This window comes from Okeania sp. SIO2C9 (assembly GCF_010672455.1).
Lineage (GTDB): Bacteria > Cyanobacteriota > Cyanobacteriia > Cyanobacteriales > Microcoleaceae > Okeania.
On sequence record NZ_JAAHGO010000036.1, the window covers coordinates 26,654 to 84,324 of the forward strand.

The following is a 57,671-nucleotide window of genomic DNA, read 5'->3' on the forward strand; positions in this document are numbered from 1 at the left end:
CAGAAGTTGGAGCTGCTTTAGGATTACTTTGTACATCCCGTTATGTATTACCAGCAATTGCAGGTTTGCCATTTTTCGGACAATATTTAATTGCTATGGAAAAAATGCAGAATATTAGAAAATCTCAGTAAGCATTCAGCCGTTAGCTATCAGCTATCAGCAATCAGCCATTGCTTTTTTTAGTTCTAGATAAAAGCTTGACTAATACCTATTTGATAAATGTTTGCTACATTTTATTGAGCGGGGGACCCACCCCTAACCCCTCCCAGGAGGGGAAGTAGGGGAGTGGGTAGGGACGTTACATACAACGTCCGTACAGGGAGAGGTAAAAATAAGAATAATTAATAATAACTGGCTAATAATTATCAAAAAAATATTCAGTCTGTGTTAATTACTTAATAATTGAAGTGTCACTTAAAACATAGCATTCTTTTTTCACGCTTGGTATAATAGTTTCAAATTTTAAATGTTAAAGCGCTTCCCGTTTTTATGAGGTACACCAGTCGGGGGCAAGATGCCCGCACTACAATGATTTTACTATTCAAGCTTATACCTCTTTTGCCCGAAATATGCTGTAAATAATTTCGGTAAATTACTGTAAAATTAAAGTTCTGTAGCTCTATAAAATCTTACTTTTAACTTTTAACTTTTAACTTTTGAATTGACTATGTCACAAATAATTTTCAACTTTAAATGTTAAAGCGCTTCCCGTTTTTATGAGGTACACCAGTCGGGGGCAAGATGCCCGCACTACAATAATTTTACTATTCAAGCTTGTACCTCTTTTGCCCGAAATATGCTGTAAATAATTTCGGTAAATTACTGTAAAATTAAAGTTCTGTAGCTCTATAAAATCTTACTTTTAACTTTTAACTTTTGAATTGACTATGTCACAAATAATTTTCAACTTTAAATGTTCAATAATTTCGGTAGATTACTGTAAAATTAAAGTTTTGTAGCTCTATAAAATCTTACTTTTAACTTTTAACTTTTGAATTTTGACTTCACATACTTTTGACTTTTGAATTAACATGGAAATTATTAGAAATAAAAAGTTTGGTTTACCAGATTTTAAGTTTTTCCTTGACAATCAAATACTGTCATATTTAATTATTGCTTTTGGGGTGGCTGTAAGGTTAGTTCAATATTTATCTAATCGTTCTCTTTGGGCAGATGAAGCGGTTTTAGCTTTGAATATTGTCAATCGTTCTTATTTGGAATTACTCCAACCTTTGGATTATGACCAAGGTGCCCCAATTGGTTTTTTGATGGTAGAAAAATTGGCAGTTCAGATATTAGGGAATAATGAGTATGCTCTACGTTTATTTCCTTTTATTTGTGGCGTAGGTTCATTATTTGTATTTTATAAATTAGCCAAAAAATGGATTCCTAAATCTGCTATTCCTATCGGTTTAATTTTGTTTGCCAGTTTGGAATATTTAGTCTACTATTCCGCAGAAGTAAAACAATATTCTAGTGATGTAGCGATCGCCCTCCTTTTATATCTATTATTACTACCTTTGGTTAAGGCAAAATTGAACTTTGGTCAAATGATTAGATTTGGTCTGCTCGGAGCGATCGCTATTTGGTTTTCTCATCCTTCTATCTTTATTTTGGCGAGTATTGGGGGGAGTGCTTTACTAATTAATTTTTGGCAGAAGGACCTGAGTAAAGTCAAAAATTTATTACTCATTTATTCAGCTTGGGTTTTCAGTTTTGTCATCTTTTATTTTGTGTCTTTGAGAAATTTAACTGGCAACGAAACTCTCACAACTTCTTGGGGCGATGGTTTTCCTAGTTCGACCTTTGATATTATTTGGATGTTTGATGCTTTTGGCAAATTTTTCTATAAACCTTTGGGCTTTACTAAATGGATGGATGGATTAGCTATTATCCTTTTTTTAATAGGTTGTATTTCTTATTGGTTGAGCAGAAAAGAAATTTTATTGCTATTACTTTCTCCATTATTTGTAACTTTTCTGGCATCCTTTTTACACCAATACCCATTTCGGAGTCGTCTAGTTTTATTTCTCACACCATTCGTAATTTTTCTCATCGCAGCAGGTGGAGGTTATATTCTGAGTAAACCGAAATTTCGACCGATAAAAATTATTGGGATTTTCTTGGTTATTTTATTGTTATATAAACCCTTATCAAAAGCTATTGATTTGATAGAAGACCCCATAACTTATTCAGAAATTAAACCTGTGCTGAATTATATTCAAAAAAATCAACAACCAGGGGATATTTTGTATGTTTATCAACGAGGAATATATCAGTTTCAGTATTATGCAGAAAAATATGGTTATCAAGAGGGAGATTATATTATTGGTGTGGATGACTTAGATAAATATGATGGTCAAGAATTATCAATTGCTGAAATGACAAGATATGAAAAAGACTTAGATAAACTGCGGGGAAATAAGAGAGTTTGGTTATTATTTTCTCATACTCATATTCCCGCAGAAAGGAGATTTTTGAATTATTATTTGAATGAAATTGGTCTCAGAATAGATACTTTTGAAAAGCCTGGGTCTTATGTATATTTATATGATTTGAGTTGAGGTCTGGCCTAAATAGGGTTTGCGTATGGAAAGTCTTTTTGCTGGGGTAGGAGACAGCTATACTGGAGACAGGAGACAGGAGAAATAGGAATTACAGGAGAAATAGGAATTACAGGGGATGTAGTTGGAAGAATTATCCCTTAATTTTTCTGCTCTTAGTTTGCTTTTTATGCTAACTTTTTGAGGTTTTTAGACTAAAGTAAGCACACTTTTTGGGAATCAAAAAATGCTCAAAACTTTTTTACTTGTCAATGGTTTGAGAATTAATCAGCAAGCCCTAAATAGGTTGTGATATTTTGTTTTTTCGCAAATCATTTCTACAGCCTGAAGGTTATAGCTGCCGCTAGGCTCCGCCAACGCGTTTATATGGGAAGTAAAGCGGAAGGTCGTTCTATCACTCAGAAACGATACAATTTTTTTTGTTGAATAAAAAGTCATGCCTATAGGCGAGTTACCCCAGTTAATACTTACGATATCACAAAAATTGTGAGGATGCAACCGAAAATCCTTTTACCCGCGAGGAGCTTAATCAAATGAATATATTTTTAGTTCTGGAATGAAGAAGGATTAATGGCAAGATTTAATGAGGTAAAAGCCAGCATTTTTATCAGGAGGGCTGCACAAGATGAACATCTTTCTGATATTGCTCTTGGAAAAAATTCCTGAATATGAGCGATCGCCCTGTTAGTAGGGAAAATAAGTTGAATAAAAAGTCATGCCTATAGGCGAGTTAGCCCAGTTAATACTTACGATATCACAAAAATTGTGAGGATGCAACCGAAAATCCTTTTACCCGCTAGGATCTTAATAAAATGAAGATGTTTTTAGTTCTGGAATGAAGAAGGATTAATGGCAAGATTTGATGATAGGAAAAATCTCACCTCTTTTCTGGAGATATCTAATACTATCAATTCATAAATTCTACTTTTTCAAAGCTTTTTAAGGTCAATCCATTTTTCCTATTATAGCAATTCCAATAAGTAGGGTTTGCTGATTAAATATCAAAGAATTGACAGATAAAGTTTTGAGAAATTTTAGGTCTTTAATTTGTCAGAAAAGCTTCAGAGAAAGTTTTGTTTTTTCATTAGCTTTTTAACTATTCTCTAAACCTATTTTATTGGTAAAAACATCTGGTGTTGGTAAAGAGGGTATAGCCCACCAAGGATTATCTTGTTGTAACTCCTCCAATTTATACGAACCAGTCGCAACAGCAATAGACCTAGCGCCAATAGCTTGACAACAGCTTATATCTTTGGGCGTATCTCCTATCACATAAACTTTTTCCAAGTTAATTTCTCCGACTAATTCTTGGGCACTGGTTAACGCTTGACGAGCGATCGCTTTTCTATCTGCTACTGTATCTGAAAATCCGCCCTGAGTAAAATTAAAATAATTATCTAAACCATAATGAGTAAGTTTTGCTTTTGCTCCTACAGAGGTATTTCCTGTTAGTAATAGAGAAATTACATCGTTACGGTTGGGGTGTAAATGAGAGAGAATTTCTTTGACTCCCTGTAATATTGCCCCTTGTTTTCTAGTAAGACTTTGAGGTAGGTATTCACTATAAACTTGTAATAATTGGTCTATTTTGCCATCATTGGGAGTAATACCCCCTAATTCTAAAATTTGAGCTGCTAGTGAGCGATCTGTTGCTCCTGCTGTGTTGAGCTGTGATAAATCTATCTCTTTGCCAATTATTTCTCTAGCAGCATCTTCTAGGGCAAAAATACCTGCTCTACCAGTGGTTAATAATGTTCCATCAATATCCCAAAATAGTATTGTAGTCATTTTGATTTGGAGTAACTGGTTAATTGTTTAGAAATTAATAAATATTTCGTACTTTTAACTATTATTTTATGCTCAAAGTATTTCCTTTCTCACCCATTTACGAATATTCTATCTTTTCTTACTTTTAAACTTTTGATTTTTGCCTACGGAAAGTGCTGTATTACTCATTATTTGAACTATTCAACTGCACATAATATTACTCCTGCTTAACAACTACTCGATGTTCTTGACTCAACAAAAAAATACCCACAGTAACAACAACAATACCCAAAATTTGCCAACTATTAATAGCTTCTTGAATTGTTAACCATGCTAAAATTGCTGTAAAACTGGGATTAATTGCCCCAATAGTTGCTGCAGTAGTAGCACCTATTAACTTAATTCCATAATTAAACATTAAATGACCACTCAAAGTGACGATCGCCGACAGGAAACCACCAACCCACATAGGAATCCAGTTAAGGTCAGCATTGTCTCCCTGCCAAATAAATAAACTAAGAGTAGATAACCCTAAAGCAGTAGCAAAACTAATCCAAGTAAAAGGAACTGGGTCTATAGTTTCAAAACTTTTTTGTGCATTTACAGTGTAGAGAGCATAAGCAAGTCCGGCAGCAATGCCACAAATTACTCCAATTCTGTTGTAACTATCGGATGTTGTCTGAGTATAAGGAATAGTCAAAAAAGTTCCAACTAACACAATAACTATTATCATCCAGCGAAACTTTGTAGGGGGAATACCCAAAAATGCCCAAGAAAATAGGGAAGTGAATATTGGGTAAGTAAAAAACAGAGTTAAAGCAATTCCAGTTTCGATTAAACCGATAGATATATAAAGTAGTGCTAAGTATAGAAACATTAATACTCCACCAAGGAGCGATCGCCTCAATATAGGACGCGCTTCATTATTTCCTAATACTCGAATATCTTGCCAGGTCAGCGGGTAAAGTTTTGTCGCGAAGGATGCCATTAATGGAACTACTAATACCATCCGCATAAACATTAGTAGAAAAGAATTTTGTAGGGTAGGAATAACAAATCCTCCTGTCTGAAAAATTCCCAAAATTGTCTGTTCATTGAAGAGAATTCTGACAATTACATTTTGGAAACAAAAACAGAATGATGCGAGTAAAACAATGATAAAACCAAACATAAATAATACCAATTCCCAATGCTATTGTTCTTTCATTATTCCGCAATTCATAATCTAAATTTTCTCAAAGGTAGAGTTAAAATTTAAAAATTTTTGCTTACGTTGTATTTTAGAGGATATCTGAAAAGTTTTTTGATACTGAATTTTGCCCCCCTAGCCCCCCAACTTTGGGGGGAACAAGAGTCAATTTGCTTCTAACCTACATTCCGCACGAGAAAACGTAGCATAAAAATATTAAGTCAAAAGTCATGCATTCAAAAGTCATGCATTAAGAATTTAAGAAGTAAGAAGTAAGAAGAAAATTTATAGTGGTCAATAAGAGTTAATAATTCAGTAAGTATTTATGCTTAATATTTAACTGAAAATTTGACTTTTGAGAAGTAATTTGTAAAGTATAAATATTTACCAATAATATAAATTGTATACTACTTTTAATGTTACAAATTGACGTGCGGAATGTGGGTTCTAAAAGTCCCCCAATTTTGGGGGATTTAGGGGGCTTAGATGTAGCATAAGGGACTTCTCAGACAACCTCTTATCGTCAAGAGATATGTGTCCTGTTTCGTCAAGTACATAATACTGCAGAAAGTATCATTTAATTTAAAACCTCCATTTTTTTACTATTTACTTTCATTTTTTTCTAATTCCATAAATTCATAATTTCTACTATTTGAATAGCTGTTCTTGCGGAACAAGGATTCTTTTTTTTTCCCTGAAAATATTCTACGGCATTCTTCATTGATATACCCATTGTATCATCAGCTATAGAGGAAATAATTTTTTGTACAATGCCATCCTGGCAAATTACAACTCTTCCTTCACCTCTATTTTTACCAATAATTGGCTCATAAAATCCAGCTACAGTTATCCCCTGGTTATGATCTTCTACAGCTAATACACGATACCGAATATTTTCTTCTTCAGGAGGTTTATAAAAGTATTTTAGAGAGTATCCTGGATAAAAATATTTGATATTTCCTGTCATAGAAGTATATAAAACAATTTCTGCACCGTTAACTGCCGTATAATGTTTTTCTACCATTCCTTGTTTAGGCAAAAAGTAATTTTTATCGTTAATATTTAGTTCTATATCTTGATAAAATATCTTGCCTACTTTTTGAGGAAAATATTCTTTTCCCAAAGCCATAACATTTGCAACTATATGTGAACCTTCATAGCCAAAAGCATAAAGTTTATCATCTACAAATCGACCATTAATAAAATCATTTATTCTATTTTTAGTCATTTCTGAAACAACCCTATGGGGGGTAATTTTCAGAGATGTAATTAGTTCTTTAACCTTCTGAGTTACTAATGATGCTATATAGTTTTCATTAACAACAAGCTTTCCTTTAAATTCCTGCAATAACTCACACAAGATTTGAATATCTTCATAATTGCAGATAGGTTTTTCTACAAGAATATTAGCCTCATTATCAATTTTTATAATATTTCTAATAACTTCAAAATGAGTATCAGTAGGAGAACAAATATCCCAGAAAAGGGGACGTGTTTCTGCTGCTTGTTCTAAGGATGAAAATATATTTATTCCTCTGTTGAGTGCCTCTTGTTGTTTAGCCGAATTTGGATCGATAATTCCTAGAGTATGAATTCCAATATTGCTTAATTTTTTTTCATGCCATGAAGCTACATTTCCATTTCCTACACGCACACATCCAAATAAATCTGACTTTCTATCTAAAAGATGAGAAAATTGATGAGTCCTAGTTAATATTTGCATATTTTTCAAAGCTTTTAAAGCTCGATATATTTTTCCCAGGGTCATTTCATTCTAGATTTTGGCAATGAGTTTATTGATTTTCAGACGGCGAAATATAAATTTCCTAAAACTTGAAATAACGTGGTTTAGTCAATACATAAAATGGCATAGTTTAGAATGAAACAACCCTGTATTTTTCCTGTTAGTTATTTACGTTTTTAGGTTTGTGGGCGATCGGTATCTATCGCTTAATTTTTAAGAGAAATAATTTTGATTTTTGTCTACATAGATACTTTTTAAAAGCTTGGGTATAATGAAATCTAAATTTAGTCAAAGATAAAATGCTTTTCTGTTATTAGATAAGCAATTAAGTAGAGCAAACTAAAAAAAAGACGTTGCATTTTTAATCAAAAAAAAACCTAAAGGCAATCAATATAAACTTTTGAGCTAATTTACAATTTGATACATAGCCCCCAAAATTTACCATGTTCTACTTACCATAAATCAATATAACATAGTAAAAATACAGTTGAGGCAGGCTGTCAGCAAGGCACGCGTTGAATCTACACCGTTACTACAAAATCATGTATATCCAAAATATTAAACAAATCTTAATCCCATTAAATACTCTAAAAGCAAATCAGAAAATATTTTGGCTAATTCTCAGTTTAACTTTCGCAACTATCTATAGCTTATTAGCACTTAAACAAGCATTTAGTGGAGAATATATTGTGCAAGATGATGCACGACAGCACGTTTTTTGGATGCGTCGTTTTTTAGACCCAGAATTATTTCCTAATGATTTAATTGCCGATTATTTTCAGTCTGTTGCACCATGGGGTTATAAAACTTTCTATTGGTTATTTTCCCAAGTAGGGATAGACCCAATGTTTCTGAATAAATTATTACCATTACCTTTAAGTTTAATAACTGCTGCCTACTGTTTTGGAATTTGTTTTCAGATATTGCCTATACCTTTTGCTGGTTTTATTGCCTCAGTATTATTAAGTCAAAATATCTGGCTTCAAGATGACATAGTTTCTGGCACACCAAGAGCTTTTTTATATCCTTTATTTCTGGCAGTTTTATACTATTTATTACGCAAATCATTAGTTCCATTTTTAGTAGCGATCGCTCTGTTGGGATTATTTTATCCTCAATACCTTATCCTAACTGCTTTGATTTTAATTATCAGACTTTTAAATTGGGAAAAAAGGCGGTTTTGTCTGAGCAAAAATCCACAGGATTATCTATTTAGTGGAGTAGGTTTAGGATTAAGTTTATTGGTTATTTTCTTTTATGCTTTAAATTCTAGTAATTATGAACCTGTAATTACAGCATCTCAAGCAAAAGTTTTGCCAGAATTTGGTGAAGCTGGTAGAAGTGTTTTTTTCTTACAAAATTCTTGGGATTTTTTCATCTTCGGCGGTCGTAGCGGTATTCTACCTCAACAATTATTTCTGCCTCGCATATTAATACTTGGATTATTTTTGCCAATACTTTTTCAGAAGGAAGAGGGAAGAAGGAAGAAGGAAGAAGTAATAGGGAGGAAGCAAGAAGGAAGAAGGAAGAAGCAAGAAGAGGAAATTCATAACTTTGATGGGGCAAAAAATTTTCTCAGAAGACTACCTTTAACTTTCAAGAAGGAAGAAGCAAGAAGCAAGAAGCAAGAAGATAAAATTCATAACTTTGATGGGGCAAGAATTTTTCTCAGAAGACTACCTTTAACTTTCAAGAAGGAAGAAGGAAGAAGCAAGAAGCAAGAAGATAAAATTCATAACTTTGATGGGGCAAGAATTTTTCTCAGAAGACTACCTTTAACTTTCAAGAAGGAAGAAGGAAGAAGCAAGAAGCAAGAAGATAAAATTCATAACTTTGATGGGGCAAGAATTTTTCTCAGAAGACTACCTTTAACTTTCAAGAAGGAAGAAGGAAGAAGCAAGAAGCAAGAAGATAAAATTCATAACTTTGATGGGGCAAGAATTTTTCTCAGAAGACTACCTTTAATTAAACAAATAACACCGAATATTAAATTGTTAGTTCAGATTTTTTTTGCTGGTTTAGTTTTATTTGTGGCAGCTCATCTTTTATTATTCAAATTACATTTACCAAGTCGCTACACAAATCATAGTTTTCGGATAATTTTAGCTATAGCAACTGCCGTTGTTTTGTGCATAATTTTAGATGCCGTCTTTCAGTGGGTAATTCAACAGCCATCTGACAAAAGTAGAAGAATTTCAGGATTAATTTTTATGGGATTTTTAGGAATTTTACTTATTGGTAATTTTAACTTGTGGAAAAATTTTTCTGACCTTGATTATCAAAAAGGTAAATCTCCAGAAGTTTATAAATTTTTTGCTCAACAATCAAAAGATATTCTCATTGCTTCTCTCTCAGAAGAGGTGAATTATATCCCTACATTTTCTCAACGTTCGGTATTATTTGCCTGGGAATATGCCATTCCCTATCATCTAGGTTATTACAATCAAATTAAACAACGAGCTACAGAATTTATTTTTGCTCAGTATCATTCAGATATTCAATTTATTCAGGATTTTATCAATACTTATGGAATAGATTTTTTAATCTTAGACCGTCAAGCATTTATACCAGAATATGTTCTGAAGAATCGTTGGTTGAGACAGTGGTATCATCAAATGGGAAATCAGATTGAAATTAACCTCCAAAATGGAACTATTCCTGCCATAGTTGGCACTATAGATAAATGTTCGGTTTTAGAAACAGAAAAATTATGGGTTTTGGAAAGTAAATGTATTTTGCTTGAATAAGCAATAAGAAAAAATACTGAAATTAGCAACCTCTTTTTTCTATATTTAATTTATCGTTATCGAGATTACAGTTTTGCCATTCTTTTGTTAAATTTAAACTTGCTTTTAGCTAACTTATATCTGATTTTTCATCCTCATGATAAGGGTAGGATATTTCTCTTTGAATTCTCCGGATGCTAGATTTCCTTTCTCCATAACCTAAAACATAAGTACCAATAAATAATATAGGCGAAATAACAAATATAATTCCCCAAAAAACTATAAACCAGTTAGGATGCTGTAGCATTTCAAGCGACATTTGTTCTGGGTTATTCAAAAAATTATTAATCCGGTCTACTTTTTGAGTAGCTACTAATTCACTTGAAGCAGAAAAAGCTTCTTGTATTGGAATTTCATCATATTCAGTCAAAAGAAATATTCCATATCCACTCTTTCGTTTATGACCCATTCGCTTTTTTTTAGTACCTTGAAGCTGTCCTGGAATAATTACAGTAATACGTTTTCCACGCAAGCCAAAATAAGTAACTTCACAGGTTACTTTTTGGTTTAACTGGAGGCGTTTACATTTTAGGGTTGTCAGTTCAGAACCAAATAACAAATATAATCCTAATACAAAGGCAAAAATAAAACCTATAGGTTCAGGAAGATTAATTTTTTTTGACATGGCTTATCATCAGATAAATATTTAGTAGACTTCTTGAAAATTATACAAAAATTTCTCGCTCGATCGGCTATATAGTTCTATGTTTTTGGGCAACAGAGATTAAGATTAACTTCTAAATAAATTTACAATATGGTGTTATACCATTTTGATAAATGTTTGTTACAAATGCTAGAAGCAAGAAAGAAGGAAGAGGGAAGAAGGAAGAAGGAAGAAGGAGGAAATATCGAAAAAAAAGGGGGGGAAAATAGATATAAATATCTAAAATTAATTGGAACGGCTATTTTTAAGCATGCGCGGTCGATATCTACCTTTTTGTAGCATTCTTTTTTCAAATTGGTATTATTTCAGTTATTAGTTGTAAATTTTCTAGTATTATCTTTTCTAGATGAATTCTATCTGGATTTAATACCTTATATCTACACAGTGTCTATAATTAGTTAGGGTTAATCCCATGAAGTAGTAACTTTTCAGTATCCCCATCCACTTTTTACTTCTTCCTTCTTTAAGGTAATGAAATGGTGAAAATTAGCACATTGAAAAATCAAATCCTCAATCCCATAGCTCAAATTTTTATCTTAGGCTTAATTTTCGGAATTTCCTATACTCAAGACCCTCTATATACCTCAAATCAACATACTAAATTTTTACAAGGATTAGCTAAAGCTGGTTCTGGTTATTTAAACAAAGATTGGTTAGCTAATACACTCGACCCTTTACCTGCTTTTACTTTTTTAGTTCAAATTACTTACACTTACTTTCATGAAAACTTTTTCTACTTTTATTACATTCTCATTTTTGGCATCTATATTTATAGTATGCTTGGCATTGCTTCAGTAATTTTTAAAATTAATACTTCCCGACTGAAAGTACTAATTTATTTTCTCCTCCTCCTGACTATCCACTGTCTACAAATCAGAATATTTGACTTTAAAACTCATGTACATCTCCACTATGGTTTAGCCGAACAATATATTCTCGGTGACTATTTTCAACCCTGTACATTTGGAGTCTTAATTATCTTTTCTATCTATGCCTTTCTCAGAAAAAAACCTTTTTTAGCAGTCTTAGCTTTAGGAATAGCTGCAACCTTTCATCCCACATATCTCCCTAGTGCAGTTTTACTAACTTTAGCTTATTTGATTCTCACTTATAAAAATGAAAATAATCTCAAAAAATCATTATTAATAGGTGTCGTTTCATTTATCTTTGTCTTACCAGTAGTCAGTTATATGACTATTACTTTTAAACCCACATCTCCAGAGCTTTTTCAAATTTCTGAAAGCTTACTTGTAAATAGAATTCCCCATCATTCCTTCCCCGATATTTGGTTAACTGAACCTGCCGCCACAATACAAATCTTAGTAGTAGCGATCGCTCTCTATCTCCTCCGCAAAACTAGACTATTTTTTCTCCTATTTTTTCCCTTTGCCACAGCAACTATTCTGACAATAATTCAAATAATTTCTGTCAGTAATACTTTGGCGTTTCTTACCCCTTGGCGAGTCTCTGCTTTTTTAGTTCCGATTTCTACTTGTATGATAAGCGCCTATATTGTCGCGGTTATTTTTGATAGGTATCATCCTCAAATCCTGAAATACAAAAAACTGCTTAAAATTGGCACTTTAGTAGGAATACATCTTTTCATCTTGTCAGGAGTAGGAATACAACTAGAAAAGCTAACTATTAATCAAAAAGATACGCCAATTATTATGGAATATGTCAAAGAAAATAAACAGGTGGGAGATATATATTTAGTTCCTTACGCTTCTGGGAAATTCGTTGATTTTAGAATTGCTACAGGTGCGCCAATTTTGATTAATCTTAAGTCTCATCCCTACAAAGATACAGAAGTTATTGAATGGCACAATAGACTATTAATGGCGCAGCAGTTTTATGATAATTCTGCCATAGTTAAATGTCAGGCTTTGCAAAATTTAATTGATAAATATCAGATAACTCATATAATTATTGAAAATGATGATTATATTGAATGTTCAGGAGTAGAAAGAACTTATATAGATAATTTATATAAGATGTATCAAATTATTGAAAAATAGCTACTATTGAAAAATTTTGCTTCTCTTCTTCCTTAGAAGGAAAAAGCAAGAAGCAAGAAGCAAGAAGGAAAAAGGAAAAAGTGAATGGGGACTCAAACCCCAACCAATTGTAAACACCCTGTAGACGGCGGGGTATTAAACCCAAAATAAAAAGAGAAGCAGCTACCATTGACAAAATAATCCCTATTTGATAATTTTCAAAAAAATTACTAACCAAAAAATGCTGAAAAGGGTCTAGATTAATCTAGGAAAAGCAAAAAAAAGAATTATTTCCAGACAAAAAGTACAAGAAATCAGGCATAGTTAATCAATTCATAAAAATCATCATCACTACCCTTTCCTTGAGTATTCAATTGGAGGTTTGAGTTATGAAAAAGTTGATTTTCAAGAACAGTATTGCAGAGGAAACCTTGTGGAAGCTGTCTAACAATTGATTTGGTGAAAATTCCCAATCAAATTGAACCTAAAATCTACGACTTACCACCTTCTTTAATGCTACCCTTTCCTTGAGTATTGAATTGGAGGTTTGAGTTATGAAAAAGCAGATTTTCAAGAACAGTATTGCAGAGTCAACTTTGTTGAAGCTTTCTCAAATTGATTTGCTGGAAATTCCCAATCAAATTGAACCTAAAATCTATGACTTACCACCTTCTTTAATGCTACCCTTTCCTTGAGTATTGAATTGGAGGTTTGAGTTATGAAAAAGCAGATTTTCAAGAACAGTATTGCAGAGTCAACTTTGTTGAAGCTTTCTCAAATTGATTTGCTGGAAATTCACAATCAAATTGAAGCTAAAATCTACGACTTACCACCTTCTTTAAGGCTACACTTCTATTGAGTATTGAATGGGAGGTTTGAGTTATGAAAAAGCAGATTTTCAAGAATAGTATTGCAGAGCAAACCTTGTTGAAGCTTTCTCAAATTGATTTGCTGGAAATTCACAATCAAATTGAACCTAAAATCACAGTATTGCAGAGTCAACTTTGTTGAAGCTTTCTCAAATTGATTTGCTGGAAATTCACAATTAAATTGAACCTAAAATCTACGACTTACCACCTTCTTTAATGCTACCCTTTCCTTGAGTATTGAATGGGAGGTTTGAGTTATGAAAAAGCAGATTTTCAAGAACAGTATCGCAGAGCAAACCTTGTTGAAGCTTTCTCAAATTGATTTGCTGGAAATTCACAATCAAATTGAACCTAAAATCACAGTATTGCAGAGTCAACTTTGTTGAAGCTTTCTCAAATTGATTTGCTGGAAATTCACAATTAAATTGAACCTAAAATCTACGACTTACCACCTTCTTTAATGCTACCCTTTCCTTGAGTATTGAATGGGAGGTTTGAGTTATGAAAAAGCAGATTTTCAAGAACAGTATCGCAGAGCAAACCTTGTTGAAGCTTTCTCAAATTGATTTGCTGGAAATTCACAATCAAATTGAACCTACCACCTAAAACCTACCACCTAAAACCTAAAACCTACCACCTTCTTCAAAAATGTTCTATAAAAAACCTTATTTTACTTGGCTAAAAATATTTATTGCCATTACCTTAATCTTAGGAATATGTTTCAGATTTATAAATATTGACCGAAAAGTTTACTGGTACGATGAAACAATTACCTCCTTAAGAATTGCTGGTTATACTAGAGGCGAATTAGAGGATATAACCGATGAAGCTGACATAATTAATGGAGAATTTTTCCAGCAGTATCAAGGCACTAACCCTAATAAAAATGTCATTAATACTATCAACTCCTTAGCAACAGAAAACCCCGAACATTTGCCAATATATTTTGTACTACTCAGATGCTGGGTAAAATTATTCGGTCATTCTGTAGCAGTAACCAGAAGTTTCTCAGCTTTGACCAGCTTATTAATATTTCCTTGTATTTACTGGTTATGTCGAGAATTATTCAATCAACCATTAGTTGGAGAAATAGCGATCGCTCTGACGGCAGTTTCTCCAATCTCAGTATTATATGCTCAAGAAGCACGGGTTTATAGTTTATTTACAGTAACAATTTTATTATCAAGTATTGCCTTACTTCGGGCAATGAAAATTCCCACTAAACGTAACTGGCAAATTTACACAGTAAGTTTAATCTTTGCCTTATATACTCATCTTTTTTCCATATTAGTAGCCTTGGGTCATGGAATATATATACTTTTAATCGAAAAACTAAAATTAACCAAAAAATTCAAATCTTATCTCCTAGCATCTGTTTCTGGATTTTTAATTTTTTTACCATGGTTTATAGTAATAGTTGAGCATTTCGATGGCACAAAATGGGTATCTCGAACAGCACCTTTATTAACCTTGTTGAAAAGATGGTTTATTAATATAGGTTTTACTTTTATCGATATTCAAATTGGCTCTCCAGAAAGATTATTTGATGTCAAAAATATTGTTTTTGATAACGATGCTTTATTAAGTCTCAATACAATCTGGCCTTACTTATTATTGATAACTTTAATCTTAGTAATATACTCGATTTATTTTATCTGTCAGAATGCACCTAAATCAGTAAATCTGTTCATCTTAACCTTGATATTATTAACTCCCATAACTTTGATAATTCCTGATTTAATATCTGGCGGACAACGTTCAACTATTCCTCGTTATTTCATCCCTACTTACTTAGGAATTCAAATAGCTGTTGCTTATCTTTTGGCTACTAATTTAACCAACTTTAGCAACCAAGTTAAATATAAACTTTGGCAAATAGTAACAGTTACTCTAATTTCTGTCGGAGTAATATCTTGTGGAATTAGTTCCCAAGCAGAAACTTGGTGGCATAAATATAGTAGTTATTATGACCCCCAAGTAGCAAAAATAATTAACCAAACAAACAACCCACTTGTAATTAGTAATCATTCCCTTAGATTAGCTTCTCTGAGTTATTTACTTAATTCTCAAGTTAAATTTCAATTTGTAGAAGTGGGTGAAGTACCAGAAATTCCTGATGGTTTTAGTCATGTGTTTATATTTCGCCCAGAATGGAGTTTAATTTCAGGATTAGAAACACAAGAAAACTCCCCACTAGAATTAGTTCATAACAGTGGAGAACTCTGGATTTTAAAATAATCAGGAAAAAATTAGAAGGAAAAACGGCGTTGCTAAATTGGTGTATGATATTAATTTTAATTACTTAGGAGTCAGGAGTTATAATAAATAGCTTTGATACCATTTATTAGGTCAGGATTTATCTTTTTAGTCTAAGGGAAATATTCTGTAAAGTCTCTTATTATTCGTTACATTCTTTTTCCAAATTGGTATGACTTATCAAAAGTAATTATGATTTTTTCTGGTTCCCAGTTTTCAGATTATTCCGTTATAATTCAAATTATAAAAAGAACTTATATCAACAATTGAGAGTAATATCATGTCCGTTGGTATCGTTTGTGTAAAAGTTGGGAAAATATCTACCATATTTAAGGTTTTTCTTTCTCTTAAAGCTTCTATCCTAGATAACTAATAAAGCTTCTATCCTAGATAACTAAAGTCTTCTTCCTCAGAATATCCTATGCAAAAATCTTACTTTCGTTGGTTAAGAGTATTAATTATCATAGTCTTAATCTTAGGAATATACTTCAGATTAATCAATATTGACCGAAAAGTTTACTGGCACAATGAAATAATTACTTCTGTCAGAATAGCTGGTTATACAAAAGAAAATTTTTCTGACATTCTGAAAAAATCTGGTGTAGTCGATGGGGAAAATTTACAACAATATCTAAATATCGACTCTAACAAAACTTTTATTAGTACTATTAACTCTTTAGCAACAGAAAATCCCGAACAGGTTCCTATATATTTTATACTTTTGAGATGGTGGGTAAAATTATTTGATAACTCTATAGGAGGAATCAGAAATTTTTCTGCTGTAATTAGCTTGTTAGTATTTCCTTGTATTTATTGGTTATGCCGAGAATTATTTAATAAATCATTAGTTGGAGAAATAGCGATCGCTCTGACGGCAATTTCTCCAATCTTAGTCTTATATGCTCAAGAAGGGCGGAGTTATAGTTTATTTGCAGTGACGGTTTTATTATCAACTATTGCTTTGTTTCGAGCAATGCGAATTCAAACTAAACGTAGCTGGCTAATTTACACGGCAAGTTTGGTATTAAATTTATATACTAATCTATTTTTTCTATCAATAGTTATGGGGCATGGGTTATACCATTTCTCAAAAAGAATGCTATATATGATTGGGTGGGGAAGTGTGGGAAGTGTGGGAGGTGTGGGGAGAGGTAGGGACGTTGCATGCAACGTCCGTACGAAAAATCTATACTAACTGACTAATAATTGTCAAAAACAGACTTTTAATCTTAGTAACTATTGAGGTGTTGAAGTATAGCTGAAGTATAGCATTACTTTTGGTAATTGGTATTATATGTTCTTTTAGTTGAAAAGCTGCGATTAACTAAAAGATTAAAAGCTTATCTCCTGGCATCAGTTCTTGGATTTTTAATATTTTTACCTTGGATAATAGCCATAGTTAGCGATTATGAAGACACGGCATTTCTCTCTCAAACTATACCTTTTTTAACTTTAGTTACTAGATGGTTTATTAATTTAGGTTTTACTTTTATAGATATTCAAATTTGCTCTTCAGAAAGATTATTTGATGTCAGAAATGTAGCTTTGGATAATAATGCTTTACTCAGTTTAAATACAATCTGGCCTTACTTACTGGGATTAATTTTAGTCTTAATACTATACTCAATTTATTCTGTCTGTAGGCATCAGCCAAAAGAAGTAAGTTTGTTGATATTAACTTTCATATTAATTACTCCGATAAATATGGTAATTTCCGATTTAATGTCAGGTGGGCAACGTTCTACTATTGCCCGTTATTTGATTCCTAGTTATTTAGGAATTTATTTATGTATCGCTTACTTACTGACAAATAAATTAACCAATTTTACTTACCCACTTCAACAGAAATTTTGGCAAATAGTAACAGTTTTTCTCATCTCAGCCGGAATAATTTCCTGTGGAATTAGTTCCCAAGCAGAAACTTGGTGGCATAAATATAGTAGTTATTATTACCGAAAAATTCTGGGTATGCGCCTCCCCTTTTAAGGGGATAAAAAAAGAGAATATTTCAGATTTCAAGCCTCCTTATTGCAGAGGTACTGATAACTGATAACTGATAACTGATAACTGAAATGACCCCCAAGTAGCAGAAATAATTAACCAAACTAATAATCCACTTGTTATTAGTAATCATCCTCTGAGATTAACCTCTCTTAGTTATTTGCTTAACCCTAAAATTAAACTTCAATTAGTAGAAGCAGAAGCGGATGCTCTACCTGAAATTTCCGATAATTTTACTGATATATTTATATTTCACCGTACGAAAAAAACTGTAGAAAATTGTAACAGCTTTTATCTTGATATTGGATTAACCAATACTGGCTGTACGGCGCAACTCACTATTCCCTCAACAGTAAATGCTCCTGGGAATTTCTTTCTAATTATTTGAAGACTGCCATTGACATCGGCATTAATCACTTGGCCAGTTGCACTTCTAAATAAACCACGTTTGACTCGCTTGCCTACATAAGTTCTATGCTTACAAGGTTTTTCTAAGTCAATAGCAGATGTTTTACTGGTGTAACTTTCTTCCATTTCAATGACTTTTACCCCAGCCAGTTGACACTTATAAGTTATCTGTTGAATTAACTTACCGTGAGGTATTTGAGTAAAATTTTGGTTGTTTTTTTTGCCGATATTTGCACCTTGTTTCCAGTTATCATTTTTTCCTATGACTACAGTACCAATATTATTTATGGTTAAATACAAGGGCCACTAATTTACTGGTGTTATGCAGATAATTCTCTACAAAACGATTTCGGTGATAGGTTAACGCTTCAATCTTACGGCTAGTTTTTCTGTTGCCTTTGAGATGACTTTGGTACTTGGCTTTACGCTTGTTGTAAAGCTGATTAAAACTTTTTAGTGGCTTCCCGTTAATCAGCAGTGGTTTGACACCAGGCTTATTTGTAGATAGGGCAACTAATCTGTCAATTCCTAAGTCTATTCCAGCTACATATGTTGAGTGTATTTGTGGCTGAAGTGTTTTTTCATAGACTACTTCAATTATATAGCAGTTAGTAGCAGGTACTATCCTGACTTCGATTACAGTTTCTACAATTACAGGTATTTTGATTTCACTCATGGATAAGTGACAAATACCATCTTTTAAAGGGGCTTTATAGACTGATTCTCTTGAATATATGACTACATTCCTACCTTGAGTTTTATTTTTATACTTTGGTATTTTTGGCTTGCCCAAAAACTTCCCTGGATGTTTTGACCATTCTTTGATTGCCTGAAAATAACCACGCCAAGTTGCAACCAAGCATTTTATTATTTGTTTTGATACTTTTGTTGGTAATGCTCTATAGGCATCGCTATCTTTGGTGGCGTGGTACAGTTTAGTTAGTGAGAGACTTTTACCAGTACAGAAAAAATGCTGACGACAGTGATAGTTAGCCAAGTTATACAGGTTTTTTGACTTAAAAGCTAACTCATCACACACCCGCCAAAAGTTATGTGTTCGTCTAATTATATGTCTGTCAACAACAATCAATTGTGCACTAACCCTCAAATTTTGCTGTAGTCACCTGTGACTACTATCATGGTCAAAATCATTCACTGCCTAAATTTAGGCTTTCTATTAATTTTTTTATATTACAATACTTTTCTACATTTGACAACTATTTTCTACAGTTTAAGTTTAACAGTTAATTACCCCGAAGATAGTTTTATTTCTCAATTAGAAACACAAGAGAATTATCAGCTCAAATTAATTCACAACTTCGGCGAACTCTGGAAATTAGTTAAAGATAAATAATCAAGATTTTCCTAAATCATCAAAATCTCCGGAAAACCCTCAGTAGATAACGTTCTACTGTGCATTGATAACAAATGACTCACAAAATAGTATTGGATCAGAATTGTTGGTGGTGGTGCATTGTAATGGTTGTGAATTTTTCGGCAATATTTTTTACGAGAACAGTGGGAGCATCTTGCTCCCGTGCGAGGTATTCCTTATTTGCTGTATACCATGATGCAGGACTACCGAATTGTTGTAATCAAAAGTACCGAGGCGTAATGGTCAACTAGGAAGTAGGTCAAAAACCCAAAAGCGACAGGAGAGAAATTTCCCAAAATCTGATTCTCAAGCTCTAAAAACTAGCTTAGGTGACTCCAGAGGAATCACCGAATGCAATCTTTAACTTATTTTGTCCTTTACACTCCCACCATTAAATCAGATACTATAATGGGAGTTCTCTTTCAAGATTTTTTGATAGAATTCATCAGTTGACAGATACATCAAGCCCGGCAATTCCCGCTAAAACCAGGTAAAACCGTTCATAGCAACGTGACGGTGTGAATCCATCAACGCAGGCGTTATCTAGCAATGCTTTGAGGAAAATCCCCAAAGCGCTATTTTTTGACTTATTTATGGCTAACTCACATGAGTATTTATTTTGCGCTTTCTTTTTCAAGACTTGGCAACCATTAGGAATGACTCAAAGTCGGGATCGAAATAACACGATACTCAGTTGTTAGTTATTTTGCAACTTCTATTATAACGCTATTTTCAGGAAATTGCCAGGGATTCTAAAATCTAGTAATCCACCAAAATTAAATTGTCTGTCACCCTAGAAATCCTTCAAGTACTTTTTGGAATATAAGCTATTTACTGCTGCAAACTTTTTTTCTTTACAGATAGTCCAGCTAATGCAGATACTCCTGCCAAAGTCCAGAGAGATGTCAAAGGTTCTGGAACGCGAGCACGAGGCTCTTTACCAACCTGAATCATATCAAATTGGGCATCAATTTCTGCCGGACCATCAATATTCAACTTAATTGCGCCAACACTAGTGAAATCTGCATTGCCAGTAAAATCACTAAAGAGGAAAGTTGCGGTTTCTGGAGTTGTGATAGGGTCGGCAAAATTCTTTGAAAGAGTTGAAACACCGTTCGCAAGGTCATAGATAGTAAATTCCAACTCTAAACCACCAAGGTCAGCTGAGAGGATTTCTACCAATATACGATCTAGAGGCCAAACACCACCAGTTAGGTCTATTCCTCCCAAACCATCTTCATCTACTACTGTTGGGTCGTCATCTCCATCCCAAACTATCATTCCAGACCCGTTAGTACCTACATTATTACTAAAATTAAGCACTCCTCCAGTTGCTTGCATACGAGTTTCAAGGAAACTATCAGCATCTCCCATAACTTCCATATCCCGGAAACCACCAAGAATAGAACCATCTGGTCCCACTTGGCTGTTACTAGGTATAACAGGGTCAATCGGCTGAAATCCAACATCCTGATTTACGCTAAAATCGTCGAGGAGAATTGGAGCTGCTTGGGCACTGCCTGCTCCCAACATAGCTGTGGCCGTCAATAAGCTAAAAATATATTTTTGATGTGTCTTCATACAAATTCTCCTTCCAAATAACTTTTACTTACAGATGGATATAACAGTTAATCAGCTATAGCTTATAGTCCTAAGTGCTTAATGCCTTGTTGAACAAAAGCTTGAACTGGAAGTAATTAGTACCAATTTAATGTGAAGTTGCACAGAATAAACTTAATCAGGGCATTGCTTTTAGCAGGTCTAGATCTAGTTATATACAACTTCATAAAAATTCAGTGTAATCACTTAACTACAAATCATAACTCTAACCATAACAATAAAGTAATCAGCCAATTCAACTAAATTAGTATCTTCACGAAAACTTCATATATTTAATTTGTGTAAATATATTAGTTTTTTTAATGTTTTTAATATGCTAAATAAAACAATAAAATTTTTATTATTGTACTAATAAATTTTTTGTGCAAGGAAGGTTAAGTTATGATTTAGGGTAGGCAAAAAGAAAAGATCAACCTGAGCTGAAAGCCTACCTTAAACTAAGCAATATATAGAAGATTAAGCACTCTAGCTTTCTTCATATTGGCTTAATTATAAGTGTCAAATCAACATAATTATTCATACACAAGACTCTCCAGATTTTTAGATTTAATATCTGAATTGTTGAGAGTCACAATTTTATTTATTAGCAAAATAATATTGATTTTTATTAATTATTCATAGAAGTAAAAACCATCTAATAACATAAATACGTTCATTCCCATAAGTTTTACTTATAGTGTTTTTACATAGATACGAAGTGTTTGTCTTCATAGAATCTTTACAAACCTAGCTACTACTCTACAACAAGGAACAATGAGAAAAATATTTCTCTGTTTTATACCAATTTGATAAATATTTGCTAAAAATAACTAGTGCAGGATGGCGGAAATAACTGACCAGTTACAAAATCCCAAAACAATTACAAATCAAAAATGATTGACTGTCAGATATGCGTCTTACATTCTGGAGGGGCTGTGTGCGGAATTACTTCCGCACAGTAGGCGCCCCGTAGGACACCTCGCCAATTAGCACTCGATGCATGAATTTTGACTTTTAACTTCCGCGTAGCGGCACTAGGTTATTTCTTAGGAGGACCGAGTCAGAATGAATATCTTTGGATACCATTTATAGCAGTCGCCACTATAGTTAGGACATCGGTTCAATAATGAATAATGAATAATTAATAATTAATAATTAATAATTAATAATGAATAATGAATAATTAATAATTAATAATTAATAATTACCTCTCCATGAATTGAAGAGGATTGACTAATTATGAAAATTTTTCTTCTCTTGGTCGATTGGACATGGCGAGGAGACCTCGCCATCCCACCCAACGGGGAAGCTGCGAAGATCGACCACTTATTATCCCCTATCCAAGGGGAGGCGCATACCCACAATTTTTCGGTAATTATGATGATTCATAACGCGAGCAAGATGTTCCCACCAATTGTCAAACAGCAACCAGACGGTTGCTATAGAATTCGTCGCTGCCTAAAAGATATGAAGTGTTTACGGGATGCTATGGAATTTGTCTTGCGTCAAGAATTCTAACAGTTATGGCGGTTGCTATATTAGGTCAGAATTTATCTTTAGAGTGCCGTCACTTTTTGTCTGGAAATAATTTTTTTTGCTGTTTTTATAGAAATTTAGTAGTTGACAACTATTTTTTTGTAACTATCTATGGACTATGGAAAAATTAATTTGCATAAATTTTTAACTGCACCCACTCCAGTCAGATTTTGGTTTTATTTAAGTCTGGGTTTAGCAGCAATTTGTGGAATTTTAGGAATAATTCCCGCTTTTAGTAATGAATACATCGTCCAGGACGATGCTCGCTCCCACGTTTTTTGGATGGCAAGATTTCTCAATCCCCAACTTTTTCCCAACGATATTATTGCTGACTATTTTCAATCTGTCGCTCCCACCGGATATACCTATTTTTATAAATTATTTTCCCTCATCGGCATTCCACCTTTACTATTAAATAAATTTCTACCAATCCTATTAGGATTAATCACAACTGCCTATTGTTTTAGAGTAGAAATAGAAATATTCCCAGTGCCACTCGCTGGATTTCTCAGCACATTATTTTTGAATCAAAATCTCTGGCTAAAAGATGACTTAATCTCCGCTACCCCCAGAGCATTTTTCTATCCTTTATTTTTGGCATTCTTATACTATTTCCTCAGACATTCTTACTTGGGAATTGCAGTAGCGATCGCTCTGCTCGGATTATTTTATCCCCAAGGAGTTTTACTCTGTCTTGCAGTCTTAGTCTTAGATTTTCTCCACTTCCGAATTCGCCCAAAATTCATCATTTTAGCTATTGGTTTAACCACAGGTTTTTTCGTACTTTTACCCTATGCTTTAAATACCTCCGAATATAGTCCGATTATTACATTAGCTGAAGCTCAAAAATTACCAGAATTCTGGCCGGGAGGTAGAGCTTCCTTCTTTTCAAATAATAGTTTTGACTTTTGGTTCACAGGCGATCGCTCAGGTATTATTCCCCCAGAATGGTTATCTCAATCTTTCCTACCTCCACAGGTTTGGGCAGGATTATTACTCATTTTATTAAGCTCAAGAAATTTTCCCCTAGCTAAAAAAATCTCTCATAAAATCATCCTTTTACCAGAATTATTATTAGCATCAACCGGAATATTCTTAGCTGCTCACTTTTTACTATTTCGGTTACATCATCCCAGTCGTTACAGTCAACATAGTCTCAGAATAATCATGGCTTTAGCTGGTGGCATAGCCTTCACTTTAATAATTGATTTTGTCTGGCAAAAATTTCATCTACTCAACCAGTCCTCCAAAACCAAACCAGTATTCAAGAATTTAGAATTAAGAATTAAGAATTTAGAATTACCTCCTCTTATAAATAAGAGGATTAGATTAAAGGATTTTTTTTCTTCTCTTGGTCGATGGGATATGGCGAGGAAACCCATCCATCCCCCGAACACTTTTTTCTCCATAAATGGAAAGGCTTTAAACCTTAATTATTCGGTTAAAATCAAAACTATATCTATATATATAGTGCTAATTCTCCTCCTGTTATATCCAGCTTTAACCAACAATTTTCCTGTGACTAATTATGTAGTGGGAAAAGTACCCCAACTTTATGAATATTTAGCCCAACAACCTTCAGATATTCGCATTGCTTCTTTAGCATTAGAAGCTAATAATATTCCTACTTTTGCTCAACGTTCAATATTGGTAGGTTCGGAATATGCTTTGCCTTATCATCAGGGATATTATCGGGAAATAAAACAACGAGCTCAGGATTTAATCGAAGCACAATATAGTCCTGATTTAAAACAGGTACAAAATTTTATTGAAAAATATGGAATTGATTTTTGGTTGTTAGATTCTCAAGGGTTGACTTTAGAATATGTCACGAAAAATCATCGTCTTAGGCAATTAAATAATACTGCTGCTGCTGTAGTTAAGATGCAGATGGAAAATGGTGTGGTTCCCAGTTTGTTAAATGCTCAGAAAAGTTGTCAAGTTCTAGATATTCCAGACTTAGTTTTATTAGAAGCAAAATGTATTTTAGAGCTTCAATCTTAAATAAGAGAAATTACTAAATTTTTCATTGTATGAAGCACTCAAAAAAAGCGGCGCGGGAGGAAATTAGGGTTGCACGACACCAAAAATTCTGATACACTTTTGTTATTGGGTGGTGTTCGCCCATGCGCATGACTTTTTATTCAACTAAAAATTATGTTTTGATAGGCGATCGCAATACAGAGAATGAGAAATAATCATATTGCATCATTTTGTGAAGCTTAAAAAAGCGGCGCGGGGGGAGAGAATTAGGGTTGCGCGGTAGCAAAAATTCTGATATAGTTTTGTTATTGGGTGGTGTGCGCCCCTACACATGACTTTTTATTCAACTAAAAATTATGTTTTGATAGGCGACCACAATACAGAGAATGAAAAATAATCATATTGCATCATTTTGTGAAGCTTAAAAAAGCGGCGCGGGGGGAGAGAATTAGGGTTGCGCGGTAGCAAAAATTCTGATATAGTTTTGTTATTGGGTGGTGTGCGCCCCTACACATGACTTTTTATTCAACCAAGGAATATCTACTAGATGCGATCATAAATATCAAGTTGCTGAGGACTGATGCTGATGATGAACTTTAGACAGTCCGATGCTTGTCCAACTCTTGAAAGAAGGTAAGTGTTGATGCTCGCTCAATTTATTGTTTAATGTGAGGGGCAACTACTATCTTCATTCTCGAAAGCACTCAGAAAAAAAAGCGGCGCGGCGGGAGGGAATTAGGGTTGCGCAGCAGCAAAAATTCTGATATGCTTTTGTTATTGGGTGGCGTTCGCCCCTACACATGATTTTTTATTCAACAAAAAAAATATCTGTAGATAGAACTAAATGCGATCGCAAATATCAAGTGGCTTAGAACTTATGCTGATGATGAACCTTCAATAATTGATAATGGATAATGGATAATTGATAATTACCTCTTCCTTTTAGGGAGAGGATTGAATAAAAGGAAAATTTTTTCTCTCTTGGTCGATTGGATATGGCGAGGAGACCTCGCCATCCCTCGACCGCTTGTTTCTCCTTTAAAGGAGAGGCTTTAAACCTTAGTTATTCGGTAAGAAAGTCCGATGTTTGTGTCATTGCTGCCCTTTTTCTACAGGACATAGAACCAAAAAGTCTTGATGTTCGGTCAATTCTCATTTTCTGAAGCACCAACAACGGTGGAAGGGAATTAGGGTTGCACGAAACAAAAAATTCTGATATAGTTTTGTTATTGGGTGGTGTTCGCCCATACACATGACTTTTTATTCAACTAAAATAATATAACCAAAAATCATAAGTGTGGTTGGAAACTCAAACCAGTTTCAAATCAATAGAATTTTGTAGCTAAAATATTGCTTCTGGATTGTCTAAAAAATTAAGAAAATTAGTATTAGTATTTTGCTTATTCCCTTCTTTTTTCTCCTTTCTCCTTTGTTCTTCCCTCTTCCTTGTTCCTTCTTCCTCCTTCCTTCTTCCTTCGTGAATATGATATAAAGAAATCGGGTTTTAACAAAAACCTCTGCACTTATATATTGTGAATATTTTATTTTATGGTCATCAGTTTCGATCGAGAAACTTGTAGTAATCTCAACATAACTGAATCCCGCGAATGGTTAGTCACAAACGGTATTGGAGGCTACGCTTCTGGTACAGTAGCTAACATCCTAACCCGTCGCTATCATGGATTACTCATAGCAGCACTCAAACCCCCATTAGGGCGTACATTATTGCTAACAAAACTAGACGAAACTGCCAATTATAAAGGTCTAGAGTATCCTCTTTACTGTAACCGTTGGGCTGATAGTACAGCAAACCCAGAAGGTTATCAACAAATAGAAAGCTTCCACCTAGAAGGAACAATACCAGTATGGAAATTTACATTTGCAGACGTGGTATTGGAGAAACGGATCTGGATGGAGCAAGGAGAAAACACCACCTATATTCATTATAATTTGCGCAATGGTAGTCAACCCTTAAACTTGGAAATTAAAGCATTAATTAACCATCGCGATCATCATCATCATACCAACGCTCAAGATTGGCAAATCAGCACAGAAAACATTAAAAACGGAGTCCGTATACAAGCTTTTCCTGAAGCAACACCCTTATATCTGCTGACAGACCCTCATCCAGATGACAAAAAATTAGTATCTACACCTGCCAATAATTGGTATTACGGATTTAATTTAGCAGTAGAAAAATATCGCGGTCAACAAGAATTAGAAGACCACTTACACGCTGTTACTTTTGATGCACAAATTGAAGTAGGCAAATCTCTAACTATAGTTGCCAGCACAAAAGAAAATGCTACTACTAATGGCGAGAGAGAACTAGCTTTTCATCATAATTACGAACAACAAATAATCCAAAAATTTGCCACTGTCGAAGCACCCAAGTCAGAAGTAAAAAATCCAGTCATTAAATTCTGGAAATCATTTACCCAGACAAAAGCTCAACCTATTGCAAAACCAACTCCAGACTGGATAAACCAATTAGTATTAGCAGCTAATCAATTTATTGTAGATCGCAAATCCCCCAAACATCCATACGGCAAAACTATCCTTGCAGGTTATCATTGGTTTGAAGACTGGGGTCGCGACACAATGATTAGTTTACCTGGTTTAACTATTTGTACAAAACAATTTGATGTCGCTAGGTCTATTCTGCTCACCTTTGCTGAGTATGTTGACCAAGGAATGTTGCCAAACCGCTTCCCCGACGGTAGTACTACACCAGATTATAACACTGTAGATGCCACACTTTGGTATTTTGAAGCAGTTCGTGCATACTATGAAGCTACAGGCGATCGCCAACTTTTAGTAGAATTGTTTCCAATTTTAGCAGAGATCATTGACTACTATCGCCGAGGCACCCGCTACAATATTCAGTTAGATACTGATGATGGCTTAATTTATGCTGGTGAAGCAGGTTCACAAATTACTTGGATGGATGCCAAAGTAGATGATTGGGTAGTGACATCGCGTATTGGTAAACCCATTGAAATTAGTGCGCTTTGGTATAATGCTCTGCAAATCATGGATAAGTTTGCCCAGCAGTTGGGTAAGGATAATCTAGATTATGAAAGGTTGGCAAGGTTGATAAAGGAAAAGGGTTTTGCTCGTTTCTGGAATCAAGAGGAAGGTTATTGTTACGATGTAGTTGATACACCTAATGGTAATGATGCTGCTTTGCGACCGAATCAAATATTTGCCTTATCATTACCAGGGAACGGGGAATTTAGTTATCCACCTCTACTGACACCAGAGCAGGAAAAACAAGTGATGGATATATGTACGCACAAGCTATTGACTCCCTATGGTTTACGCAGTCTAACGAATGACGCTCCTGAATACAAAGGTGTTTATGGAGGCGATATTTATCAACGAGATGGTGCTTATCATCAAGGTACTGTCTGGGGTTGGTTGATTGGTCATTATGCTGTAGCGCATCTACGAATTTATAACAACCAAGCAAAAGCTGAGGAGTTATTAAAACCGATAGCAGAGCATTTAACAGTGCATGGTATTGGCAATATCAGTGAAATTTTTGATGGAAATGAACCGATGACACCCCGTGGTTGTATTGCTCAAGCGTGGAGTGTTGCAGAAGTTTTACGAGCGTGGACGGTAATTAATAATGAATAATTGTATCCACTCAATATGATGGGGAAGGCAATTATCCCTCTTCTGTCACTCTCCGGTTTTTTTTATTAGAGTTGTTGGGAAATAAGAAAGAATAAATTGGCCACCGGACCAAATTCTCCTTTTTAAACGCCAATTTTTTCTTGGCTTATTTTACTTTATTTCCCAACAACTCTAATATAGGTCAACTTTATATTTACCTCTATCTTGTAAAGAAATCTATTTTCTAAACTGAACGCTTTAAATGAAAAAGTGAACAGGAAGTGAACAGAAAGTGAACAATTTAATAAAAAAAGTGAACAGAAAAGTGAATAATCGCCGTGAAATTACTGTGAGATAATTTAGATGTAGATTGAAAATTAATGGAACGTAGAACAGTCTCATTCTGAAACTCTTAATTAATAAAAAGAAAAATAATGTTAAAGAAGATTTATTTTTTAGCAAGCTTAATGACAGCTTTTACAATAACTCCTATTGCTTATGGAGCATCTTTTGAAGATAATTTTAGTGATGGAATCATAGATTCTTCTATCTACAGGCCTTTAGAAAATGGAATTATTGAAGAATCTTCAGGAACATTAAATGTAACAGTTAATGATATAGGTGATGGAGTTGATATATTTTTAGATGAAGTAATTCCTGATGCTCAATGGATTAAAATGGACTTTTCTATGTCTGATTTTTTGATAGGAGAAGGTCTTAAATTTGAAGTTTTTTCAGGAGAAAGTGATACTATTTCAGACTTTGATTTAACGGTATTAATAGACGAAGTATTAGTAGAGAGTTCCGGTAATTCATTATTACTTAATGAAAATGAAAAAAACTGTGCTATTCGTGTTAATGTAAGTATAGATTTCGCGAATACACGTCAACAGATAATACATTTAGATCAACCCTGTAGTGAAATTGATGCTTTTAAAGGTTTTTTTAGAATTGATTGGATTCCAAAAGATGGAAAATGGAAATACGATTTTGGAACTGCTTCAGGTGATACAAATAATATTCCAAATATAATAAATGATATAGTAATTCCAAAACTTAACCCGCCTAACAATACTGATAAGAAAATAGAACGTATAGCAGTAAACTTTCAGACTTTTATACCTCGTGATCCAATCTTTTCTATTGATAATTTTGGTGCAGAAGTAATACATCGTAGCACTAATGAAAATACTTCTTCAAAATCTATTGTTATGTTAGGAATTTTACTTACTGGCTTTTCTTTATCAAAAAAGCTAGTAAATAAGAATAAAAAATAAGAAAGCTACAAAAGACCGAAAATCGGAAATTGAGTCAATCTAGAGTAATATGTGAAAACGCCTTTGCAGGTGTCAAGCGCTATGGCTCTGTCAATCAGATTTACCGTAATCACAAGGATGATTTTGATGACAAATTAATGTTAACAGCGACTGGATTATGGAACTTGTACCTGATGGCAGCATAAATAATAAAATCAATAACCAAAATTGATCAGTTTGAGTTTTCATTTTTCACTAACCTCAGTTATTTCCCAACAACTCTAATACTTTAACCATTGCAGAGAAGATTTTTCAGTGTTAAAAAAAACATGAGACAAAACTAAAGAAGGTCGAAATTGTTTCTGGAGAAAAACGACTTTTACTGGAAGAAGCAACTGTAGAACAAATTAAAGATATTTTGGAAAGTTTCTGAGAAAATAGCTATGCAAATTCTTCACCTAAACTTGAAATTAATAGGGGATGATTATGCCCAATTTCGATACTTTTGGAATAATCCTAATGATTACCAATCTTATCAATTATCTCTGACAGAAATTTCCGCTCTAATCGAAAAATCAGAGGCAAACTATTACACTAGACTGCCAGGCGACTACGCCAAAACTGGTCAAATTATTTATAACTGGTTAGATGGAAATGACCGTATTTTGCAAAGAGAACTCGATAAATATCGACGGGAAGGAATTGTTTTAGCTATTTCTACCTCAGAAAGATTAGCTCATTTACCTTGGGAAGTGCTACATGATGGTAAAGGATTTTTAGTTCAGCGTAAACCTGCTATTATTCCTGTTAGTTGGGTGACGGATAGTCAACAACTTTATTTTCAAAATCAACCTCATAACCGAGCATTAAATGTTGTGTTTATGGCAAGTTTCCCCCGCAATATGGGAGACCATTTTTCGGAACTTGATTTTGAAGCGGAGGAGAGAAGTATTTTAGAGGCAACTAAAAGAACACCTCTTTATTTAGAAGTAGAAGAAAGTGGTTGTTTGACTGAGTTAGGTTATCTAGTGGAAAGTCACGAAGAGAATTTTTTTGATGTTGTTCATCTCACAGGTCATGCAACTTTTGAGGATAAGAAACCTTGCTTTATTACTGAGACAGAATATGGACAAGCAGAATATAGCAGTGCGGAAGATATTGCCACAGAATTACAATTTCAGCACCCTAAACTAATTTTTCTATCGGGTTGTCGGAGTGGATATTTATATCTGGGGAATATTCCGTCAATGGCAGAATCTTTATTAAGTCAAGGTGCAACAGCAGTTTTAGGATGGGGCGATCGGGTTTTAGATACAGACGCAACAACAGCAGCAGGAAAGCTATATCAGGGGTTGTCCTCTGGTAAGGGAGTAACCGAAGCATTAGCGGAAACTTACCAGGAATTAATTGAGGTAAATACTAGAGACTGGCATAAATTACGACTTTATGTGGCGGGTAGTTTACCGGGAGCGTTAGTAACTCCCTTGAGAAAACCAGGTCGGAAACCTGCACCTCGTTATCAGAAAACTATTGAATTTAGAGACCCAGAAGGTAAACTTAGGGTTGCTACTCGTAAAGATTTTGTTGGTCGTCGCCGTCAATTACAAAATTGTCTCCGTGCTTTTAAGTTAGATGATAAGTTGGGAGTATTAATTCATGGTATGGGGGGTTTAGGAAAAAGTACTATTGCTTCTCGACTTTGGGAACGTTTATCGGAATATGAAAAGGTTTTATGGTGGCGACAAATTGATAAATCGAATTTAGTAGAAAAATTGGCAGATAAATTGAGATATGCTGACTTACGTTTTGCTTTAAAAGATAATCAATATGAGCTTAAATATAGGTTGCGAGATTTGTTTGAAAGTTTGATTGAAGCAGGAGAAAAACCTTTTCTTTTCCTCTTTGATGACTTTGAATGGAATCTCGAACCTCGTGAAGGTGGATATGTTTTGAAACCTGAAGCAGCAGAAGTTTTGAATGCTTTGGTTTGGGCAATTCAAGAAGTAGGTGCGAGGGAAAAAATTATTATTACTTGTCGTTATAAATTTCAACATCAATTATTAAGTGAATTTTGGGTGCAAGGATTAAAGCCATTTCGCGAAGCTGACTTAGATAAAAAATTGAAACGTCTGGAGAATTTTAATTCTGGAAAAATTGATGAAAAGTTAATCGAAAGAGCATTAAAACTTGCCGATGGAAATCCTCGTTTATTGGAATGGTTGGATAAAGATGTGCTTTCTTGTGAGGATATTGATAACAGGTTAAGTAAGCTTGAATCTAGTTCTGAAGATTGGCAAGGAAAAGTGATTTGGTCTGAACTTTATGCACAAATTGATCAAAAAATTGTTCAGGTATTGAGTCATTGTTTGGTGTTTGAAATTCCTGTACCAATGTCAGCTTTAGAGGCGGTTTGTGAGTCGATTTCTGGTTATAAAGAACAACTGAAGAGAGGGATAGATTTAGGTTTGATAGAGGTTAGTTCGGAAGTAGAAGAATCTGAGCGTGTTTATCGAGTTTCGCGAATTTTACCTCGGATTATTTCGAGTATTAAATTGCCAGAAGTTCCTGAAGTTTATTCTTTGTATAAAAAAGGTTTGAAAAAGTTGTTTGAGGTGTGGGGAAGGAGAGACAATAGAAGCCAGGAAAAATGGCGTGAGATTTTCCGGTTAATGTTTGCTAACAAAGAAAATCCTCAGAGATTTCGACAGGGGTTTTATCAAATGCTTGATGCTGATTTTTCTGAAGTTGATGAAGCTTATGAGTCTGAACTTAGGCAAAGCAAAACTGAACTATCAGAGGATAATTTATATGTTCAATTAGAAGAATATTTGTGTCAAGGTGAATGGATAAAAGCTGATGAGGAGACAGCATTTATTTTTTATCAAGTAATGGCATTCAAGGATATTGACAGACATGATATTTATGAGGAGATTCCACTTTCAATACTGAGAGAAATAGACCAACTTTGGGTAAAATATAGTCATGGTAAGTTTGGATTTTCCGTCCAAAAGAAAATTTATCAGAGCGTGGGTGGTACGAAAGAATATAATGAGGAAGTATTGGAAGCGTTCGGCAACGAAGTTGGATGGCGTGAAGGAGGAGAATGGTTGTATTGGGATGACCTAACTTATCGCTTAGATATGCATTCTGTGGGGACTTTGCCTTCGGAAATAGCAGACTTTTGGAGGGAGGTGTGGATGGTACCTGAGAGTGGGGTGTGGGTGTTGCTCGCACAGAGACTTGTAGACTATAACATATAAGCGTTTCAGCCATTAAGAGAAAAAACTTTTAGGAACTCAATTTTACGAATTTTCTTTATTTCAGCATTTTTGATACCTGGCACAGTTCGGTTATCAGTTATCAGTTTTTGATAATCAATTTATTGGCGATCGCTCAGATACCATTTATCAGTTTTTGATAATCAATTTATTGGCGATCGCTCAGATACTATTTATCAGTTTTTGATAATCAATTTATTGGCGATCGCTCAGATACCATTTATCAGTTTTTGATAATCCATTGATTGGCGATCGCTCAGATACTATTTATCAGTATCAAAAAATTGCATTGCCACCTCTTGTTGTGAGGTACTTCTACTTTTCTATTCAACCTCCTAGATTTTCCTTTGATAAATGTAGCAATAAGTGACATTAATCAATTTGTAATAGGGTTGGGTAGAACTCAGTGAAACCCAACAAAGCCATACCAAATTCAAAACAGGTAGTTAGAGTTGGGTTTATCCTAACGGATAAGCTGGCGCTAACGTTACCTCAACCCAACCTACAAAAACTATAACGTTGCAGTTAGGGGTTTAACCCCTCATAGCGCCAAAAAATCAGAAAACATTACCGTAGGGGTTTGGTTTCCAAACCCTCATCTCAAATCAGGAACCCAACCGACAAAAACTATAACGTTGCAGTTAGGGGTCTTGCCCCTCATAGCGCTAAAAAATCAGAAAACATTACCGTAGGGGTTTGGTTTCCAAACCCTCATCTCAAATCAGGAACCCAACCGACAAAAACTATAACGTTACAGTTAGGGGTCTTGCCCCTCATAGCGCTAAAAAATCAGAAAATATTACCGTAGGGTTTGGTTTCCCAACCCTCATCTCAAATCAGGAACCCAACCGACAAAAACTACAACGTTGCAGTTAGGGGTCTTACCCCTCATAGCGCTAAAAAATCAGAAAACATTACCGTAGGAGTTTGGTTTCCAAACCCTCATCTAAAATCAGGAACCCAACTGACAAAAACTACAACGTTGCAGTTAGGGGTCTTACCCCTCATAGCGCTAAAAAATCAGAAAACATTACCGTAGGAGTTTGGTTTCCAAACCCTCATCTAAAATCAGGAACCCAACTGACAAAAACTATAACGTTGCAGTTAGGGGTTAAACTCCTCATAGCGCCAAAAAAATCAGAATTATCTTCCCGCAGTAATTATTAGAGTTTTTTATGAATTTAAAATAAGTAGTAAAAACCAAAAACGTTCTAAACTAAGTAAAAAATTAATTTGGAGTTAAACCAATGAGTAAAATCTTCATATATGCTGAATACCAAGTATCAATTCCTTTTACTGAAATTAATTGGGAACCTATTAATGTAGACATGAAAAAATTTCCAGGGTTAAAATCAAAAACTTGGTTGAGTGGTTTAAATACCAATAGTGTAGGTGGTTTTTACGAATTTGATTCTGTAGAAAATGCACAAAATTATATTGATAATTTATTAATTCCATTTGTTAAACAAGTAAATGGAAATCTTAGTGTCAAGCTTTTTGATGGTGATGTTACAAAAGAAGCTTCTCTTGGCATGGATTCAGCTTTTTATAATAGCTAGTTACCTAGAGTTTGCTGATTAACTTTCAAAGGGTTGATAGATAAAGGCTTTAGCTTTTTGTCGGTCGAAAAAAGTGCCAATTTTTCAGTCTCTAGAGCTGCAAAAAGTTAGTATTTTTGTCGGAAAAGGGCAGAAAAATCAAGGGATAATTTTTCTCTGATCTACCTAAAAAAAATCAGCAAATCATAATTAATTTTGAATATATGACAACTGAACAGCTAGTTTTAATAGTCTCTAAATTATCTTTACGCAGTAATTATTAGAGGTTTTGATGGATTTAAAATTAGTTAAATTCCTAGCAGAAATAATTAACAACTTAACCCCAGAAGAAAAACAGGTTTTGGGGACAATGATTAATTTAATTCAAGATAATAACCAACCTGAAAATCAGTCTTGGCATGAATTTATTGAAAACACCTATGGCAGTATTCAAGATGAAACTTTTGTCAGACATTCTCAAGGTAATTTTGAGCAGAGAGAATTATTTGAATGATTTATTTAGAGGTACACCCACGCGGGCAAGATGCCCGCACTGGAAACATTATTCAAGATGAAATTTTTGTCAGACATTCTCAAGGTAATTTTGAATAGAGAGAATTATTTGAATGATTTATTTAATTGATAACTGAAATGACTATGACTAAAACTCTATTAAAACCAGAAAATACAACCCTATTAATGGGAATTAGATGGGAAACTTATCAAGCATTATTGTTAGATTTAGTAGAAAATCCCGGTAAAAAATTGACCTACGACCAAGGTGCATTAGAAATTATGACTCCCTTACCAGAACATGAAATTAATAAAGGTTTTTTAGGACGACTGGTACAAACAACTACAGAAGTATTAGGATTAGAAATATCAAGTCTTGGTTCGACAACATTAAGCCGAAAAGATTTACAAAAAGGGGTTGAACCAGATGAATGTTATTACATCACCAATGAGGAATTAGTACGAGGTAAAATTAAATTTGATTTTAATCACGACCCACCTCCAGATTTAGTAATTGAAATTGATATTACCAGCAGTTCTTTAGACCGTTTAACAATTTATGCTGCTTTAGGTATCCGAGAAATATGGAGATTTGATGGAGCAAACTTATTTATTTATTGTTTGGAAAATGGGAGTTATCAGGAGCAAGAAAAGTCAAATATTTTGCCAATTTTATCCAAGTCAGTTATTTTAAATTTTCTCATTAGGCGAGGAGAAAAAGGAGAGAATGCTTTACTCCGTGAATTTCGTCAATGGTTAGAAAACCCGAAGATTATTCAGAAATAGAATCTACATTCTGCAGTTCAATTTGTGATTGTTGTAAGGAAGGTGAGATAGTTCTGCAAACTGTTCCGGAACAGATAATTGAGCAAAACGCTCTTCTTGGATAATCCGCTTTATTAAGGAGTAATAGAATCTACATTCTGCAGTTCAATTTGTGATTGTTGTAAGGAAGGTGAGATAGTTCTGCAAACTGTTCCGGAACAGATAATTGAGCAAAACGCTCTTCTTGGATAATCCGCTTTATTAAGGAGTAATAGAATCTACATTCTGCAGTTCAATTTGTGATTTTTGTAAGGGAGGTGAGATAGTTCTGCAAACTGTTCCGGAACAGATAATTGAGCAAAACACTCTTGTTGGATAATCCGCTTTATTAAGGAGTAGGGGAAAATTTGAGAGTCTCAAGAGAATTCAGAAGACGATTAATATTTATGTCTAATTAGGGCTTGCTGATTAAATACCAAAGCATTGGGTGATATAGGTTTTAGCGTTTTTCGATTCTAAAAAAGTACCAGCTTTTCGGTAGAAAAAGCTCATGCATGCTAGTATTTTGGGGTGATTATGGCAGAAAAATTGAGAGACAAAACGCCCGCTCCTATCTCCTCGTTCATTCCCATTTCTCCTGTCTCCTGTCTCCTACGAAAAAAGACTTTTTAAATATCAAAGCATTAACTGATATTGGTTTTAGCCTTTTTCGGGCTTTTAAAAAGTGCGCCAGTTTCAGTCTAAAACGCTCAAAAAGTTAGTATTTTAGGCTCATAGTTGGGCAGAAAAATCATTCTGACAATTCTTACTCCTACCTCCTCGCTCATTCCCATTTCTCCTGTCTCCTGACTCCTGACTCCTGACTCCTTCTTCAATAACTATTCTCTGACAACTTTTTAGCCTTGCACAACAACACCCAATGTTTCCAACCCATATATAAACCAAATAACAATATCGCCCAGACAAAACTAGGTTCTGGAATACCCACCATCCCATCAGGCGTCTGTTTTTTCACTTTCTCCCGACGACCAGAATTATTCGGGTCAACTCGTTGTTCATCACTCACTGCCACAAAAGCAGTATATTTCGACATCAACCGATAACCCAAAGCCACATTTGTCACAGCTTCAACTTTTTCTGACATCTCCCCATCAGTCATTTCCAGCATCAACTCCTTAATTTTGGCCCGTCCCCAAAGTTGAGCGATCGCTTCATTCCCACCATCTGAGTCAAAGCGCAAGGGAAAGGTCTTACGATATGGTTTTCCACCAGCAGCAACGGCAGTTATTTGCAAATTTCCACTGAGTCGGTCTTGTTTACGTCCGTACAAAATTAAAGGTTCTTGAGCAAATAAGTCTGCAGGTTTGAGTGGGAATATTTCGGGAGCTTCTCCTAAACCCTGCCAAGTTACTTCTATATTGGTCAAAACTGGGTTATTAATTTCATTGAAAAACTTTTCTACTACTGCATCCACAGATTCATCGTGACGTACAACGTGGACTGTACCCCGTCCCACTTCTGCTAGTCGGTTTAATAAAAATCGATTTACGGAACTACCTACACCAAAACTATAGAGACGGTTTCCTGGTTGTAGTTGTTTTTGTATGCGAGAAATGATTTGATTTTCATTGCCAATTAAACCATCTGTTACTAGGACAATACTTCGCAGTCGCCCATTTTTTGCTGGTGAAAAGTTCAGCACAGTATCAATTCCATTGAGTAATTCTGTTCCACCATTTGCTTTTAAGTTATTAACATAATCTATGGCTTTTTTCTGGTTAGCAGGAGTATTAGCTAAAGGTTGGGTTGATAATGTTTGAGCGCTATTAGCAAAGTCAATAATTGTGAAGGTATCGTCAGGATTTAATCCCTGAAGAAAACGGCGCATTAATACTTTAGATTGTGCTAAAGGTGCACCGCTTTGGGAACCGGATGTATCCATCAAAAATACTACGTCTTTCGGTACAATTTCTGTGGTTTGATATTCCAGAGCGGGAATTAAAGAAACTGCAAAATGTCCGCCTTTATTATCTGCTTGAGAGAGAACTGTAGATTGGGTTTCTTTGCCAGCTACTTGATAACGAAGAACTAAATCTTTATTGGGAATAGTGTCAGTTTTGTTTAATTGTACTTGAGTAATAGATGGTAATCCTGACGCAGCAACTTTTTGAATTTGGATTTGATGGGAGGTGGAGATAATATTAGAAATTGGTACTCCGGCATCAATTTCAACTGTGACATTAATATCATGACATGAACGTTCTTTTGGTGGAGTTTTTGCTGTTTGAGAAAGTAAGTTAGTCAGAGAATTTGTGGTAGGTAAACTTGCTAAATGAATTGGTTTTTCTGGGAAGCTACTTAAATTAGAATTTCCTGGATTATAACGAGGTCCGACAACCATTGGAAAGACAAATTCATAGTCGCCCCCGGCGAATTTTAAAGCATCGGTGTAGCGAATTACTACTTCTATAGTTTCCCCTGGTTGAATATTAGCTAAAGACTGAGTAAAAATATTAGGTCGTTCTTGTTCTAATAAAGCAGCAGTTTTTCCTTCTTTTTTAGCTTTATTGTAGATTTTTTTTGCTTGTTCCCGTTTTTTAATAACGCCTTTAATTACGCGATCGCCTATGCGAATTTCCATATCATCTACGGCAGATTCATCGGGCAATGGAAATTGATAAATTGCTTCTAAAGGAGTTTTATAGGGATTAGTAAAACGTTGTACTACTTCTACTCTCGATACATTTCCGGCAATTTTAGCAGTAACATCTGTATGTTCTAATGGAAAAGCTTGTACTGTCCCTGTGGGAGATTTTGCATATAATCCGCCAAATTCTGGAGGCGAAATAACTGGTTTTTGAGGTTCTGATTTAAGTTTTTCTGATTGAATAACAACAGGTTTTTGTCGAGGAGAACTTGAAAATATTCCTGCTAAAACTACCCCGGTTAAAAATAAGCAACTTATACCTGCAACTCCACCAATAAATAATTTATGGAGATTGTTTTGTACTGTAGTTAATTCTGGAGAAGCATTCAAATCATGTAAAATTTCCCGTGCTGTTTGATAACGATTTTTAGTCGCAGTTTTCAGCATTTTATCGATAATTTGACTCAACTGAAGAGAAACAGGACTTTTCAAATAATCTCGCCAAACCCAAGTATCTTCACTACTATCAAATAAATCAAAAGGCGCTACTCCAGTAAGTAGATAAATACAAGTTATAGCCAAACTATAAATATCACTAGCAAAGATAGCTTTACCCCTTACTTGTTCCGGTGCAATATACGCTGCTGAACCAATTAAAGTTCCAGTTTTTGCCAAAGCAGTTTTAGATGTAAATTTAGCTGCACCAAAATCAACTAAAACTAGAGAATATTTCTGATTTTCACCTCGTTCGGAGTTAGCAATACGAACAATATTTTCTGGTTTAATATCTCGGTGTATTACCTGATGGCTATGAATAAATCCCAAAATAGGTAACATTTCATTCAGAAATTCTCGGATTTTAGCTTCACTGAAAACTCCCTCCGTTGCCAACTCTTCAGCTAAGTTTTGACCAGCAATATATTCTTGTACTAAATATTGATGATTATCTTGAACTAAATGAGCAAAAAGTTCTGGTATTTGTCGATGTTTGCCGAGGGTTTCTAAACGTACTGCTTCTTGTTCAAATAATTCTGTAGCCTTCTGAATACTTTTAGCATCTTGAACTGTGGATAAAAATTGTTTAATTACACATAAAGGTTTTGAAGGTTTGAACTCATCCACAGCTTTAAAAGTTCGGCCAAAACCACCCTCACCAATAATTTCTAAAGCACGATATCGTTCTGCTAATAATAGTTTTGAACCACATTCTTTACACACTTCTGTTTCTGGCAGATTTTGATGTAAACAGTTAGGATTAAAACATTTACTCATGGTATTTATTCACTTTCTAGAATGACAGTCATTTCAGTTATTAGTTATCAGTATCTCTGCAATAAGGAGGCTACGAAAATACGGAATCTTCTTTTCTCTTGGTATCATGGATATGGTTCTGAGACCCGCTCTTATCAGAGCCGCTCCGCTTTACATGTTGCGGAGCAGAACGCCATCCCACCCTATTATTAAGAGACAATATTGTTGTGTGACTAATCAACCAAAAACGATATTACCTAAGATTTTAAATAAGGAAATAGCATTTTGTTGATCTCCAATGTCAACTTCCTATTTTCCCGAATAGTAGAAAAAAATTTTTGTCTAACTTTTTTGTAAAGTGCAACAGTTATAACAAATTGATAAATTTTTACTACAAATAGCTAGTATATTTCTGAGGAGTCAGGAGTCAGAAGTCAGGAGTCGTATCGGAATGACTTTAATACCATTTTTTAGGTCTGAATTTATCTGTTTAGTCCAAGAGATATCTCCGATAAAGTATTTTAATTATCCTCATTATTCGTAACATTCTTTTTTCAAATTAGTATAATCAACCCAAAACGACATTACCTAAGATTTTAAATAAGGAAATATCATTTTGTTGATTTCCACTGTCAACTTCCTATTTTCCCGAATAGTAGAAAAAAATTTTTGTCTAACTTTTTTTGTAAAGTGCAAGAGTGACAACAAATTGATAAATTTTTGCTACAAATAGCTAGGATATTTCTGAGGAGTCAGGAGTCAGAAGTCAGGAGTCGTATCGGAATGACTTTAATACCATTTTTTAGGTCTGAATTTATCTGTTTAGTCCAAGAGATATCTCCGATAAAGTATTTTAATTATCCTCATTATTCGTAACATTCTTTTTTCAAATTAGTATAATCAACCCAAAACGACATTACCTAAGATTTTAAATAAGGAAATATCATTTTGTTGATTTCCACTGTCAACTTCCTATTTTCCCGAATAGTAGAAAAAAATTTTTGTCTAACTTTTTTTGTAAAGTGCAAGAGTGACAACAAATTGATAAATTTTTGCTACAAATAGCTAGGATATTTCTGAGGAGTCAGGAGTCAGAATAAATGACTTTGGGTGCATCTCATATTTGCAAAAATACTTTTTTCTTATATATTCCCTATTCCCTATTCCCTCTTGCCAGATGAGCTGTTGCCTGTTGCCTAAAAGCGATAAATTTTTGGCTTTATTCTTGCATTGAGATGCACCTATGACTTTAATACCATTTTTTAGGTCTGAATTTATATTTTTAGTCCAAGAGATATCTCCGATAAAGTATTTTAATTATCCTCATTATTCGTAACATTCTTTTTTCAAATTAGTATAATCAACCCAAAACGACATTACCTAAGATTTTAAATAAGGAAATATCATTTTGTTGATTTCCACTGTCAACTTCCTATTTCCCCGAATAGTAGAAAAAAATTTTTGTCTAACTTTTTTGTAAAGTCTAAGAGTGACAACAAATTGATAAATTTTTGCTACAAATAGCTAGGATATTTCTTAGGAGTCAGGAGTCAGAAGTCAGGAGTCGTATCGGAATGACTTTAATACCATTTTTTAGGTCTGAATTTATCTGTTTAGTCCAAGAGATATCTCCGATAAAATATTTTAATTGCCCTTATTATTCATAACATTCTTTTTTCAAATTGTTAAAATATTTTACTCTCTTGCTAAGTACTATTCATCCACATCTACTATTACTATGCAGAACTACCAAAAAAAAATAAATTCCATATTTCAAGCTTCCTACTTCAGGACTCGGTAATAATAGTGGTTAAAAAAATTTACCCAGAAATGTAGATTTGACTAAAAACAGAGTTGGATTCTAATAACTCTAATAAATTATATATTGGCTATTTCTACTGACTACTGACTCGGTCTTCCTGACTCCTAAAGAATGTGGTGAAAAAAATTTACCTAGAAATGTCAATTTGACTAAAAACAGAGTTGGATTCTAATAACTCTAATAAATTATATATGGGCTATTTCTAGTGACTACTGACTACTGACTCGGTCTTCCTGATTCCTAAAGAATGTGGTGAAAAAAATTTACCCAGAAATGTCGATTTGACTAAAAACAGAGTTGGATTCTAATAACTCTAATAAATGATATATAGGCTATTTCTACTGACTCCTGACTCCTAAAGAATGTAGTGAAAAAAATTTACCCAGAAATGTCAATTTGACTAAAAACAGAGTTTGATTCTAATAATTCTAATAAATGATATATAGGCTATTTCTACTGACTCCTGACTCGGTCCTCCTGACTCCTAAAGAATGCAGTTGCAGCCATCATTCCCCAAATAATTCCTAAACGAAATTTAGTTGCAGAATGTACTTCAAATTGAGCAGATACTAATAACTTATGTAACTCTGCTTGGGTATAACATTGTTGATGAGCAGGATCGAAAAATTGTAAGAACCAGTCACAAATTCTACAGACAAAATAATCTTTGTTCCAGTCAATAATTATTACTTTACCATTTGGTTTAAGCACCCGTTTCATTTCTCCTAATGCTACTTGAGGTCTGTCAAAAAAATGAAAAGAATTAGCACATACAACTACATCAAAAGAATGACTGTTAAATGGCAATGAATGAACAGATGCTTGTTGAAACTTAACGTTAGAATAAGCCTGATATTTTTTCCTAGCTACATTTAACATATTTTCAGATATATCAACTCCTATAATTTCTTGTTTTGGATTTTCTTCAAGCAAAAGTCTTTCAAATTCGCCAGTACCACAAGCAACATCTAGAATACTTGATTGTTGCTCAATTTGTTCCCAATTATGTAGAAAGGTAAGAGTATTAATTATATAATTACGCCAGCGTAAATCGTAGATATTAGCAAGTTCATCGTATTGCCTTTGAATTTGAATTTCGTTCATATTATTTCAGTTATTAGTTATCAGTACTATCAATTTTAAAAAAGAATGTTACGAATAATAAGGGCGGTCAAAATATTTTACCGAATAATTAAGGTAAAAATCCTCTCCTTTAAAGGAGAAACAAGCGGTCGTTTGCTTTGCAACGCTGGCGCGAAAAGCGTAGCTTCCCGAAGGGTAGGATGGATGGGTTTCCTAACCATATCCAATCAACCAAGAGAGAAAAAATTTTCCTTTTATTCAATCCTCTTCTTTTTAGAGATAGGTAATTATCAATTATCCATTATCAATTATCAATTATTGAAAGGAGATGTCTATTTGACTAATAACATAAGTTTTTAACTAAGAAATTGTATCGAAGCTATTTATTATGACTCGGTCATCCTGACTTCCCCTCCTGGGAGCAGTAGGGATGGGTTTACTCCTCAAAAATTCTCCTAGCTATTTGTCGCAAAAATTTATCAAATTGGTATACCCCAGTTAAAGCTAGAGCTTTGAAATACTAAGGTTTATTTTTTAATCAATTTTTGAAGGTTATAGTTTGCCTAGACTTGTTCAATATATCAATAGAAATCTCCGATAATAAAAAATTAAATTAATTCTCATTAGATACATCAATTATTTATCCCTACTCCCTATTTTATTAGGGCTATTTATTCTAAACTGTGCCATTTTATGTATTGACGAAAACACGTTATTTCCAGCTTGATAAAATTTATCTTTCGCTGCCTGAAAATCAATAAATTTATTGCTAAAATCTAGAATAAAATGAATCTGCTATTTTCTGGAGAGGTTTAATATATGTACTTACGGATATTTAGACAATAATTTCACAAAATATACTTGACCAAATATTGAGATTAAAAGTAAACTATAAGCAAAATTAATTAATCATTTAACTAATCAAAAATTATGATTTCTCTGAATAATCTGGGGGTAACTTACCAAGATGGCACAATAGCTTTACATAACATTTCTATTGAATTTACTCAAGGGGAATTCACAGTAATATTAGGGTCTTCTGGGGCGGGAAAATCTACCCTTCTACGCTGTATAAACTTTCTTACTCATCCTACAAGTGGTCAAGTCATTACTGAAGATAACGGTAATTTACATCACCCCAAAATATTACAAAAACATCGTCAAAGAACAGGAATGATTTTTCAACAACATCAATTAATTCCTCGACAAACAGCTCTGAAAAATGTTCTAGTAGGTCGTTTAGGTTATCATTCTACTTTAAAAAGTTTATTTCCTCTTCCTAAAAAAGATCAATATATTGCCTTAAACTGTCTAGAAAGAGTAGGTTTATTAGACAAAGCTTTAACACCTGTGAAAGCATTAAGTGGAGGACAACAACAACGAGTAGGAATTGCTCGTGCTTTAGCCCAAAAACCTAAATTTCTCTTAGCTGATGAACCCATCGCTAGTTTAGATCCTGCCAGTTCTCATCAAGTTTTATCCAATTTACGAAAGATTTGTCAAGAAGATGGAATTGGAGCTTTAGTTAGTTTGCACCAAGTTGATTTAGCTTTAGAATATGCCGATCGTATTATTGGATTAGGTAAAGGGACAATTCTCTTTGATGGTAGTCCTTCAGAGATTAAAAATCAACAACTTGAAGAAATTTATCAAACGTTATCCTTAAGTAATACCAATTCACCTTAAAAATGTCACAAATAGTTTCAAATGAAATCTTACTTTTGACTTTTAACTTCGGTGAAACGGTGAAAATCTTACTTTTGACTTTTGACTTTGGTGAAACGGTGGAAATCTTACTTTTGACTTTTGACTTCGGTGAAACGGTTAAAATCTTACTTTTGAATTTTGACTTTTGACTTTGGTGAAACGGTTAAAATCTTACTTTTGACTTTTGACTTCGGTGAAACGGTGAAAATTTTATTTTTGGCTTTCGACTTTTGACTTCGGTGAAACGGTGAAAATTTTATTTTTGACTTTTGGCTTTCGACTTTTAACTTCCATGAAACGGTGAAAATTTTATTTTTGGCTTTCGACTTTTGACTTCGGTGAAACGGTGAAAATTTTATTTTTGACTTTTGGCTTTCGACTTTTAACTTCGGTGAAACGGTGAAAATTTTATTTTTGGCTTTCGACTTTTAACTTCGGTGAAACGGTGAAAATTTTATTTTTGACTTTTGACTTTTAACTTCCATGAAACGGTGAAAATTTTATTTTTGGCTTTCGACTTTTAACTTCGGTGAAACGGTGAAAATCTTACTTTTGACTTTCGACTTTTAACTTCCATGAAACGGTGAAAATTTTATTTTTGACTTTCGACTTTTAACTTCCATGAAACGGTGAAAATTTTATTTTTGACTTTTGACTTTTGACTTTTAACTTTTGACTTCCGTGAAAGGGATTGACTTTTGAGAGACAATACTTATAATTTCATTAATGTGAGTATTTCCTGCGGACTGCTGCGCAAACAGCTATTAGTAGTCAGATGGTGATTTTTAATTTTCCTTGGATTGGAGACTAATTTTTCCTTCTAAGCAGTATGAATTAATAACTTATAGCTGATGGCTGATAGCTGATAGCTGAATGCTTACTCATTAATTGTTTAGTCAAGAAAGATTATGTTAAGTTTAATCCTCAAAAAAAATTTTTTGATAGTGCTTTTTTTGGCTTGGTTAGGTTTAGTTAGTTGTAGTAATTCTAATACTCAAACATCAAGTACAGAAAATCAACCCACACAAGCAGATACAAAAGCTAACCCTGAGAAATTAGTTGTTGCTTTATTACCAGATGAATCTGCAGCTACTGTCATTCAAAATAATAAAGGACTTGAGACTTATTTAGAAAATAAACTAAGTAAAGATATTGAATTATTTGTCAGCACTGATTATTCTTCTATGATTGAAGTGGCTAGCAAAGGACGTTTAGATTTAGCCTATTTTGGTCCCTTGTCTTACGTTTTAGCGAAAACTAAAAGTAATATTGAACCCTTTGCGGCTTTAGAAAAAGATGGAAAAACCACTTATCAAGCTCTAGTTATTGGTAATGCAGAATCAGGAATTGATTCCTATGAAAAAATAGAAGGAAAAGTTATGGCATATGGCGATCAAGCTTCTACTTCTAGTCACTTAATTCCCAAGTCAATGTTAATGGAAAAAGGATTAAAAGCTGGGGAAAATTATGAAGAGGTTTTTGCGGGTGCCCATGATGCTGTTGCTGTTGCTGTTGCTAATGGAAAAGCACAAGCGGGAGGGTTGAGCAAACCCATTTTTACTGCCTTAGTTGAGAGGGGAACAATTGATAAAAATAAGGTAATTATTATTGCTGAATCTAAAGCTTTTCCTCAATATCCTTGGACAATGCGTTCTGATTTAGAACCTGAACTTAAAACACAAATTCAACAGGCATTTTTAGAATTAGAAGATGAAGCTATACTAAAACCATTTAAAGCAGATGGATTTCAATCAATTACAGATGAAGATTATAATGTGGTGAGAGACTTAGGAAAACTACTCGATCTTGATTTTGCTGAATTGAGTAAATAATAAATAAGCTGTCAGCTATCAGCTATCAGTTATCAGCTTCCGAAACACATCTAAAATTTCCTCCTACACAATTAATTGTATGAGTTAACCACTTAAGTTAGTCATTATTGTGTTTCAATTCTATAGTTGAAAATATAGTAGAAGTTCAAGGAAAAGCTTGCTTAATTTATGAAAAATATTAAATAGGGCTTGCTGATTAAATATCAAAGCATTGACTGATATTGGTTGTAGATTTTTTTTGTCTAAAAAAGCGTTAGTTTTTCGGTGAAAAAAGCTCAAAAAGTTAGTATTTTGAGACGATTATGGCAGAAAAATCAACGGAAAATTTTTCCTACTACCGCTTCTATAATTTCCCTAACTCCTGACTAAATGACTACTAGGAAGAGCAAAAATACTTTTTCAGCAAACCCTAAATATCTGAGACTGAGAGCTGATTCTTAATAGCTGAATGCTTACAAAAAATTAGTCAATTTTATTCTAAAAATTATCTTTAATGATAACTGAAAACTGACAACTGAAAACTAACAACTGATATAGCGTTTTCAAATGAGATGTTAAATAAGAGTTGGTTATTTACTAACGGTAAAAAGTCCGGCAAACTTTCTTACCTGTTGCCTGTTGCCTGTTGCCTAAAAGCGATCGGGTTTTTGGAGCAACTCAAATGAAATTACTATAACTGATAACTGATAACTGAAATGATGGTTACTCCTAATAAATTTGATAGTTTGCTCCGTCAACAACAAAGAAGTTGGTATATTTCTTTGACTAAAACATTGACTTTGTTAGGTATTATTTTAGTGAGTTTTGGGAGTGTGGGATTATTGGATGGACAACGGTTATCTGAGGGAGTTCCTGACTTAATTGACATGGTTGGAGAAATGTTCCCGCCTGATTTTAGTCGCGCTCTAAACTGGATTAAACCTTTAGTTGATACTATTGCTATGAGTATTGCTGGAACAGGTATGGCTATTGCTCTTTCTCTTCCCCTTTCTTTAGGAGCTGCTCGTAATACCACACCTCATCCTTTTGTTTATTTCCTATCAAGAATGATTTTGAATATAGCCAGGGCAATTCCTGAATTAATTCTAGGAATTATTTTTGTGGCAGCAGTTGGATTTGGCACACTTCCTGGTGTATTAGCACTAGGATTTCATTCAATTGGTATGGTGGGAAAATTCTTTGCTGAGGCTATAGAACATACAGATAATTCTCCGATTGAAGCGGCAAAATCTGCGGGTGCTAATCATTTACAAATTATTTTTCATAGTATTTTTCCTCAAATTTTTCCTCAAATTGCTGATGTAACTTTTTACCGTTGGGAATACAATTTTCGAGCCTCAATGGTATTAGGAGCTGTGGGAGCTGGTGGCATTGGATTTGAGATTATTGGAGCCTTACGTTTACTCAAATATGAGGAAGTTTCTGCACTTTTATTAGTTGTATTAATAATGGTTACTTTAGTTGATAGTTTAAGTAATTATTTACGTCAAAAATTTATTTAAAGAAGAAGGAAGAAGGAAGAAGGAAGAGGGAAGAAGGAAGAAGGAGTAAATATTGAAAAAAAAGTTTTAAGCCGATAAAATCTTACTTTTGACTTTTGACTTTTGACTTTTGAATTCCCTTTCAAACTTTAGATGTGAAATAATTTCCTGAAATTACTGTTAAAATCTTACTTTTGACTTTTGACTTTTGACTTTTGAATTTCCTTGGTATATTTCATGTCGCACAGCGAAAAGTTTTAAGCCAATAAAATCTTACTTTTGACTTTTGACTTTTGACTTTTGAATTTCCTTGGTATATTTCATGTCGCACAGCGAAAAATTCTAAGCCGATAAAATCTTACTTTTAACTTTTGAATTTTGAATTTATTTTTAAACTTTAGATGTGAAATAATTTCCTGAAATTACTGTTAAAATCTTACTTTTAACTTTTGACTTTTGACTTTTGACTTTTGAATTCCCTCTTCCTTACTAAATTATGAATAAAAAACCTAAAGTTGTTATTACCCATTGGATTCATCCTGAAGTTATTGACTATTTAAATCAAACTTGTGAAGTTATTCTCAATCAAACTCAAGACACATTATCTCGTGAAGAAATTATCAAACGAACCAAAGAAGCTGAAGGTTTAATGGTATTTATGCCTGACTATATTGAATCGAGTTTTTTGGATACTTGTCCCCAATTAAAAGTTATCGCAGGAGCTTTAAGAGGCTATGATAATTTTGATATAGATGCTTGTACAAAACGAGGTATTTGGTTCACAATTGTTCCGGATTTATTAGCAGCACCAACAGCAGAATTAACTATTGGTTTACTAATTGGATTAGGTCGTCGAATGTTAGAAGGCGATCGCTTAATTCGTAATGGTAACTTTCAAGGATGGAAACCACAACTTTATAGTAGGGGATTATTAAATCAAACTCTAGGAATTGTGGGAATGGGAAAATTAGGAAAAGCTTTGGTTCAAAGATTAGTAGGTTTTGAAATGAATTTACTTTACACCGATCCTATTCCTTTATCTGTAGAACAAGAAACTGCCTGGAAAATCTCTAAAGTGTCTTTAGAAGAACTCTTAAAAAGTAGTGATTATGTAGTGTTAATGGTACCTTTAATTCCTAATACCTATCATCTGATTAATCAAGATACCTTAGCTAAGATGAAACCAAATAGTTTCCTAATTAATCCTTGTCGGGGGTCAGTTGTAGATGAGAAAGCGATCGCCTCGGCAATTCAATCAGGACATTTAGCTGGATATGCTGCTGATGTATTTGAAATGGAAGATTGGGCAATTTCTCATCGCCCTCAAGAAATTTGCAAAACATTAATAACTGAGAAAAATCAGACTTTTTTCACTCCTCATTTAGGTTCTGCTGTTGATGAAATTCGCCACGATATTGCTTTTGAAGCAGCCAAAAATATTATTCAAGTTTTATCAGGAAAAATTCCTCAAGGAGCTGTTAAAAAGCTATAAATCAATAAGGAAGAATTCAAGAATTTAGAATTTAGAATTTAGAATTATACCAAATTTAAAAAAGAATGTTACAAATAAACTGGCTATTCAAAAATTAATAACTATTAATTATTACCTGTCCTTGAAAACAGATAGAATTGACTAATAATGAAAATTTTTTCTTGTTTCTCCTTTAAAGGAGAAGATTTTGACCTTAATTATTCGGTAAATAACTAATAATCTACCTAAAACCTAAAACCTACCACCTACCACCTACTACCTATAATTAGGGTCTGCGTATGGAAAGTCTTTTTGCTTGAGTAAGAGACAAGAGACAGGACACAGGACACAGAAGAAATGGGAATGAGCTAGGAAGTACGAGTCAAAATTGTAAGAATGATTTTTCTGCCCAACTATGCGCCTAAAATACTAACTTTTTGAGTGTTTTAGACGTGATACCATGCACTTCTTTCGACCTCAAAAAGGCACTTGTCTTTATATTTCAATTCTTTTAGATTTAATCAGCAACCCCTAATTATTACCTCTGCTTGAAAACCGATAGAATTGACTAATAATGAAAATTTTTTCTTGTTTCTCCTTTAAAGGAGAGAATTTTTACCTTAATTATTCGGTAAATAACTAATAATCTACCTAAAACCTAAAACCTACCACCTACCACCTACCACCTACCACCTATAATTATTACCTCCCCTTGAAAACGGATAGAATTAACTAATAATGAAAATTTTTTCTTGTTTCTCCTTTAAAGGAGAGAATTTTTACCTTAATTATTCGGTAAATAACTAATAATCTACCTAAAACCTAAAACCTACCACCTACCACCTAACACCTAGAAAATTATTTGTAGCAAACATTTATTAAATTGGTATTACCTATCCTTTAAAAGAAGAGGATTGACCCAAAGGAAAATTTTTCTTTTTATCCTCTTATAAAGAGGAGGCTTTCAACCACAATTTTTCGGTAAGAAGGAAAAAAGAAGAAGGAATAAATAAAGTAGATGAGCCTATAGACAGTTAAGGTTTTTTTGTAGCAATTCTGTAATCTCAAGAACTACTATCTATATAAATAACTATCTAAAATCAACTGGAATAGCTATTTTTAAGCATATATGATTAAGGTCTACCTTTTTATAGCATTCTTTTTTGAAATTAGTATTATCTGAACCGTATTGAGCTATAAATAAAAATCTTCTTGAGACTAGGGTTAGATAGACAAAACCCTCAGTCTCTACTTAATAATCTAAGTATTCAAAATATCAGTTGAAAATTAATTCACACCTTGACAATATTCTTCATAAACACCATCAAGCAATAAATTTAAAGCATCTACTGCCTGAGCTGCTGCTGATAATGCCTCCTGTTTTTCAACATCAGTTTCACACATTTTTACTAATGCTTCTCTTGTAACTTGGCTGTGAATTTCATCAGCTTTTTCATGTACTTGAAAAAAGGCTAAAGCTGCTTCAGAATTAATGCCATAAAATTCTTTCAAACCAGCAATTTTAGTAGTAGCTACTTCAGGAATTTGAGACTCATAAGCATAAAGAGCAGCTAAACCTTTTGCCGGATTTTCACTGCGGGATAACTCTTTGAGAATACTTACAGATTCCTTGGTTTTTGCTAAATGTGGTCTATTTTTAACTGCTTCCCGTTTTACACCCAAACCTTCCGCAAAACGTAACCATAATTCCGGATGATTTGCTGCTCCCATTTCCTCTTCCATAAGATTTTCTAACAGCATTTTACGAGTTTCTAAATCATCACAAGCTGCATGAGTAGCACTAACATAAGTGGGGAAATAATGAACTTGTAGATAATACTCTTGAGCATACTCTTGCAACATTTCTAGAGAAAGTTTTCCTTCATTCCACATTTGGTAGAAAGAGTGCTTAAGTAGATGTTGTTTTTCAATAATCTCATCAAGTTGTGCAAGGAAATCTTGTGCAGTCATTTGTGTATTTTGAAGCAACATACTTATTCAGTAAATTAATAGTTTCAGATATGGATATTATCACATCTTGTTCTACAGCGCTATGCACAAGTCTGTAGGGGCAAATGGCATTCGCCCTCTGTAGAGTCTGTGGGTAAGTCCTTATTTATTGTCTTTACTAAAAGATTTAGTGTTCTTCTTTGGAAGATATTAGCTATTACCATATATTTGCAACTACGTCAAATACCTGTTAGAGCAACTGATGAAAATTAGTCAATCTTCGTTAAAGAAATATCAGGTAATTCCTTAAAAAACAACGAAATAATCATGGTTGTGGGCTGAAAAATCTCATTAGGTTATAAATACCCTTGGATTATTATTTATTAATTATATCATGGAAAGGCTGAAACTATTGAAACTCCGTTAGCTAATTGAGGCTTTTTTTGATGTTTTTTGTCAGAGATTGATGACAAAGTTGAAAAATTTAAAATTAGAAGCTGAGATTGATAACTAAAACTTTTCAGATAGCGATCGCTGAAGTCAGGAATGAGGATTCAATAATGGGACTTACACAAAGTAGAGTGATAAAATAGCTTCAAATATCGGTACTTTGATATTTTTTACAGCGAAAATGCCTTCAAAGCTAGTAGGGGTAAGGGAAATACGTTGCTCTGGCTAAAAATGGCTCAAACCTAGATATATCAGGAAAAAGGTTGGTTAAATGTAAAACCTAGACTATATAAGGGTTTGATGCTGTTATTAACATATTTTTTGCCTACCGATATATACAGGTAGAAAGTTTTTGGTCCTGATATAAAAGATCATAAACAATATATTTTCCCTATATTTGACGATTTTGAACGGGGTGAATCAGATGATAATTTATTAGGTTATTTGTTTTTAGTTGACACTAATATTTTTCAAGGAAAAATAGAAGATCCAGAAGTCAATCTTACATACCTAATGAAGCTTACTTTCCCCTATCCTCCACGTCCTCAATTAGGAGTACAGCTTAATAAGAATGATTTGGATGAATGGATAAAGAATAGAGAAAAGAAAGAATTTATTGCAAAAAATCCTTATATTCCATCAAGCTCTTCTTAATTCTTTTCAACTACATTTATATTAAAATTAAGTATACGCTTTACCCGCTTCATACAAACGCGGGTTTTTTTATAAGTAGTAATTAGTAGTACTAATTGGAAAAAGCATTACAAATTGTTTAGTGTGATCGCTTTCTAAAGATAAGATACTATAGTCACAGAAATTTATTCTCAAGTCTAATTAAATTTCATCCTTAACTGCGGGTGAGCCTTTGAGAATGTGGTAGCGGTTGGCGTCCCTATTGGTTATGGTGGTTGGATGAAGAATACAAAAATTTACATTGGAGAAGTCAAAAATGTGGTAAAATTAGTGGTATCAGAGTATTTTAGCTGTCAATGTTATATTGCCATTGACGCATCTGAACCTTATCTTTCTCAGATAATTAAGTTTATTGATTCTGACAATTTAATATTTGGCTCAAATGATCCAGACATAGCTCTTTAGCCAGATGTTGTGGAGCTTCAGGAAAAGTTATCTCCGGAGATAGTGAACAAGATTGTTTGGGATAATCCTAGATGTTTTGATCGCATTTGAGGCAAAATCTACGAGATTTATGATGACTATATTGTACCTGGTCAACAGAAAATGCTAAAAGGATATTCAATTATTGATGCAGACTCCCATGTTATTGAACCTCCTAGTATGTGGGCTGAGTATCTCGATCCAGAATTTCAACAGTTTGCTCCTTCAGCAGACATGAAAATTAAAGGGGAAAACATTTCAGAGAAGATTTCTGAAAAATTGCAGGAGATAGTAAATAAGCAAATGATGGAAAATCACCCCAATGCTTATTTTCATAGCTATAATTCAGAGTCTCATGTCCAAGAGATGGTGAGGATGGGGATAGATCGGGCATTCCTTTATCCAAATTATGGGTTGTTGCTTTGGGGTATCGATACTATGGCACCTGAAGTTGCAGGAGCTTTCACTCGTGCCTACAATACTTGGTTATTTGAAGAATTTTGTAGTTACGATCCAGAACGCTTGAGAGGAGTGGGCGCAATTAATCTTCATCAACCAGAGAAGATGGTGTTAGAATTGCATCGAATTGCAGAATATGGCGGTAAAGCAGTTTTTTTACGACCTAACCCAATTAAAGGGAGATTATTAAGCAATCCTGCCTATGAACCTTTTTGGACGGAATGTGAAAAATTGAATATGGCCATAGGAATTCATGAAGGTACTCATAGTCTTTTACCTACAGTAGGTGCAGAAAGATTCAGAACTCAGTTTGCACTTCACGCTTGTTCCCATCCCATGGAACAGATGATGGCTTTATTGGCTTTAATTGAAGGAGGGGTGTTGGAGCGTCATCCGAAACTGCGGGTGGGGTTTCTTGAATCAGGTTGTGGTTGGCTTCCCTATTGGTTATGGCGACTGGATCAAGAATACGAAAATTTATATTGGGAAGTGAAAGATAATGTTAAAATACCACCGTCAGAATATTTTCGTCGTCAGTGTTATGTTGCGATTGAACCATCTGAATCTTATCTTTCTCAGATTATTCAATATATAGGTTCTGATAATTTAATCTTTGGTTCAGATTATCCTCACATAGATCATCAGCCAGATGTGATCGATCAATTGGTGGGACTTGAGAAAGATTTATCGAAAGAAACTCTGAAAAAGATTGGTTGGGATAATCCTGCTCGCTTTTATGGTCTGGTCTGAAATTATTATCCAATAGGAGTTAGAAAATGACGTTCTCTGACAAAGACTATGATGAATACATCTTTCAAATACTGTTATATGAAAATCAAGAATTTAAATTAGTATACGGAAAGAAAAAAGATATACACAAAAATTATAACATAGATTCTTTATCTTTAGGAGTAAACGTCGATCCAAATTTTGTGGATAAACAAGATATTGAATACCCCACTGTGTTTTTTTTACTAAAATGTCGTAAACTATCCCAGGTTGTAACTTCTACTTGGCTGACGCCAAGCCAGATAGATCAGATAGAAGCAAAAAACAATACCCGAAAAAACCAAATAATATTGACCAGGCAGATACTAGATTCATATAATATTATCCCTCATGCTACTTATTGGCTGCATAAGCAGAATGAATCTAATGATGAATATGAACTCAGGAAAGTAAACGATCAGGATATACACACAAGACTAGAGGAAGAGGATAATCAATTTTATTGTATTACGCCTACACACATAAGTTATCGGTCAATATCTTTAGTCCTTTTATTATGTGGGCAAGCATATTACAAAGAGAATAATGCCTGGACAAAAATTTGTGAACCCATTTTTAGTACCTATGAAACTATTTGGGAGTATGGATTAGATATATCTTGGGATACATATTATTCTACTAGGATAGATGTTTCCCAAGCTGGAAAAATGCCAGTACCTCCTTTTACCTCAGTAGTTCTAGGTTATCCCCCGAAACCAAATACGTTTTCTCTTGAAGATGACAAGATCGAATACTGGGTTAATTCAAATGAATATGATTCTGGTGAAAATAAATACCCATTTTATCCCCAGAAAGGCACAATTGAATGGGAGAAGAAAGATTTAAAGTATATAGTTCCTCCCTATCCTTATATTCCTCTTAGCTGTCTGTAATTAAAACATAGGAAGTCAAAGATATGGTAAGATTGACACTGTTAGAGTACTTTCGCAGTCAATGTTATACTGGGGTCTATCCATCTTAACCTTATCTGAACTAAGATAATTTCATCTTTGGCTCAGATTATCCACACATGGATCGTCAGTCAGATATTGTGAAAAATTCTGTAAAGCTTTAGAGGAAGTTGTCTCCAAAAATTTAAAAAAAATTTTTGGGGATAATCCTAGACATCTCTATGGTTGTGAAGAATTCAGCTATTCATTAGAGTTGTTGGGAAAATAACAAACTTTATAATTCATCAAGGAACAATATTATGTCCAGAAGACTTATTTCAAAGTATCAGAATCATTTGGCAAATCCGGAGAATGCTGTTCAATCTGCAACTGGTCAGATAATACAGCGGATGCTTGAACAAGTAAAAGTAATTTCTATATTAATTACATATTCATGGAGGTATAATCAGCCAGATTCTACCCCTGAGCAGTTATTGACTGCTCAAAGGTTGCAATACTATTTCCGACATACTGTTCCCGATCCACTATGGCGTAGAGATGAAGAAGTAAAAAGACTCTTTCCTAATGTTACTAAAGCCCCAGTACTCGAAGATTTAATGGGTGCTGAACTTAATAGCGATACTATTCCAGGTGAAGTATTGTGTACTGTTTTTGCTACTCCCATAGGTTATGTATTTCCAATTTTTGAAAAGATAGCTATTGATTTCAAGTTGGTATCATTTGAAATTGATACTGGTATATTTAACGGCTGGATCACAGATCCTGACCCAAATTCTCCTCATATGTTGACAGTCGTGATTGCCTTTCCGCCTCGTCCAGCACTTAGTGATGCAACAGTCACAAATACTGAATTGGAAGATTGGATCGATAATCGATCTCCAGTGAAATTTATGTCTGAAAATCCTTACATTCCTACCTGTAGTTGTTAACAACACCTACTCTTAATCCATATAAATAAAACAGACACTCGCAAAGATAAATTTTGTTGCATGGATATCTCAGAAGCCTTTAAAATAAATGATTTATGTATCAAACTGATTTAATAGAAGGTTAGATATATTCGTGCAACAAAGCCCCAAAGATACATAAATATATAGCATACGCTCTGAACTTTGGAATGTTACTGTTACTTTGATTGGTATGAGGTGAATAACAGATGTTTCCGAAATCTAAGAAACCATGAATACTATAAACAAAAAGAATAGGAACTATAAGTTTATTGAACAAATCTATGAAAGTGCTAACTCTTTAGTTTATCGAGCTATTCTCAAAGCAAATAATCAGCCTCTTATTCTCAAAATTCTTAAAGAAAACTACCCTACTGCTTCCGAACTCACACGCTACAAACAAGAATATGAAATTATTCGCTCCTTGAATGTAGATAGCATTGTTAAAGCTTACGACCTACAAAGATATGAGAATAGTTTAGCAATACTTCTAGAAGACTTCGGCGGTCAATCTCTAAAATTACTAATATCTCAATCTCAATTCAACTTAGAAAACTTTCTAACTATTGCTATTAAAACAACAGAAAGTTTAGCAGCAATTCATACTGCTAATATTATCCACAAAGACATTAACCCCTCAAATATTGTCTATAACCCCCAAACAAAACAACTAAAAATTATCGACTTTGGCATATCTACCCGTTTATCCCAAGAATTTATCACAGTTATCCCCCCCAACCAACTAGAAGGAACCTTAGCATATATCGCTCCAGAACAAACAGGTAGAATGAACCGAGGGATAGATTATCGTAGCGACTTTTATTCCCTGGGCGTAACTTTCTATGAACTTTTAACGAATAAACTGCCTTTTGAAATAACTGACCCCATGGAGTTAGTTCATTGCCATATTGCCCAACAACCATTACCAGTACATGAACTAATTCCTGATATTTCTAATTCTGTGTCTAATATAATCAGCAAATTGTTAGCTAAAACCCCAGAAGAAAGATATCAAAGCGCTTGGGGAATTAAAGCAGATTTAGAAACTTGTCTAGAGCAATTAAAAACTTTAGGACAAATTTCAGACTTTCCTTTAGCCACTCAAGATATTTGTGATAAATTTCAGATTCCTCAAAAACTCTATGGTAGAGAGCAAGAACTCGAGGAACTATTAACAGCATTCGAGCAAGTAAGTCTGGGAAAAACAGGAATGATTCTGATTTCTGGTTATTCAGGAATTGGTAAATCAGCATTAGTCAATGAAATTCACAAACCCATTACAAAAAAACGAGGAAAATTTATTAGTGGTAAATTTGACCAGTTGAATCGAGATATTCCTTATTCAGCTATTTGTCTAGCTTTTCAAGAGTTAATCCGTAAACTCCTAAGCGAACCAGATATAACTCTACAAACCTGGAAAAATCAACTATTAGAAGTTCTAGGAAATAATGGTCAAATTATCATTGATGTGATTCCCGAACTGGAAAAAATTATCGGTCAACAACCACAAGTTGAACAATTAGGAGCTAGCGAAAGTCAAAATAGATTTAATTTATTTTTTCAAAGGTTTCTGAATGTGTTTTGTCAAAAACAACATCCTTTAGTAATTTTTATTGACGATTTACAATGGGCAGATTTACCATCCCTGAACTTAATAGAGCAATTAATGTCAGATTATGAGAACCAATATTTTCTGTTAATAGGAGCATATCGAGATAATGAAGTTAGTCCTACTCATCCTCTAGTACGGACTTTAGATAAAATTAAGACTGCACAAGTACCCGTTAACGAAATTACCCTTTACCCTTTAAAAATTAATCATATTAATCAATTAATCGCTGATACCCTAAGTTGCTCCACAGAAATTACCAAACCTTTAGCAGAATTAGTTACCAAAAAAACAGGAGGCAATCCATTTTTTCTGACTCAACTGCTGAGTTCTTTGTACCAAGAAAATTTATTAGTATTTAACCCGGAGCAATATTCTCTGAACATAGAAAACGATGGACAAAGTTATTGGCAATGGGATATAGAAGAAATTGAAAGAGTTTCCATCACTGATAACGT

Annotated in this window: 41 protein-coding genes (1 of these 41 cut by a window edge); 31 read left to right on the forward strand and 10 right to left on the reverse strand. The window is 33.9% G+C overall.

Features of this window, described 5'->3' with window-relative positions; genetic code table 11:
- Positions 1-1,031: 1,031 nt before the first annotated feature.
- Positions 1,032-2,564 (forward strand): glycosyltransferase family 39 protein, encoded by a 1,533-nt coding sequence (locus tag F6K23_RS24110; protein WP_293160512.1) that lies wholly within the window; start codon positions 1,032-1,034, stop codon positions 2,562-2,564.
- A gap of 1,092 nt (positions 2,565-3,656) precedes the next feature.
- Here the strand turns inward: F6K23_RS24110 and F6K23_RS24115 are convergent.
- The 3 genes from F6K23_RS24115 to F6K23_RS24125 all read right to left on the reverse strand — a co-directional run bounded on the left by F6K23_RS24115 (position 3,657) and on the right by F6K23_RS24125 (position 7,288).
- Positions 3,657-4,352, reverse strand: a complete 696-nt coding sequence (locus F6K23_RS24115; protein WP_293160514.1) for an HAD family hydrolase — start codon at positions 4,350-4,352, stop codon at positions 3,657-3,659.
- Between the two features lie 196 nt (positions 4,353-4,548).
- Positions 4,549-5,502, reverse strand: coding sequence for a DMT family transporter (locus F6K23_RS24120; RefSeq protein WP_293160516.1), 954 nt, complete (start codon positions 5,500-5,502; stop codon positions 4,549-4,551).
- A 640-nt stretch (positions 5,503-6,142) separates the two neighbouring features.
- Entirely contained in the window at positions 6,143-7,288 is a 1,146-nt protein-coding gene (locus F6K23_RS24125; RefSeq protein WP_293160518.1) for a Gfo/Idh/MocA family oxidoreductase, read from the reverse strand.
- A gap of 518 nt (positions 7,289-7,806) precedes the next feature.
- On the opposite strand from F6K23_RS24125, the gene F6K23_RS24130 reads away from it, so the two are divergent.
- On the forward strand, positions 7,807-10,011 hold the full coding sequence (locus F6K23_RS24130) for a hypothetical protein (protein WP_293160520.1): 2,205 nt from the start codon (positions 7,807-7,809) through the stop codon (positions 10,009-10,011).
- Between the two features lie 109 nt (positions 10,012-10,120).
- On the opposite strand, the gene F6K23_RS24135 is transcribed toward F6K23_RS24130, so the two are convergent.
- The gene (locus tag F6K23_RS24135) at positions 10,121-10,675 is read right to left on the reverse strand and encodes a hypothetical protein (protein ID WP_287242067.1); all 555 of its coding nucleotides are present in this window, start codon (positions 10,673-10,675) and stop codon (positions 10,121-10,123) included.
- Between the two features lie 129 nt (positions 10,676-10,804).
- On the opposite strand from F6K23_RS24135, the gene F6K23_RS24140 reads away from it, so the two are divergent.
- The 9 genes from F6K23_RS24140 (at position 10,805) to F6K23_RS24180 (ending at position 17,822) form a co-directional block, all read left to right on the forward strand.
- The gene (locus F6K23_RS24140; protein WP_293160522.1) at positions 10,805-10,993 is read left to right on the forward strand and encodes a hypothetical protein; all 189 of its coding nucleotides are present in this window, start codon (positions 10,805-10,807) and stop codon (positions 10,991-10,993) included.
- A 197-nt stretch (positions 10,994-11,190) separates the two neighbouring features.
- The gene (locus F6K23_RS24145; RefSeq protein ID WP_293160524.1) at positions 11,191-12,732 is read left to right on the forward strand and encodes a DUF6798 domain-containing protein; all 1,542 of its coding nucleotides are present in this window, start codon (positions 11,191-11,193) and stop codon (positions 12,730-12,732) included.
- Positions 12,733-13,265: 533 nt separating this feature from the next.
- A complete protein-coding gene (locus tag F6K23_RS24150) occupies positions 13,266-13,406 on the forward strand; it encodes a hypothetical protein (protein ID WP_293160526.1) in 141 nt (46 codons plus the stop codon).
- 23 nt (positions 13,407-13,429) lie between these two features.
- The gene (locus tag F6K23_RS24155) at positions 13,430-13,570 is read left to right on the forward strand and encodes a hypothetical protein (protein ID WP_293160528.1); all 141 of its coding nucleotides are present in this window, start codon (positions 13,430-13,432) and stop codon (positions 13,568-13,570) included.
- Positions 13,571-13,593: 23 nt separating this feature from the next.
- Positions 13,594-13,722: a hypothetical protein gene (locus F6K23_RS24160; RefSeq protein ID WP_293160530.1), complete on the forward strand. Its 129-nt coding sequence runs from the start codon at positions 13,594-13,596 to the stop codon at positions 13,720-13,722.
- A gap of 115 nt (positions 13,723-13,837) precedes the next feature.
- Positions 13,838-13,966, forward strand: coding sequence for a hypothetical protein (locus tag F6K23_RS24165; protein WP_293160530.1), 129 nt, complete (start codon positions 13,838-13,840; stop codon positions 13,964-13,966).
- A gap of 262 nt (positions 13,967-14,228) precedes the next feature.
- Positions 14,229-15,818 (forward strand): glycosyltransferase family 39 protein, encoded by a 1,590-nt coding sequence (locus F6K23_RS24170; protein WP_293160532.1) that lies wholly within the window; start codon positions 14,229-14,231, stop codon positions 15,816-15,818.
- A 439-nt stretch (positions 15,819-16,257) separates the two neighbouring features.
- The gene (locus F6K23_RS24175; RefSeq protein ID WP_293160534.1) at positions 16,258-17,031 is read left to right on the forward strand and encodes a glycosyltransferase family 39 protein; all 774 of its coding nucleotides are present in this window, start codon (positions 16,258-16,260) and stop codon (positions 17,029-17,031) included.
- 89 nt (positions 17,032-17,120) lie between these two features.
- Positions 17,121-17,822 carry a hypothetical protein gene (locus F6K23_RS24180; protein WP_293160536.1) on the forward strand — a complete coding sequence of 234 codons (702 nt, stop codon included), beginning with the start codon at positions 17,121-17,123 and terminating at the stop codon, positions 17,820-17,822.
- Positions 17,823-18,128: 306 nt separating this feature from the next.
- Here the strand turns inward: F6K23_RS24180 and F6K23_RS24185 are convergent, their stop codons facing one another.
- Together F6K23_RS24185 and F6K23_RS24190 are read right to left on the reverse strand one after the other, a co-directional pair.
- A complete protein-coding gene (locus F6K23_RS24185; protein ID WP_293160538.1) occupies positions 18,129-18,545 on the reverse strand; it encodes an IS200/IS605 family accessory protein TnpB-related protein in 417 nt (138 codons plus the stop codon).
- Positions 18,526-19,353: a transposase gene (locus F6K23_RS24190; RefSeq protein ID WP_293160540.1), complete on the reverse strand. Its 828-nt coding sequence runs from the start codon at positions 19,351-19,353 to the stop codon at positions 18,526-18,528. The genes F6K23_RS24185 and F6K23_RS24190 overlap by 20 nt, the downstream gene beginning before the upstream one ends.
- 30 nt (positions 19,354-19,383) lie before the next feature.
- Between F6K23_RS24190 and F6K23_RS24195 the strand changes: the two genes are divergently transcribed.
- Entirely contained in the window at positions 19,384-19,599 is a 216-nt protein-coding gene (locus tag F6K23_RS24195) for a hypothetical protein (protein ID WP_293160542.1), read from the forward strand.
- Positions 19,600-20,451: 852 nt separating this feature from the next.
- On the opposite strand, the gene F6K23_RS24200 is transcribed toward F6K23_RS24195, so the two are convergent.
- Positions 20,452-21,201, reverse strand: coding sequence for a hypothetical protein (locus F6K23_RS24200; protein WP_293160544.1), 750 nt, complete (start codon positions 21,199-21,201; stop codon positions 20,452-20,454).
- A gap of 1,395 nt (positions 21,202-22,596) precedes the next feature.
- Between F6K23_RS24200 and F6K23_RS24205 the strand changes: the two genes are divergently transcribed.
- The 9 genes from F6K23_RS24205 to F6K23_RS24245 all read left to right on the forward strand — a co-directional run bounded on the left by F6K23_RS24205 (position 22,597) and on the right by F6K23_RS24245 (position 35,730).
- Positions 22,597-22,737, forward strand: coding sequence for a hypothetical protein (locus tag F6K23_RS24205; RefSeq protein ID WP_293160546.1), 141 nt, complete (start codon positions 22,597-22,599; stop codon positions 22,735-22,737).
- Positions 22,738-22,866: 129 nt separating this feature from the next.
- A complete protein-coding gene (locus F6K23_RS24210) occupies positions 22,867-24,759 on the forward strand; it encodes a hypothetical protein (RefSeq protein WP_293160548.1) in 1,893 nt (630 codons plus the stop codon).
- Between the two features lie 1,527 nt (positions 24,760-26,286).
- Positions 26,287-28,380, forward strand: a complete 2,094-nt coding sequence (locus F6K23_RS24215) for an amylo-alpha-1,6-glucosidase (protein ID WP_293160550.1) — start codon at positions 26,287-26,289, stop codon at positions 28,378-28,380.
- Positions 28,381-28,793: 413 nt separating this feature from the next.
- The gene (locus tag F6K23_RS24220) at positions 28,794-29,636 is read left to right on the forward strand and encodes a hypothetical protein (protein WP_293160552.1); all 843 of its coding nucleotides are present in this window, start codon (positions 28,794-28,796) and stop codon (positions 29,634-29,636) included.
- A 29-nt stretch (positions 29,637-29,665) separates the two neighbouring features.
- The gene (locus F6K23_RS24225; RefSeq protein ID WP_293160554.1) at positions 29,666-29,821 is read left to right on the forward strand and encodes a hypothetical protein; all 156 of its coding nucleotides are present in this window, start codon (positions 29,666-29,668) and stop codon (positions 29,819-29,821) included.
- A gap of 237 nt (positions 29,822-30,058) precedes the next feature.
- A complete protein-coding gene (locus F6K23_RS24230) occupies positions 30,059-32,875 on the forward strand; it encodes a GUN4 domain-containing protein (RefSeq protein WP_293160556.1) in 2,817 nt (938 codons plus the stop codon).
- 1,265 nt (positions 32,876-34,140) lie between these two features.
- Positions 34,141-34,452, forward strand: coding sequence for a YdhR family protein (locus tag F6K23_RS24235; protein WP_293160558.1), 312 nt, complete (start codon positions 34,141-34,143; stop codon positions 34,450-34,452).
- A gap of 271 nt (positions 34,453-34,723) precedes the next feature.
- Positions 34,724-34,945, forward strand: a complete 222-nt coding sequence (locus F6K23_RS24240) for a hypothetical protein (protein WP_293160560.1) — start codon at positions 34,724-34,726, stop codon at positions 34,943-34,945.
- A gap of 143 nt (positions 34,946-35,088) precedes the next feature.
- Positions 35,089-35,730: a Uma2 family endonuclease gene (locus F6K23_RS24245; protein ID WP_293160562.1), complete on the forward strand. Its 642-nt coding sequence runs from the start codon at positions 35,089-35,091 to the stop codon at positions 35,728-35,730.
- 850 nt (positions 35,731-36,580) lie between these two features.
- Here the strand turns inward: F6K23_RS24245 and F6K23_RS24250 are convergent.
- Together F6K23_RS24250 and F6K23_RS24255 are read right to left on the reverse strand one after the other, a co-directional pair.
- Complete coding sequence (locus F6K23_RS24250) at positions 36,581-39,628, reverse strand: VIT domain-containing protein (RefSeq protein ID WP_293160564.1); 3,048 nt, start codon at positions 39,626-39,628, stop codon at positions 36,581-36,583.
- 2,254 nt (positions 39,629-41,882) lie between these two features.
- Positions 41,883-42,533 carry a class I SAM-dependent methyltransferase gene (locus F6K23_RS24255; protein ID WP_293160566.1) on the reverse strand — a complete coding sequence of 217 codons (651 nt, stop codon included), beginning with the start codon at positions 42,531-42,533 and terminating at the stop codon, positions 41,883-41,885.
- Positions 42,534-43,442: 909 nt separating this feature from the next.
- Between F6K23_RS24255 and phnC the strand changes: the two genes are divergently transcribed.
- From phnC to F6K23_RS24275, 4 genes are all read left to right on the forward strand, one after another.
- Complete coding sequence (gene phnC / locus F6K23_RS24260) at positions 43,443-44,198, forward strand: phosphonate ABC transporter ATP-binding protein (RefSeq protein WP_293160567.1); 756 nt, start codon at positions 43,443-43,445, stop codon at positions 44,196-44,198.
- Between the two features lie 929 nt (positions 44,199-45,127).
- Positions 45,128-46,051, forward strand: coding sequence for a phosphate/phosphite/phosphonate ABC transporter substrate-binding protein (gene phnD, locus F6K23_RS24265; protein WP_293160569.1), 924 nt, complete (start codon positions 45,128-45,130; stop codon positions 46,049-46,051).
- Between the two features lie 695 nt (positions 46,052-46,746).
- The gene (gene phnE, locus F6K23_RS24270; RefSeq protein ID WP_293160570.1) at positions 46,747-47,553 is read left to right on the forward strand and encodes a phosphonate ABC transporter, permease protein PhnE; all 807 of its coding nucleotides are present in this window, start codon (positions 46,747-46,749) and stop codon (positions 47,551-47,553) included.
- Positions 47,554-48,028: 475 nt separating this feature from the next.
- A complete protein-coding gene (locus F6K23_RS24275; RefSeq protein WP_293160572.1) occupies positions 48,029-49,024 on the forward strand; it encodes a phosphonate dehydrogenase in 996 nt (331 codons plus the stop codon).
- A 1,266-nt stretch (positions 49,025-50,290) separates the two neighbouring features.
- On the opposite strand, the gene F6K23_RS24280 is transcribed toward F6K23_RS24275, so the two are convergent.
- A complete protein-coding gene (locus tag F6K23_RS24280) occupies positions 50,291-50,974 on the reverse strand; it encodes a CADD family putative folate metabolism protein (RefSeq protein WP_293160574.1) in 684 nt (227 codons plus the stop codon).
- A gap of 873 nt (positions 50,975-51,847) precedes the next feature.
- On the opposite strand from F6K23_RS24280, the gene F6K23_RS24285 reads away from it, so the two are divergent.
- The 6 genes from F6K23_RS24285 to F6K23_RS24310 all read left to right on the forward strand — a co-directional run.
- Positions 51,848-52,057 (forward strand): hypothetical protein, encoded by a 210-nt coding sequence (locus tag F6K23_RS24285; protein WP_293160576.1) that lies wholly within the window; start codon positions 51,848-51,850, stop codon positions 52,055-52,057.
- A 219-nt stretch (positions 52,058-52,276) separates the two neighbouring features.
- The gene (locus F6K23_RS24290; RefSeq protein ID WP_293160578.1) at positions 52,277-52,501 is read left to right on the forward strand and encodes a hypothetical protein; all 225 of its coding nucleotides are present in this window, start codon (positions 52,277-52,279) and stop codon (positions 52,499-52,501) included.
- A 141-nt stretch (positions 52,502-52,642) separates the two neighbouring features.
- Complete coding sequence (locus F6K23_RS24295) at positions 52,643-53,728, forward strand: amidohydrolase family protein (protein WP_293160580.1); 1,086 nt, start codon at positions 52,643-52,645, stop codon at positions 53,726-53,728.
- A 26-nt stretch (positions 53,729-53,754) separates the two neighbouring features.
- The gene (locus F6K23_RS24300; protein ID WP_293160582.1) at positions 53,755-54,639 is read left to right on the forward strand and encodes a hypothetical protein; all 885 of its coding nucleotides are present in this window, start codon (positions 53,755-53,757) and stop codon (positions 54,637-54,639) included.
- 317 nt (positions 54,640-54,956) lie between these two features.
- A complete protein-coding gene (locus F6K23_RS24305) occupies positions 54,957-55,586 on the forward strand; it encodes a hypothetical protein (RefSeq protein WP_293160584.1) in 630 nt (209 codons plus the stop codon).
- Between the two features lie 250 nt (positions 55,587-55,836).
- On the forward strand, positions 55,837-57,671 hold the 5' portion of the coding sequence (locus F6K23_RS24310; RefSeq protein WP_293160586.1) for an AAA family ATPase. It continues 4,000 nt past the right edge of the window; the window shows 1,835 of its 5,835 coding nt (coding positions 1-1,835); it begins with the start codon at positions 55,837-55,839; its stop codon lies beyond the right edge, outside the window.

Excerpts from the sequence above, each read along its gene's own strand:
- F6K23_RS24110 (WP_293160512.1), top strand. The coding sequence starts at position 1,032 with ATGGAAATTATTAGAAATAAAAAGTTTGGTTTACCAGATTTTAAGTTT.
- F6K23_RS24115 (WP_293160514.1), bottom strand. The coding sequence starts at position 4,352 with ATGACTACAATACTATTTTGGGATATTGATGGAACATTATTAACCACT.
- F6K23_RS24120 (WP_293160516.1), bottom strand. The coding sequence starts at position 5,502 with ATGTTTGGTTTTATCATTGTTTTACTCGCATCATTCTGTTTTTGTTTC.
- F6K23_RS24125 (WP_293160518.1), bottom strand. The coding sequence starts at position 7,288 with ATGACCCTGGGAAAAATATATCGAGCTTTAAAAGCTTTGAAAAATATG.
- F6K23_RS24130 (WP_293160520.1), top strand. The coding sequence starts at position 7,807 with ATGTATATCCAAAATATTAAACAAATCTTAATCCCATTAAATACTCTA.
- F6K23_RS24135 (WP_287242067.1), bottom strand. The coding sequence starts at position 10,675 with ATGTCAAAAAAAATTAATCTTCCTGAACCTATAGGTTTTATTTTTGCC.
- F6K23_RS24140 (WP_293160522.1), top strand. The coding sequence starts at position 10,805 with ATGGTGTTATACCATTTTGATAAATGTTTGTTACAAATGCTAGAAGCA.
- F6K23_RS24145 (WP_293160524.1), top strand. The coding sequence starts at position 11,191 with ATGGTGAAAATTAGCACATTGAAAAATCAAATCCTCAATCCCATAGCT.
- F6K23_RS24150 (WP_293160526.1), top strand. The coding sequence starts at position 13,266 with ATGAAAAAGCAGATTTTCAAGAACAGTATTGCAGAGTCAACTTTGTTG.
- F6K23_RS24155 (WP_293160528.1), top strand. The coding sequence starts at position 13,430 with ATGAAAAAGCAGATTTTCAAGAACAGTATTGCAGAGTCAACTTTGTTG.
- F6K23_RS24160 (WP_293160530.1), top strand. The coding sequence starts at position 13,594 with ATGAAAAAGCAGATTTTCAAGAATAGTATTGCAGAGCAAACCTTGTTG.
- F6K23_RS24165 (WP_293160530.1), top strand. The coding sequence starts at position 13,838 with ATGAAAAAGCAGATTTTCAAGAACAGTATCGCAGAGCAAACCTTGTTG.
- F6K23_RS24170 (WP_293160532.1), top strand. The coding sequence starts at position 14,229 with ATGTTCTATAAAAAACCTTATTTTACTTGGCTAAAAATATTTATTGCC.
- F6K23_RS24175 (WP_293160534.1), top strand. The coding sequence starts at position 16,258 with ATGCAAAAATCTTACTTTCGTTGGTTAAGAGTATTAATTATCATAGTC.
- F6K23_RS24195 (WP_293160542.1), top strand. The coding sequence starts at position 19,384 with ATGGTCAAAATCATTCACTGCCTAAATTTAGGCTTTCTATTAATTTTT.
- F6K23_RS24200 (WP_293160544.1), bottom strand. The coding sequence starts at position 21,201 with ATGAAGACACATCAAAAATATATTTTTAGCTTATTGACGGCCACAGCT.
- F6K23_RS24205 (WP_293160546.1), top strand. The coding sequence starts at position 22,597 with ATGATGATTCATAACGCGAGCAAGATGTTCCCACCAATTGTCAAACAG.
- F6K23_RS24210 (WP_293160548.1), top strand. The coding sequence starts at position 22,867 with ATGGACTATGGAAAAATTAATTTGCATAAATTTTTAACTGCACCCACT.
- F6K23_RS24215 (WP_293160550.1), top strand. The coding sequence starts at position 26,287 with ATGGTCATCAGTTTCGATCGAGAAACTTGTAGTAATCTCAACATAACT.
- F6K23_RS24220 (WP_293160552.1), top strand. The coding sequence starts at position 28,794 with ATGTTAAAGAAGATTTATTTTTTAGCAAGCTTAATGACAGCTTTTACA.
- F6K23_RS24230 (WP_293160556.1), top strand. The coding sequence starts at position 30,059 with ATGCAAATTCTTCACCTAAACTTGAAATTAATAGGGGATGATTATGCC.
- F6K23_RS24235 (WP_293160558.1), top strand. The coding sequence starts at position 34,141 with ATGAGTAAAATCTTCATATATGCTGAATACCAAGTATCAATTCCTTTT.
- F6K23_RS24240 (WP_293160560.1), top strand. The coding sequence starts at position 34,724 with ATGGATTTAAAATTAGTTAAATTCCTAGCAGAAATAATTAACAACTTA.
- F6K23_RS24245 (WP_293160562.1), top strand. The coding sequence starts at position 35,089 with ATGACTAAAACTCTATTAAAACCAGAAAATACAACCCTATTAATGGGA.
- F6K23_RS24250 (WP_293160564.1), bottom strand. The coding sequence starts at position 39,628 with ATGAGTAAATGTTTTAATCCTAACTGTTTACATCAAAATCTGCCAGAA.
- F6K23_RS24255 (WP_293160566.1), bottom strand. The coding sequence starts at position 42,533 with ATGAACGAAATTCAAATTCAAAGGCAATACGATGAACTTGCTAATATC.
- phnC (WP_293160567.1), top strand. The coding sequence starts at position 43,443 with ATGATTTCTCTGAATAATCTGGGGGTAACTTACCAAGATGGCACAATA.
- phnD (WP_293160569.1), top strand. The coding sequence starts at position 45,128 with ATGTTAAGTTTAATCCTCAAAAAAAATTTTTTGATAGTGCTTTTTTTG.
- phnE (WP_293160570.1), top strand. The coding sequence starts at position 46,747 with ATGATGGTTACTCCTAATAAATTTGATAGTTTGCTCCGTCAACAACAA.
- F6K23_RS24275 (WP_293160572.1), top strand. The coding sequence starts at position 48,029 with ATGAATAAAAAACCTAAAGTTGTTATTACCCATTGGATTCATCCTGAA.
- F6K23_RS24280 (WP_293160574.1), bottom strand. The coding sequence starts at position 50,974 with ATGACTGCACAAGATTTCCTTGCACAACTTGATGAGATTATTGAAAAA.
- F6K23_RS24295 (WP_293160580.1), top strand. The coding sequence starts at position 52,643 with ATGCTAAAAGGATATTCAATTATTGATGCAGACTCCCATGTTATTGAA.
- F6K23_RS24300 (WP_293160582.1), top strand. The coding sequence starts at position 53,755 with ATGACGTTCTCTGACAAAGACTATGATGAATACATCTTTCAAATACTG.
- F6K23_RS24305 (WP_293160584.1), top strand. The coding sequence starts at position 54,957 with ATGTCCAGAAGACTTATTTCAAAGTATCAGAATCATTTGGCAAATCCG.